Origin of the sequence: Nonomuraea pusilla (assembly GCF_900109355.1) — a bacterium.
Classification (GTDB): Bacteria; Actinomycetota; Actinomycetes; order Streptosporangiales; family Streptosporangiaceae; genus Nonomuraea; species Nonomuraea pusilla.
Genome location: NZ_FOBF01000007.1, coordinates 224,058 through 281,324, shown reverse-complemented (window position 1 = coordinate 281,324; position 57,267 = coordinate 224,058). Strand labels below are relative to the sequence as shown.

Sequence of the window (57,267 nt, the reverse complement as noted above, 5' to 3'; positions counted from 1 at the left end):
CATCGCGACCCTGGCGGAGCGGGGGATGCGCGGCCTCACCCACCGGGCCGTGGACGAGGCGGCCCGGCTGCCCCCGGGATCGACGTCCAACCGCGCCCGCACCCGCGCCGCGCTGCTCGGACTCGCCCTGGCCCGCCTCACCGAGCTGGAGCGGGCCGTCTTCACCGAGCTCCTGGGGAAAGCGGGCGCCGCGCCGCCCGTACCGGCCGACGATCTGGTGGAGACCCTGGCCCGGGTGACGCACCGCGCGCTCAGCCGCGACCGGCACGTCACGATCGCCCGCTTCGAGCTGGCCCTGGAGGCCACCCGCAGGCCGGAACTGCGCGAGATCTACGACCTGGCCAGTCGCGGCTTTCGCGAACCCGCCGTCACCCTGCTCGCCGCCGCCGGCTCTCCCGACCCCGTACGGCACGCCCGCCAGGCCGTCGCGTTCATCGAGGGCATCCGCTTCGACGCGGTCGTGGGCGCCGGGGCCGCGCCGTCGGTGGACGATCTGCGGGCGGCCTTCACCGAGTTCCTCCGGGGGATCGCCCCTCAGGAGGCCGCCGGCGCGAGACGGGGCGGACCTGACGGTCCACCCGCGGCGGGCGGGGAGGTCTGAACGGACGCCAGGGCTGCTCCCGCAGGCGGGTGGCCGCGCCGCGGGCCGACGGCGGGAGGGCCGACGCCGGGAGGCGGGTGGGGGCACGCCGCCCGGGGCGGCGTGCCGGTCGCGCCTACCGGTCGTCCAGCTCGGCGCGGACCAGGTGGAGGTGGTGGCGGACCACCGGCGCGGCGTCGCGCGCCAGGTCCTTCACCCACCGGGAGTGGCCGGCGCGCACCTCGCGGCGGCCGAGCCACAGCGCCTGCTCGTGCGCCTCGGCCTGCAGCCGCAGCCAGGCGCGGTCGAACCGGCGGCCCGGCCTGTCGAGCACGTCGCCGAGGTTGCGGCGGCGGTGAGGCGGCCGGGAGCCGGGCGTGAGCTTGGCTTCGGCCCGGCTTCGGCTTGGTTCTGGTACGGCTTCGGTCCGGCTTCGGCGCGGCTTCAGTTGGGCGGGTCGAAGCGGCCGTCCACGGCCGTCCAGCCTCCGTCCACGTACAGCACGGAACCGGTGACGAAGCTCGCGGCGTCGCCGGCCAGGTACACCACCGCCCCGGCCAGCTCCTCCGCCCGCGCCCACCGGCCGAGCGCGCTCTTGCTCGCGTACGCGTCGTACCAGGCCGGGTTCTCCTTGATCTGCCGCGTCAGCGGCGTCTCGACGACGCCGGGGGCGATCGCGTTGACGCGCACCCCGTGCGGGCCGAACTCGGCCGCCGCCGTACGCAGCAGCTGCACCAGCCCTGCCTTCGTCGCCGAGTAGACGCCCTGCCCCGGCTCGGTCACGGACGCGCGGATGGACGCGAAGCCGATGATCGAGCCGCGCCCGCGCTCCACCATGCCCGCCCCGAACGCCCGCACCACGTCGAACGACGCCCGCAGGTTCAGCCCCACCACCCGGTCGAACTCCTCGCCGCTGTAGTCGAGCAGCCGCTTGCGCACGTTCGTCGCCGCGGTGAACACCAGCACGTCGGCGGGCTCCTCCTCGGCGGCGGCGCGCACCGCCTCGGCGTCCAGCACGTCGAGCGGCCTGGCCCGCCCGCCGAACCCCGCGGCGGTCTCCTCGGCCGCCGCGAGGTCGCGGTCGGCGCACACCACCTCGGCGCCGTGGGCGGCCAGCGCGCGGGCCGCCTCCCTGCCGATGCCGCTCCCGGCTCCGATCACCACGGCCCGGCGCCCGTCCAGGCGAAACAGCGCGTCATATCCCGTCATGGAACGAACCCTAGCGACTGGTCAGACCAGTACACCAGGTTGGGGACGCTCCCAGTCCGCGCGCCGCAGCTCGTACTCCACCTCGCCGTGCTCCGAGCCGTCGATCGGATCCGGCCAGTCCTCCCAGAACGTCCGGACGTGACGCAGCCCGCACTTCTCCATGACCCGCCTGGAACGCGTGTTCACCGCCATCGTCCGGGCGAAGACCCTCCGCGCGTCCAGGTCGCGGAACGCCTTGTCGATCAGCGCCCGTGATCCCTCGGTGGCGTACCCGCTGCCCCAGGCGGACCGGCGCAGCCGGTAGCCGAGCTCCGGCTCGTCGGCCGGTCCGCCCCGCGCGGGACGCAGATGGAACCAGCCGAGGAACTCCCCGCCCCGCTTCTCGATCGCAGCGAAGAACCCCGAGGCGGCGAAAGCGGGCAGCGTCTCGGTGACGATCACCTCACGCGAGGTCGGCCTGCCGCCGTTGAGGTAGCGCATGACCTCGGGGTCGTTGTGCAGGGCGTACAGGTCGTCGGCGTCGGACTCGGCGATGCGGCGCAGCACCAGCCGCTCGGTCCGCAAGTAGATCTCGTGCACCGCGCCACCGTAACCACGGAGCCCCGCCCCGCTCCAACCGTTTGCCCGCCGGCCAGGACCGGGCACCGCGACCGCGGCGAGATGCGATTTGACTGCAGGTGAGGAAATGTGGTCAAGTCGTGACGAGAGTGTCCCGAGAGGGAGGCGCGCAGGGAGGGCCGCGACGAGCGGCGGTTCCTTCGCGGCCGTCCCGCGTGGGGGACACGGGCCGGTCAGGCGCGGTCCGGCCCGTGTCCCTCGCGCGGGACCAGTCCCTCCCGGGCCGCCCCCGAGGCCCTCAGGGGAGGGGGCGGCCGAGGCGGAGGCGCAGGCGACCGCCGCCGCGCAGGGTCTCGCGCACCGTCCACACCTTCTCGTCCACCACCGTGCCGGCGGTCGTCATGTAGCCGCCCACCCGCAGCACCGGCCGCCCCGACTCGTCCCCCAGCAACCGCGCCCTGGACTCCGAGTCGTCGGAGAACAGCACGACGAAGTCGTCGACCCCGTCGGGCGCGTCCAGGACCAGGCCGGGATACAGATGGGAGTGGGGGACGCTGATCACGTGGTCGTTCATCCCGCCGCTCCTACCCGGCACCCGCGGGTCAAGCAGAGGTCGGATCTCTGGGGCGCTGAAACGGGGGCCGGTATGGCGTGCCCAGCCGGGCGTGCGATGAAATGTCCCCGTTACCCCAGACATGGCTGGAGACCACGTGCCCCTGTTCGACCTGCCGATTGAGCAGCTCCGCAGCTACCTCCCCGACCGCGACGAGCCCGCCGACTTCGACGACTTCTGGCAGCGCACCCTGACCGAGGCCGCCGCGTTCGACCTGGCGCCCGAGTTCAAGCCGTACGATCTCCCGTTCACGACCGTGGACGTCTTCGACGTGTCGTTCGCCGGATGGGGCGGACACCGGATCAACGGCTGGTTCCTCGCGCCGCGCGGCGTCGAGGAGCCGGTGCCGTGCGTGGTGCACTACATCGGCTACAGCGGCGGGCGCGGGTTCCCCAAGGACCACCTGGTCTGGCCCGCCTCCGGGTACGCGGTGCTCGTGATGGAGACGCGCGGCCACGGCGGCGCGAACGTCGGCTCGCCCGGCTCCACCCCCGACCCGCACGGCAGCGCCAGCCCGCAGGCCCCCGGCATGATGACCCGCGGCGTCCTCGACCCGGACGACTACTACTACCGCCGGGTCTTCACCGACGCCGTACGCGCCGTGGACGTCGCCGCCGGCCACCCGGCGGTCGACGCCGCCAGGATCGTGGTCGAGGGCGGCAGCCAGGGCGGCGGCATCGCCCAGGCCGTCGCGGCGCTGCGCCCGGACGTCAAGGCGGCCCTCATCGACGTGCCGTTCCTGACGCACTTCCGGCGGGCCGTCGAGATCACCGCGGCCGACCCGTACCAGGAGCTGGTCCGCTTCCTCGCCACCCAGCGCGACCGGGCCGACGACGTGTTCCGCACGCTGTCCTACTTCGACGGACTCAACTTCGCCGCGAGGGGCCGGGTGCCCGCCCTGTACTCGGTGGCGCTGATGGACGACGTCTGCCCGCCGTCGACGGTGTTCGCCGCCTACAACCACTGGCAGGGCCCGAAGGAGATCACCGTCTGGCCGTGGAACCGGCACGAGGGCGGCGGCGGCTTCCAGACCGAGGAGCAGCTGCGCTACCTGCACAAGCTCCTCGCCGGGGCCTGACGCCGCGCCGGGACCTCCCGCCGGCTCCGCCGCGCCCCCGGCGCGGAGACCCGCCGGGCATGGAGACGCCGCCCGGCACCCGGCCGGGCGGCGTTGCCACGACGTCCCAAAAGACGTCCCACGACGTCCCAAAAAGACGTCCCACGACGTCCCGAGAAGACGTCCCACGACGTCCCGAGAAGACGTCCCACGACGTCCCAGGAGGTTCCGCGACGTCTCGCGGAGGTCCTGGGACGTCTCGCGCACGTCCTGGGACGTCCCGCGGACACCCCGCGACGTCCCGTGGACGTCCTCGAAGACGTCCACGCGGACGTCACGCGGATGTCGTGCCGAGGTCAGAGGCCCTGGTCGGTGACCAGGAAGGAGACGCCGCCCTGGTCGTCGGACCCGGCGTCGAGTGACTTGTCGTCGAGGACGCTGGCCGCGACCGGGTCCAGGTAGACCCGGGCGCCCTCGTTCTCGACCACCTCGTCCGTCGGCTCCGGGGCGGTGGCGAGCGACAGGGTGAGCGCGTTCGCGGTGTCGCCCTCGGACGAGATGCGGATGCCACTACGCTCCGGCTCCGGCGCGGACGCGGTCAGATCGCGGATGGCCTGGGCTGCGTTCGCTGTCAGGGTGAGCACGATGGCTCCTCCTCACGGTCGACCTTCAGGAGTTGCCTGCCATTCCCCCAGGTGTCCGGCTCAACCCTGTTCGCTGCTTTCTTTGCCGCCGTTGGGTCCTGAACAATGCGCCCATGGACGAATCCCCGAACGACCACACCCAGGCGCGGGACGAGATGGTGGCCGCCCTGACGGCCCGGCGGCCCCTGGGGGACCGGGTGGCGGCGGCGATGCGGGCGGTGCCGAGGCACCTCTTCCTGCCGGAGATCGAGCCGCAGGCCGCCTACCTCGACCAGCCCGTCGTGATCAAGCGTGACGCCGGGGGACGGCCGATCAGTTCGTCCTCGCAGCCCGCGATCATGGCGGTGATGCTCGACCAGCTCGACGTGCGGCCGGGACACCGGGTGCTGGAGATCGAGGCGGGCACCGGTTACAACGCGGCGCTGCTCGCCCACCTGGCCGGTCCGGGCGGGCACGTGGTGACCGTCGACCTCGACGCCGACCTCGCCGAGCGGGCCGGGCGGCGGCTGGCGGAGGCGGGGCACGGGGACGTCGAGGTGGTGTGCGCCGACGGCGTGGAGGGGCACGCGGCAGGGGCGCCGTACGACCGGATCATCGTGACCGCCGGCGCCTGGGACCTCGCGCCCGCGTGGGCCGCCCAGCTCGGGCCGGGCGGGCGGCTGGTCGTGCCGCTCGACCTGCGGGGCGTGCAGGCGTCGGTGGCGCTGGAGCGCGCGGACGGGCGGTGGGTGAGCACGTCCGTCGAGCCGTGCGGGTTCATGCGAATGCGGGGGCCGTCCGGGGGGCCGGAGCCGACGCGGGTGCTCCGGCAGGAGCAGGAGCTCATGCTGACGCTCCCCGAACCGCGTGAGGTCGGGGACGCGCTGGGAGCGCTCGACGGCGTCGCGTCGGAGGCGGACATCGGGCTGGCCGGACCGCTGTCACCCGCCCTGCTGGGCACGGACGTCACGTTCTGGCTGGCGCTGCACGAGCCGCGCTGGTGCATGCTGAGCGGGCGCGAGCGCCTGGCCCGCCTGGTGGGGCACCAGGGCCGGAGCGGCTACGGCGGCACCGTGGGCGTCGCGGACGCCGGAGCCGTCGCCATCCTCGCCCTCGCCCCCGAACCGGCCGCAGAAGCATCCACCGGGGAAGGAGCCGCTGGGGAAGGATCCGCCAGGAAGGCGGAGGGGGCCTCCGGGACCGGGGCGGGCGGAGCGCCGTCGGGGGCGTCCGCGCCGGGGCTGGTGTCGTCGGTCGCTCGCGGGTTCGGTCCCGGTGGGGCGCGGCTCGCCGCCGACCTGGCCGCCCACGTACGGGCCTGGGACGCCGCCGGCCGCCCGGCGGCCTCGGCCCTCCGCGTCGAGGCCCGCCCGATCGGGGAGGGCGGCGACGCGGATCCGGAGGGAGCTCCGCACGGCGCGTCCGGCGGTGCCGGGAGGGACGGCGGGTGGGTCGTCCTGGAGAAGCGTCACACGAGGCTGCTGCTGCGCTTCACCTGACCGAAGGGGCCACGCCCGGCCGGCCGTGCCGCGTCGGCCCCGCCGTGCCGGCCGGGGCCGGGTGTGCCGGCCCTTCAGGAGGCACGTCAGCCGGGGACGATCCAGCGGCCGTCGCGCATGACGTCCCGGCCCTCCAGCTCGTTGGCCTCTCTCCAGGCCTGGATGAGCACCGGCCGCACCCGGAAGTAGTGGTACGGCGCCTTCGACGCCCTCGGGTCGAACCCGCACGCCGCCGCGAACGCGTCGCCGGTCGCCTGGTCGATCTCGGTGCCGGGCACGGCCTCCACGGTGCCCTCGACGACCACGACGTCCCGGGTGAGGCCGACGCAGACGCGGGTCCTGCCGGTCTTGAGCAGGTTGCGGGCGGTGGGGCTGGCGGTCGCCGTCGAGAGCAGCAGTGTCTCGCCGTCCCAGAGGAACGACAGCGGCACCAGGTACGGAGACTCGTCGCCCGCCGTGGCCACCCAGGCGTCGACGTCGTGGCGGAGCCGCTGCAGGGTGTCCTGCTTGCGCTGTTCTGCGGATCGGGGCGGGGGTGTCACGGGGACTTCTCCTCGACGTTCTCGGCGTGCCGGTCAACTCTATGACCCCCGGCGCGGCACGATGGTGACAAGGGACTCGCCGCGCCTGGTCACGCGTGGCTCCCGGGCTTCCACGCCAGCGATTGTTACGCTCTGTAGCGGAGATGTATCGTCCTGTCATAGGAAGACTTATGCGTACACATCTGACCATTTTGGCCGCAAGCGCGGCTTTCGTCGTCTCGGGACTCGCGGGCTGCGGCGGCACGCCCCAGGACGCCGCCAACCTCGCCGCAGGCGCCGCCGCGACGCCGACCGGCAGCCTCACCCCGCCCTCCGAGCAGGACAAGACGTGGATGAAGGAGATCCACCAGGTGAACCTGGCCGAGATCCAGGCGGGCCGCCTCGGCGAGTCCAAGGGCACCACCAAGGAGATCAAGTCGGTCGGCAAGATGCTGGTCGACGACCACACCAAGCTCGACTCCCAGGTCACGCAGGCGGCCTCCCGGCTCGGCATCGAGCTGCCGAGCTCTCCGAACAAGGACCAGAAGGAGCTGATGAAGAAGCTGGAGGGCGCCTCCGGCAAGGACTTCGACACCATGTGGCTCAAGGGCATGACCAAGGGCCACGAGCAGGCCATCGAGGCCACCAAGAAGGAGGTCTCCGACGGCTCCTCGCAGGTGGCCACCGCCCTCGCCAAGGCCGCGCAGCCCCAGCTCGAGGACCACCTGAACGCGCTGCGCAAGGCCCAGGGCGACTGACACGCGCCGCCCCTGGGCAGGTGAGCGGCATGCGGACCTCCACGGCGCGCACCGCAGGACGCCTCGTCGCCGCGCTGCGGCGCGGCAGGGCGCTGCACCCGCGCGGCATGCTGCTGGCCGGGACCATCCAGATCGAGAACCCGGTGCTGGGCGAGCGGGGCGAGCACGAGGTGCTCGCCCGCCTGTCCAAGGGCCTGTCCCTGCCGGGGCGCCTGCCCGACGTGCTGGGCCTCGCCGTGCGGCTGCCCGACGGCGTGGACCTGCTGCTGTCGACCGGGCTCTTCGGCCGGGTGCCGTTCCCGAGGCGGAGCTTCACCTCGGGGCCGTACTCCAGCCTGACGTCCTACCGCTGCGGCGCGAGGGTCCGTCCGCTGGTGGCCAGGCCGGAGGGGCCGTGGGCGCCCGCCGACCCCGCCCTGCTGCCGCGGGCGCTCCCGCTGGTGTTCCACCTGTGGACGGGCACCCGCTACCTGGCGCGGCTGCTCCTGCGCGAGGCGCTCCCCGGCCGTGACCTGACCTTCGACCCCGTGCTCAACAGCCGCCCCGACCTGCACCCGGTGGGGCGGCTGCAGCGGCTGCGGAGGGACGTGTACGCCGGCTCCCGCGAGGGCCGCGACGCCGCCCTCACCGGACACCCCACCCCGGCGGAACCCCGACGCCGGTCGTGAACGGCGCTCTGCAGTTGACGCGAGCCCGCGAGACGCGGTGCTGACGTTAATTCACGCTTGACGGGAGCCGTCGCGCGCTCGCCGCCTGGTGGGCGGTGGCGGGGGTAAGGGAGAACTGTCCGGGCGGTAAGCCCGGCTCGGGCGACTGCGGAGCGTGATCGCCCGCGCGGCCGTCCGCCCACGGCCCCCGCGGTCGCTTCCGGCGAGAGGTCCAGGCGATCGTCCCATGCTCGCGCGGCGCGCGTCCCGGCCGCCGGCAACCGCTGCCAGCAGGCGAAACAGCGTTCCCCGCGACTCGCGGAACCGCGGCTTCGCGTCGTGGCCGCACCCTCGCGCGGTGCCGGCCGAGCGGCCGCAGAAACCCGTCCGCGCTCCCCGCCGCAGCTCCGGTGCCGGCCTCCGGCCGAGATCCGGTCGTCATCTGGACGGTCACCGTCCGCGTACGGCCCCCGTGGCGCGTACCCCTCCTCGGCGCCGCTCATTCATGCGGTCTTCGTAAAGTCAGAGTTGACAGAGAAGCGGTGCATGTCGAGGATCAAGGGCGGCACGATTAAGTGTCAATTTACGAAGAACCGAGGACCCCCACGGGTCTGGAGGTGGCCGCAGATGAGCATCGAGCCCAGGGCCGAGGTGGCGCAGGAGCGCGAGCTTCCCGTCTGGGACGGCCCGGTGCCCGTGGCGCCGGAGACGGCCGGCCAGCACCGCGTCGTCCAGCGGATCTGCGCGAGGGTGGCCCCCGAGGGCATGGCCGTCGGCGTCGCCGACCTGCCCCCCGGCGGGCTCCAGGTGTGGATCGACACCGCGTCCCCGCTCCCCGAGCAGGAGTCGTGGGTGATCCACCACCGCATGGCGCGGGAGGTGGCGCTCGTCGGCTGGCACTGCGACGCCGACGCCCGCCGCCTGCTCGTGCTCGGCTGGAGCGTCGCCTGCCTGCAGAACCGCGTCCGCCTGCTGCAGAGCGGGCTGCGCAGGCTCGCCGGCTTCGAGCAGACCGCCCGCCTCGCCGTACGGCTGGACGGGCTGACCCCGGGAGACGTGCCCGTCTCCCACGCCGCCGAGGCCGCCTGCGCGGCGGTGAGCCGGATGCTGCGCTGGCCGCGGCGCCTGGCCGAGCTGGACGGCTTCGAACGCGGCTCCGACCTTCCGTACCTGCAGCTGCTCCTCGCCCAGGTGATGGGGCTGGAGGCGAAGGTCGCGTCCGCCTGCCAGGAGCACCTGGTCATGGCCAGGGTGCTGGCGCGCGCCGTGTGCGAGCGCCACGCCGAGCACGGCGACCTGGCCGCGGCGCGGCGGGAGGTGCTCGCGGAGTCGCGCCGCTGGGTGCGCGCCAGCACCGTGATCCGCGGCTCGGGCGTCACCAAGCCGGGGCACGCCTCCGGCGGACGTCCGCACATGGGGCTGGCGGAGCGGCGCATCGCCGCCAGCGTCCACAACCACGGCGCGCCGCTCCCCAGGAAGAACCGATGACCACCCGGGCGGCGACGGCGCCGGGCACTCCGGGCGCCGTCACCCCGATCACCCCCCCGAGCGCGGCGCCGCTCCACGGCGAGCGGCGTCCCGCGACCACCCCCGTCCGGTAGGAGACCCTCAGATGCGAACCCCCCCGCACGCGCCCGGCCGACCCTGGCACGAGCCCCGCGACACCGCTTCCGGCCCTGCTTCCGGCCCTGCTTCCGGCCCTGCTTCCGGCCCTGCTTCCGGCTCTGTTCCCGGCCCTGCTTCCGGCGCTCTTCCCGAGCAGGGACGCCACCGCCGCCACCCGTACGGGGCCGGGCGCGCCGCCGCCCGCGCCGCCCACGCCGGCGCCCCCTCCACCGGCCACACCGCCCCCGACCTGCCCCCGCAGGAGGGCGACACGGTCCCCGCCCTGTCGCGCCAGGAGCTGTACCTGCAGCGGCTGCGCGAGATCAGGGAGATGTCCAACCAGGCCATCGGCTCGATCGACGACCTGCTCCAGCACACCGCCTGAGTGTGCAGCCTCCTTCCCCCGCCCGCGCGGCGGAGGAAGCCCCGAAACAGCGCCATCTCACCCCTTTCGAGGAGAGCCATGCAGGAGTTGTCGCGGCCGGCGTTGCGGCCGCGTGATGTGGGGGCACACCACCCGCGTCCCGTCGCGGGCGTCGAGCGGCCGCGTACCGTGGACGAGGTCCGCGAGCTGGTACGCGCCGCGGCGGCGGACAAGCGCCGCCTCTACCCGGTCAGCACGGGCCGCAACTGGGGGATGGGCTCGGACATGCCGGTCACCGAGGACAACGTGGTCGTGGACCTCGGCGGCATGAACCGGATCCGCAGCCTCGACCTGGAGGCCGGCTACGCCGTCGTCGAGCCGGGCGTGACGCAGGCGCAGCTCGCCGAGGCGCTGCACGGCACCCCGTGGATGCTGAACGTCACCGCGTCCTGCGCCGACACCTCGGTCCTGGGCAACGCCCTGGAGCGCGGCGACGGCTCGATCCGCTCCCGCGTGCACGACACGGCCGGCCTGGAGGCGGTGCTGGCCGACGGCAGCGTCGTCACCACCGGGGGGCTCGACCCGTCGGGCCGCTACCGCGGCCGGGTCGCCGGGCCCGACCTGACGTCGGCGTTCGTCCAGCACAACCTGGGCGTCGTCACCGCCATGGCGGTCGCGCTGGTGCCCAGGCCCCGCAGGGTCGGCCTGGTCCACGCGAGGCTGCCGCGCGACCGGGCGGGCGCCACGCTCGCCGCGCTGGCCGGGTTCCTGCGCCGCGGCAACCCCGCCGACGGCCTGTTCAGGGTGCGCGAGCTGAGCCTCGTCCCCCGCGGACGCGGCGACTGGACGCTGCCCGCGGGCGCCGACCCGGAGCTCTTCACGGTCCTCGGCCCGCTGCTCGGCGACCCCGAGACGGTGGACCTGGCCGCGGCGCTGCTGCGGCGCTCGCTGGCGGACGTCGAGGGCGCGCACGGTCTGCGCGTGCTGGACGCCGCCGAGATCGGCCCGGACGACCCGCTGTACACCAGGGCCCTGATGTCGCAGGGCGTCCCGACGTGCCGCGGGATCCACGCCGCGCTCGGTGTGACCTCCTGCGACCAGATCGACGCCGGCCCGATGGGCTTCCTCGTGCTGCTGCCGCTGCTGCCGCTGCACGGCAGGAGGACGGAGGACGTCCTCGCCGCGATCCAGTCGGCCGTGGACGAGCACGGCACCGCGCTGATGATCGAGTGGAACCTCGTCAGCGAGCACATGGCCAACGGCGTCATCCAGATCTTCTTCGAGCGGGGCGCGGGCGACGCGGCCGAGCGGGCGCACCGGACCCGCAACGACGCGGGCTTCCTGCTGCGCGGCCAGGGCTGCGCCATCTACCGCTCCGACATCGACCACGCCGCGGCCGACGTCTGGTCCGAGACCAGCACGGCGAGCCTCGGCATGCTCCACCGGATCAAGACGGCGCTCGACCCGGACGGCCTGCTCTCGCCCGGCCGCTACGGCGCCTAGAACCAACCGGACACGACCCCGCCGGCGGGCACGCGCCGGAGCGAGCTCCCGGCGGGACGGACCCATGGAGGTATCCACAGTGCGTACGTCACCAGCGGCCGTCCAGGGGACGGGCACGGCCGCGAACGGTGCGGGCCGCCGCCAGGCGCTGATGCTGCGGCTGGTCGGCGCCGGCGTGATGCTGACGGTGATGGCCGACACCACCGCCACCACCCTGGCGGTCGGGATGCTGAAGTACACGCCCGCGGGCGCCGGGATGCCGCTCGGCGACCTCGTGTGGCTGACCAGCGCAGCGTTCGTGCCGATCGCGGCGCTGCTGGCCACGGCCGGGCGCTGGGCGGACCTGTTCGGCCGCCGCAGGGTGCTGGCCGTCGGGCTGGTCGTCTTCGTGCTGGGCGGCATCGCCACCGTCATGGTGTCGTCCTGGTCGTCCGTGCTGGCGGCGCGGGCCGTGCAGGGCGCGGGCGCGGCCGCGATGATCCCGGCCAGCCTCGGGCTGCTCCTCGGCGAGCTGCCCGAGCAGCAGCGGCGCGGCGCGATCGCGCTGTGGAGCTCCGCCTCCGGCCTCGGCTGCCTGCTCATGCAGGCGGGCGGCGGCTGGCTCGCGGCGGGGTTCGGCTGGCGGGCGCTGTTCGCACCGGACGTCGTCATGGGCGTGGCGCTGCTGGCCGCCTGCGTCGCCCTGCCGTCCGGCCGCCGCGCGGGGACGAAGGGCTGGCCGGACGTGCTCGGCGCGTGGCTGCTCGCCGCCGGCATCGCGGTCATCGTCCTGGCCATCTCCAAGGCGATGTCCTGGGGGCTGGACGTGGTGTGGCTCGGCATCGCCGCGCTGGCCCTGCTGGGCGGCGCGCTCGCGCAGGCCAGGCACCACCGGCTGCCCGCCATCGACCTGGCGCTGTGGCGCCGCCCCCGGTTCGTCTGGGGCTGGCTGGCCACCTGGGGGTTCGGCGCCCTGTCGTACGGGCTGCTCACCGTCCAGCCGCTGTACCTCCTCCACCTGGGCTACCCGATGCTGGAGGTGGCCATGTGGCTCACCCCCACGTCGGTGGCCGTCGTCGTCACCAGCTACCTGGCCGGCCGGGTCGTCAAGCGCATCGGCCCGTACGGGCTGATCTACGCGGGGGCGCTGCTGTGCGGCGGGTCCTGCGTGATCGTGCTGACGCAGGGCGGCCCCACCGTGTGGGCGCTGATCGCCAGCGTCGTCATGGGGATGGGCGTGGGCGCGCTCGCGCCGGGCACGTCCGTGGCGACCACGCTGGCCGCGCACCCCAGCCAGTACGCCTCCGCGGTCGGCGCGGCCACGATGGCCCGCATGGTGGGCGGCGCCGTGGGCATCGCGGTCGTGTCGGTCGTCATCGACCACCCGTTCATGAGGGGCCCGCTGGCCGGGCTCGCGGCGGCGCTCGCGCTGTGCGTCGGCATCTCGGTGCTGATCGGCGCGCTGGCGCTCACCAAGATCACCCGCCTGCGCCCCGACCCGGGCGAGGAGATGATCAAGGTGCCCCGGCGGATGCTGCTGGAGCTGCGCATGACCCTCGCCACCGTCGCCGCGGAGGCCGACGCGCTGCTGCCCGTCGAGACGCGAGCCGCGGCGCCGTCCCACGACCCCGCCCGCACCCCCGCCCACCCCTACGCCCAGCAGCGGCAGACGGCCGGAACCGGCCCGCTCACCGGCAGCTACGGGCACACGCACGTCTAGATCGATCTTCAGAAGGGCTCTCGTCATGGCAACCACATCGTGCGACGTAGCGATCGTCGGCGCCGGGCTCGGCGGCTGCTTCCTGGCCTTGCTGCTCGCGCGCCGCGGCCGGCGCGTCGTCGTCATCGAACAGGGGCCTGCCATCCCCGCCGCAGGCGCCGACTTCCTCAAGCCCCCGGGCCTGCGCGTGCTCGCCCGGCACGGGCTCGCCTCCCTCGTCGAACGCCATGGCCTCAAGCGCGACCTCATCCGCTACTACCACGACGGCGACCCGATCCAGGACTGCCGCTTCCCCGGCGGGTACGTCATCAGGCCGTACCGCGACCTGGTCGAGACCATCTACGCGCGCTGCGCGATGGAGGGCGCCAGGTTCTGGTTCGACGCCGAGATCGACACGATCGAGATGGACGGCGGGCACGTCGAGGAGCTGACGCTGCGCGACGGCCGCCGGCTGCGTCCCGCCGTCGTCGTCGGCGCGGACGGCGTCAAGTCGGCGGTGCGCAGGGCGCTCGGCATCGGCCAGCTCAGCATCCCGTACGAGCGGCTCATGATGCGGGTGGCGACCGTGCCGCTCAGCGCGAGCGTCGCCCAGCTCAACCGGCTGTACTTCAGCTCGGAGGGCCGGCTCGCCTACTTCTACCCGATCGACAGGGAGCGGGCCCGCGTCTTCGTCGGCCTGCCGCCCGAGGAGGACAAGGAGGTCTTCCAGGACGGCGTGCCGAGGCTGCTCGACACGCTCAAGGAGTTCGTCACCGACAGCTCCGACAGCTTCAACGACCTGCTGCCCGCCACCTGGATCCCCATCAAGGTGTCGTCGCTGCGGGTGGCGGCCTACCACCAGGACAACGCCGCGCTGCTCGGCTCGGCCGCGTTCGCCTGCCACCCCATGACCGGCATGGGCATGAGCTACACGCTGCGCGACGCGGAGATCCTGGCCGACGTGGTCTGCGCCGCCGACGGCGACCACGCCCTGCTCGACCACCTGCTCCACGCGAGATACGAGCCGCGCGGCCTGGCCCACAGGGAGCTCATCGACTACGGCGACGCCCTCGTGGCCGGCTTCCGCGACCGCGACGCGTACCTGCGGGCCTTCCGCGAGGATCTGCACGTCTTCGGCGAGGCGGAACACGTCCGCCAGCCGGAGCTCCAGCTGACCTGATCCGGCTCAGGTCACGGTGCCCCCGCCGTTCCGTCCCCCACCCACAGGCGGGCCGTGCGGCGCCGTTCCAGGCGGCGCCGCGGGCGGCCCTGCCCCCGGCGGCGGGGGCACCGATCTCTTCCCGTGGTAGGGCAGGCACCACCATGATCATGCCTGCTGGCGGGGGTCCGTGCGGACCCCCGCCTTCGCCATGCTCAGGGATGACTGGTACGTACCTGCACTTTTTGCGCATAGCGTGATGTGCAGGCAGGGACGACATGGGCATCGGCGAGAGCATCGGAGACGGACACGTGACCGTGGTGGACAGCCCCCGCGCGCCGGGGGCCAGAGGGAGCGACTTCGCCAGGCTGGCGCGCCGCATCGCCGACGCCGGCCTGCTGGACCGGCGGCCCGGCTACTACGCGGCCCGCGCGACGCTGGTCGCGGGCCTGTTCGGCGGCGCGTGGGCGCTGGCCGCCGTCACCGGCGACTCCTGGTGGCAGCTCGGCGTGGCCGCGCTGCTGGCCGTCGCCTTCGGCCAGGTGACCCTGCTCGCGCACGACCTGGCGCACGGGCAGGTGTTCAGGTCGCGCCGCTCCAGCAGGATCGCCGGGCTCGTCGCGGGCAACCTGCTCACCGGGCTCAGCTACGGCTGGTGGATGGACAAGCACACCCGCCACCACGCCAACCCCAACCACGAGGAGCGCGACCCCGACGTCGCCCCCGACATCCTCGTCTGGTCGCGCAGGCAGGCCGGCTCCAGCACGGGAGTGGCCAGGTTCGTCGGCCGGTGGCAGGCGTACCTGTTCTTCCCCCTGCTCACCCTCGAAGGGCTGAACCTGCGGGTGTCGAGCCTGCGGGCGCTGCGCAGGCCGTCCATGAAGGACCGGAGGCTGGAGGCCCTGCTGCTGATCGCGCACAACGTCGCCTACTTCGGCGCCGTCTTCGCGCTGCTGCCGCCCGGCAAGGCGCTCGCCTTCCTCGCCGTCCACCAGGCCTGCTTCGGCGTCTACCTCGGCTGCGCCTTCGCCCCCAACCACAAGGGCATGCCGGTGCTCACGGCGGACGACGAGCTGGACTTCCTGCGCCGCCAGGTGCTCACCTCGCGCAACGTGAGCGGCGGGCGGCTCACGACGGCCGCGCTCGGCGGGCTGAACTACCAGATCGAGCACCACCTGTTCCCCAGCATGCCGACGCCGAACCTGCGCGTGGCCAGGCCGATCGTCCGCGAGCACTGCGCGGCGCTCGGCGTGGACTACGCCGAATGCGGGCTGCTGGAGTCGTGGCGGCAGGCGCTGAGCCACCTGCACGCGGTCGGCGAGCCCCTGCGCGCCAGGCGCTGACCCTCCTTCAGGACCCCTCCTCAGGACACCTCCTCAGGGCCCCTCCTCAGGAGCCCGCCTCCCGGACCCGCGTCACGCCTGGTACGGCGTGACGCTCCTGGCCCTGCGCAGCGCCTCCGCCCACCATCCGAGCTGGTCGAGCAGCGCCTTCGCCGCGCCCTCAGGGCCGTCGGGGTCGAGCAGCCGCCCGTCGGCGTCGAAACGCGCCCAGTGGCCGTCGAAGCTGATCGTGTTGCGCACCGTGACCGCGTGCAGCTCGGCGAAGACCGCGCGCAGGTGCTCGACCGCGCGCAGGCCGCCGCCGAAGCCGCCGTACGACACGAAACCCACCGGCTTGGCCTGCCACTCGGTGTAGTGCCAGTCCAGCGCGAGCTTGAGCGAGGCCGGGTAGCTGTGGTTGTACTCCGGCGTCACCACCGCGAACGCGTCCGCCTCCCGCAGCCTCCCGGCCAGCTCCGCCATCGGGGCCGGACGCTCGTGCGCGGCCTGCAGCTCCTCCGCCGTGGCGGGCAGGGCGGCGGGCAGGGGCGTGGCGGCCAGGTCGATCACGTCCAGGTCGAACAGCCCGTGGACGCGGACCCGCTCGGCGAACCAGTCGGTCACCTTGGGGCCGAACCGCCCGGTCCGCACGCTGCCGGTGATCACCGCGAGTCTCATTCGATTCGTTGTCATGCCCCCACCTTCGTCCCGGGGGAGCGGGCCAGGGAGGCCGGGACGAGACTGGCCCTCGCGGGGCCACGATCGGGGCGGCCGATGCTCCTAGACTGCCGTTCGTGAGCGACAACGAGCTGGGCGCCTACCTGCGCGCCCGCCGCGAGGCACTCGCGCCGGGCGACGTCGGCCTGCCGGGAGGCACCCGCAGGCGTACGCCGGGGCTGCGCCGCTCCGAGCTGGCCGCCGTCGCCGGCCTGAGCGTGGAGTACCTGACCAGGCTGGAGCAGGGCCGCGACCGCAACCCCTCCACGCAGGTGCTCGGCGCGCTGGCCGACGCCCTGCGGATGACCCAGGAGGAGCGCGCGCACCTGAGGCTGCTCGCCAAGGTGAGCAGCGGCGACGCCCTGCACTGCCCCGGAGGCGGCGAGCCGCCCGCCCGCACCGTGCGCCCCGCCCTGCGGGCGCTGCTCGACCGGCTGGAGCCGACCCCCGCCGTGCTGGTCAACCGGCTCACCGAGGTGCTCGCGTACACGGTGGGCTTCGAACGCCTGGCCCGCCCGCTCGGCATGCTGGACGGCGACGCGCCCGTGCTCGCCAGGTACGTCTTCTCCGACCCGCGCGCCCGCGCCGCCCACCCCGACTGGCACCGCCTGGCCGACGAGACCGCCGCGGCGCTCAAGCTGGAGGCGGGACGCGGCGACCCGTACGCGGCCGAGCTGGTGGCGGAGCTGTCGTTCACGGCCGGCGCCGCCTTCACCGACAGGCTGGCCGCCGTGCCGCGCCCGCCCGTGCCGGAGCCCGTGGTGCGCGTCGTCCACCCGGAGGCGGGCGAGCTGCGGCTGACCCGCGAGGAGCTGGAGCCGGCGGGCGGCGGCGGCCTGCGGCTGCTCGTCCACCTGCCCGCCGACGCGCCGAGCGCCGCCGCGCTCGACCGCGTCACCGGCCGGGCTCCCGGCGCGCTGCGGGCCGTCTCGGGCTGAACCCGGGGGCCCGGGGCCCGGCCGTCAGTCGACGACCAGCCCGAGCGCCCTCGCGACGACGGTCGCCTGGTACGGGTCGATCACGGCCTTGTTCAGCGTGACCGTCGCCGGGTCGAGATCGCCGATGTCGCTGCCGCGCAGGTCGCACTTCGTCAGGTCGGCGGCCCTCAGCCACGCCCCCGACAGGTCGCAGCGCAGCAGCTTCGCCCCCTCGCACCTGGCCCCGGTCAGGTCGGCCTCGCGCAGCCTGACCCGCTCGAACACGCTGCCCCGCAGGTCTGCCCCCGGCAGCCCCACGAACGACCAGTCGCCGCCCTCGACCTTCAGCAGCCCGTACGTGCAGCCGTCGAACATGCTGCCGGTCAGCTTGCAGCCGTCGAACGTTGCGTCGAAGAACGAGCAGCGCGTGAACGTGCAGCCGGTGAACCGGGCGTCGGTGTGCGACGAGACGTTGAACCGCACGTTCCTGAACGTGCACTCGTCGAACGTCGAGCCCCTGTTCACCACCTCGGTCATGTCGACGTCCTGGAACAGCACCCGGTGGAAGGTCTCGCCCTCCAGCTCGCGGCACCCCCAGTCCTCGGACCTGATCGTCGTCTCCGTCGGGGGAGCGGGCACCCCGTGCTTCCTGTCCGCCATACGAACAAACTAGCGGATCAGGCGCGCTTGGCGATGGCCGTGATGAACGGCTGCACCAGTTTCGCGGCCAGCGGACCGAACGCCGCGAGGATGAGCACGTACGCGGCGGCCAGCGCCCCGAGGTCGGGGTGGGCGCCCGCGGCCACGGCCAGGCCCGCGATGACGATGTTGAACTCGCCGCGGGGGATCAGCGCGATGCCCGCCCGCGCCTGCCCGGCCTTGCCGATGCCGGCGCGCCTGGCGGCGTACACGCCGGTCAGGAGCTTGGTCACCATGCTGGCCAGGGCGAGCAGCGCGGCCAGCCCCGCCACGGGCCAGATCTTGGCCGGGTCGGTCTGCAGGCCGAAGAAGACGAAGAACACCGCCGCGAACAGGTCGCGCAGGGGCGCGAGCAGCGCCTGCGCGTCGTGCGCGAGCTGGCCCGACAGCGCGATGCCGACGAGGAACGCGCCGACGGCGGCCGACACCTGGAGCTGCTGGGCGATCCCGGCCACGAGCAGGGCCAGGCCCACCACCTTCAGCAGCAGCACCTCGGAGTTCGGGCTGGCGACGAACGCCTCGATGAACCGGCCGAAGCGCAGCGCCACGACGAGCACGACGCTGACCGTGGCGAGCGCGATGGCCACCGTGATCGCGCCGCTGACCAGGCTGAGCCCCGCCAGCATGGCGGTCAGGACCGGCAGGTACACCGCCATCGTCAGGTCCTCGAACACGAGGAGCGACAGCACGGTCGGGGTCTCCCGGTTGCCGATCCAGCCGAGGTCGGTCAGCACCTTCGCGGTGATGCCGGACGAGGTGGCGTAGGTGACGCCGGCCATGGCGACGGCCGCGACCGGCCCCCAGCCGAGCAGCAGCGCGCAGATCGCGCCGGGCGCGGCGTTGAGCACGAGGTCCACGATGCCGGCGCGGGCGTTGCCCGTCAGGCTCGTGACGAGCTCGTCGGCGTTGTACTCCAGGCCGAGGGTGAGCAGCAGCAGGACGACGCCCAGCTCCGCCCCGACCGAGATGAACTCCTCGCTGGTCGCGAGCGGCAGCACGCCGCCGGTGCCGAACGCGAGCCCGGCGATGAGGTAGAGCGGGATGGGGGAGATGCCGACGCGCAGCGCGAGGGCGCCGAGCACGCCGAGACCGAGAAGGACAGCACCGAACTCCAGGAAGAGCACCGCGGTTTCGTGCACCCGCGGCCCTACCCTTCGGCCAGGATGTCGGCCACCTCGGAGGTGCTGTCCGCACTGCCCACGACGACGACGATGTCGCCCGCGGCGAAGACGAACTCCGGGCCCGGGCTGGCGAAGACCTGACCGGCGCGGACGACGGCCACGATGGAGGCGCTGGTGCGGGTCCGCACGCGGGCGTCGCCCATGGGGCGCCCGGCGTACGGGGAGCCGGCGGGGATCGCGAGCTGGACGCTGACCAGCCCCTCGACCTCCTGGTGGAGCTGGTTGAGCCGCTGCACGATGCGGGGCGCGCCCAGCAGTTCGGCGAGGGCGTCGGCCTCCTCGTCGTTCAGCTTGACCGTCTGGCAGGCGCGGTCGGGGTCGTCCTTGTCGTAGATGACGAGGTCGCGGCGGCCGGTGCGGTGGGAGACGACGCCGATCCGCTGTCCTGACCGGGTGGTGAAATCGTGCCGCAGTCCGATGCCCGGCAGTGACGTCTGTTCGACTTCCACCTACCCACCCGCTCTTTTATCCGCTTTTACCGCCTATATGCGGATAACCCTACCAATCGTGCTCGCATGTCGCGGCGTCACACGTGACCGGCTGCTCCGGGCCGCGACCCTCCGTGGCGTGGGCGAGGACAGTGCGAGAGGATGCTCAGGTATGCCCCCCTTGACTCGCCTGCTCCTCGTCGAGGACCACGCCATGGTCGCGGAGGCCATCGGCCAGGCGCTCGGCCGCGTCCCCGGCATCGAGGTCGTGGCCAAGGCCGGATCCATAGCCTCCGCCGTGGCCGAGACGGGAAGGACACGCCCCGACGTCGTCGTGCTCGACCGCCGCCTGCCCGACGGCGACGGCGTCGCCGCCATCGGCAGGATCCGCGCCGCCGCGCCCCGCACCCGGGTGCTGGTGCTGACCGGCGAGGCCACCGCCGCCGTCGCGGCCGCCGTCGTCGAGGCGGGCGGCGCGGGCCTGGTCGTCAAGTCGTCCCGCCTGGACGAACTGGAGTCGGCCGTACGCGAGGTGGCGGCAGGCGGCGTCGTCTTCCCGCCCGCGCTGCTGCCCGGCGTCCTCGCCCGGCTGACCGGGCGCGCGGGCCCGCAGGGCGCGGCGCTCACCCCGCGCGAGCGCGAGACGCTGCTCCTGCTGGCCGAGGGCGCCGGCACCGCCGAGATCAGCGAACGGCTCGGCATCGCCCGCAACACCACCCGCAACCACGTCCAGCACGTCCTGGAGAAGCTGGGCGCCCGCTCCAAGCTCGAAGCCGTGGCCATCGCCCGCAGGGAAGGGCTCGTCGACTGACGCATCCGCACCACTTCGCCTGCCGCAGACGGACCGGACGACGTGACGCCGCTGCGTCTCGTTGCCGCACCGTCGCGGTCCGACACTGGGAGGCATGGGGAGGAACACGGGGAAGGACGCGGGGCAGGACGCGGGGGCGATCCGGCTGGAGGTCCGGTTGCCGGAGGAGATGGAGAGCATCACCCGCTCCCGGCAGATCGCCCGTGAGGCCATCACGGGCGGCGGCTACCGGGGCCGCCACGAGGACGTCCTGCTCGTCGTCTCCGAGCTCGTGACCAACGCCCTGCGCCACGGGGCGGGCGCGCCGGTCCTGCGGGTCGAGTGCGACCACGACCGCGTACGGGTCGAGGTGCGCGACACCGGCGAGCGCCTGCCCGAGCCGCGCGAGCCCGAGCCGGGCAGCGGCTGGGGGCTGCGCGTGGTCGACATGCTGTCCACCGGCTGGGGCGTCCGCGGCGACGGCGAGGGCAAGGCCGTGTGGTGCGAGCTAGCCGCGCACGTCAGGCCGCTCGCCCCCCAGGCGGGGTGAGCGGGCCGGGGGCCTCGGGAGCCGCGGCGGCCTGACGTCTCGGGGAGTCCGGGTTCGCGGCCGGCGCGGCCGCCGTGCGAAGCTGCGGTATGCCCGCGCGTGATCCCGCACCGGCCGACCTGCGGCTGCTCGTCCAGAGCGTCGTCGACTACTCCATCTTCATGCTCGACCCCGGCGGCCACGTCGTGAGCTGGAACGCCGGGGCCGAGCGCGCCAAGGGGTACGCGGCCGAGGAGATCATCGGCAGGCACTTCTCCGTCTTCTACCCGCCCGGCGACGTCGCCGCCGGCGTGCCGGAACGGCTGCTCGCCGCCGCCGTCGCCGACGGCCGGGTCGCCGCCGAGGGCTGGCGTGTCCGCAAGGACGGCACGAGGTTCTGGGCGAGCGTCGTCATCACCGCCCTGTACGACGAGACCGGCGAGCTGCGCGGCTTCGGCAAGGTGACGCGCGACCTGACCGAGCGCCGCGGCGTCGCCCGCGCCCTGGACGAGCGCGGCCGCCTCCTCGCCCACCTCGTCCGCGCCCAGGAGATGGAGCGCAGGCGCATCGCCTGGGACGTCCACGACGACACCATCCAGTCGATGGTCGCCGTCGGCATGGGCCTGCGCCTGCTCGGCGAGCGGCTCCCCGAGGAGTACGCCGCCCTGGTGCGCGAGCTCGACGACGCCGTCGACGCCGCCGTCAGGCGGCTGCGCGGCCTCACCTTCCGCCTGCTGCCGCCGGGCCTCGACAGCGGCGGACTGGTCGAGGGCCTGACCGGCTACCTGGAGCAGGCCTTCGCCGGCTCAGGCCTCCGCTTCGAGCTGCGCCACCGGCTCGACGCCGAACCCCCGCCCGAGACCGCCATCACCGCGTTCCGCATCTGCCAGGAGGCGCTGACGAACGTCCGCAAGCACGCCCGCGCGCGCACCGTCACCGTCTCCCTGTCCTCGCTCGACCGGGGCGTGCTCGTCCGGGTCGCCGACGACGGCGTGGGGCCGCCGCCCCACGCCTCCGAAGGCCGCCACGACCACTTCGGGCTGCTGGAGATGCGCGAGCGCGCCGACACCGCGGGCGGCTGGTGCGACATCCGGGGCGCGCCGGGCGGCGGCACCGTGGTGGAGTTCTGGCTGCCCGCTGTCCCGATCCCCTGACGCCGGGCTCAGCTCTCGATGAGGGCGAGCGCCTGGCGGGCGATCTCCCACTCCTCGTCCGTGGGGACGACCAGCACCGCCACCTCGGCCCCAGGCGGCGACACCGCCCGCTCCGACGACGACGGCTCCCCGTTGCGGGCCGGATCGACGACGACGCCCAGCCGTTCGAGCCCCGCCAGCGACTCGGCCCTGGTGGCGGCGTCGTGCTCGCCGACGCCACCGGTGAACACGATCGCGTCCACGCGGCCGAGCAGCGCGTAGTAGGCGCCCACGTACGCGCGGACGCGCCGGGTGTACACCGCGAGCGCGAGCCGGGCGTCCGCGTCGCCCGCCGCGGCCAGCGCGCGCACCTCCCGCATGTCGGGCGTCCCGGCCAGCCCCAGCAGCCCGCTGCGGCGGCCGAGCGCCCGCTCGGTCTCCTGGGCGTCCATCCCCGCCACCCGCTCCAGGTAGCCGGGCAGGCCGGGGTCGACGTCGCCCGACCGCGTGCCCATGACCAGCCCCTCCAGCGGCGTCATGCCCATCGAGGTGTCGACGCTGCGCCCGCCCGACATCGCGGTCGCGCTCGCGCCGTTGCCGAGGTGCAGGACGACGAGGTCGAGCTCCTCCAGGTCGCGCCCGAGTAAGGCGGCGGCCCGGCGCGAGACGTACGCGCACGAGGTGCCGTGGAAGCCGAACCTGCGCACCCCGAGCCGGTCGCGCCACTCGCGCGGCACGGCGTACGTGTACGCCTCCGGCGGCAGCGTGAGCTGGAACGCCGTGTCGAACACCGCCACCTGCGGCACTCCTGGGAAGGCCCGCTGCGCCAGCCGGATGCCCGCGAGGTTCACCGGGTTGTGCAGCGGCGCGAGCGGCGCGAGCTCCTCGATCGCCGCGATCACGGCGTCGTCGACCAGCACCGCCTCGGGGAAGCGGGTGCCGCCGTGGACGACCCGGTGCCCCACCGCCATCGGGTGCAGCTCCGGGCCCGCCTGCGCGAACGCCTCCAGCACCGCGTCGAGCCCCTCGCGGTGCCCGGGGAAGCGGGCCTCGCGCTCGTAGGGCGGGCCGTCGCCCGCCCGGTGCGTGAGCCGCCCCTTCTCCTCGCCGATGCGCTCCACCAGCCCCCTGGCGGGACGCTCCCTGGTGCGCACGTCGACCAGCTCGTACTTGATGGACGACGAGCCCGTGTTCAGGACGAGGATGTGGTCGGCCATGCCACGATCTTATTTCAGCCTCCCGTCGCCGCCCCGGGCGGGCGGGGACCGCGCCGGGGCGAGAAAGAGTTGGCTCCGCCGTGCGCGGAATCGTCAACCACGGGTACGGGGTTACGGGACGATGTGATCGGTTTGACGGCACGAGGAGGACGACACGTGAACGGCGACATCACCCAGAGCCAGGAGTGGGCTGAGCTGGCCAAGCACCATGACGAGCTGGCCGGCAAGCACCTGCGCGAGCTGTTCGCCGAGGACCCGGGCCGTGCCGGGCGAATGACGCTCACCGCGGGCGACCTCCACCTCGACTACGCCAAGCACCGCGCCACCGAGGAGACGATCGACCTGCTGGTCGCGCTGGCCGAGCGGGCGGGGCTGCGCGAGCGCGTCTCCGCGATGTTCGGCGGCGAGCACATCAACGTCAGCGAGGACCGTGCCGTCCTGCACGTCGCGCTGCGCATGCGCGAGAACGCCGAGCTGGTCGTCGACGGCCAGGACGTCGTGGGCGACGTGCACGCCGTGCTCGACAGGATGAGCGCCTTCTCCGACCGGGTGCGTTCGAAGGAGTGGCGCGGCGCCACCGGGCAGCCCATCTCCACCGTCGTCAACATCGGCATCGGCGGCTCCGACCTCGGCCCCGCCATGGCGTACGAGGCGCTGCGCGACTACGCCGACGCCGGCATCGAGGCGAGGTTCGTCTCCAACATCGACCCGGCCGACATCACCGGCACGCTCGCCGGGCTCGACCCCGCCACCACGCTGTTCGTCGTCAGCTCCAAGACGTTCACCACGCTGGAGACCCTCACCAACGCCAGGGTCGCGCGGAGCTGGCTGGTCGCCGCGCTCGGCGAGGACGCCGTGTCCAGGCACTTCGTGGCCGTCTCCACCAACGCCGAGAAGGTGGCCGAGTTCGGCATCGACCCCGAGAACATGTTCGGCTTCTGGGACTGGGTCGGGGGCCGCTACTCCTACGACGGCGCCATCGGCCTGTCCCTGATGATCGCCATCGGGCCCGAGCGGTTCCGCGAGATGCTCTCCGGCTTCCGCGAGATGGACCAGCACTTCCGCACCGCGCCGTTCAAGGCCAACATGCCGGTGATCATGGCCATGCTCGGCATCTGGTACACCGACTTCTTCGGGGCCGAGACCAGGGCGGTGCTGCCGTACAGCCAGCGGCTGCACCGCTTCCCCGCCTACCTGCAGCAGCTCACGATGGAGTCCAACGGCAAGTCGGTGCGCGCCGACGGCTCGCCCGTCACCGTCGCCACCGGCGAGATCTTCTGGGGCGAGCCGGGCACCAACGGCCAGCACGCCTTCTACCAGCTGCTCCACCAGGGCACCCGGCTCGTCCCCGCCGACTTCATCGGCTTCGCCGAGCCGTACGAGGACCGCGAGGGCATGCACGACCTGCTCACCGCGAACCTGCTCGCGCAGACCTCGGCCCTGGCCTTCGGCCGCACCGCCGAGGAGATCGCGGGCGAGGGCACCCCTGCCGAGATCGTTCCGCACAAGGTGATGCCGGGCAACCGGCCCACCTCCACCATCCTCGCGCCCAAGCTCACCCCGTCCACGCTGGGGCAGCTCGTCGCCCTGTACGAGCACATCGTCTTCGTCGAGGGCACCGTCTGGGGGGTCGACTCCTTCGACCAGTGGGGCGTCGAGCTGGGCAAGAAGATGGCGCTCGACCTCGCGCCCGCGCTCACCTCCGACGAGCCGCCGACGTCGTTCCCCGACGCCTCCACCGAGGAGCTCGTCAAGAAGTACCGCGAACTGCGCGGACGGCGCGTCTGACGCGAAATGCTGTGACAACCGCCGCGAGAGGGTGACGATGGGGCGTATGGACATCATGGAGCTGGTGGAGAGGTCCAAGGACACCGCCACCGTCAATCGCGTCTTCGGCGAGCCCATCCGGCACGGCGACGTCCTCGTCATCCCCGTCGCCCGCGTCGGGCAGGGCGGCGGCGGTGGCCAGGGCAGGTCGAAGGGGCCGCGCGAGGCCGGCGCGGGCGAGGCCGCCGCGCCCGAGGCGGCGTCGGAGGGCAGCGGCGGCGGGTTCGGCTTCGGCGCCGCGCCCATGGGCGTCTTCGTCGTCAAGGACGGCGAGGTCACCTGGCGGCCGGCCGTGAACGTCAACCAGATCGTCCTCGGCGGCCAGGTCGTCGCGGTCGTGCTGCTGCTCACGGTCAGGGCCGTGCTCAAGAAGTGGCGGCGCAGGCACTGACCGCGCTGATCGACCTGCTCGACGCCGGCCTGCCGGGCCGCGACGTGCGCGTGCCAGGCGCCGGCGCGCAGGTCCGCATGTCGCGGCTGACCGGGTCCGCCTGGCTCGTCCGCTACCCGCCCGGCTGGTCGCGGGCCCAGCGCGGCCACTACCTCGCGGGGGAGGAGCTCGTCGTCCTCGACGGCGAGCTGACCGTGTCCGGCGTGACGTACCTGCCGGGGCAGCACGGCTGGATCCCGGCGGGCGCCCTGCGGCACGAGTGCTCGGCCCCGCGCGGCGCGCTGGTGCTCGCGGCCTTCACCGGCGACCCCTCGTGGGTGAGCAGCGACGCCGACGTGCCCGACGGCCCCACGCAGCGCACTCCGCTCGAGACCGTCGTCATCCCCGAGGGCGGGCTGCCGCTCACGCCGCGCTCGGCGCTGCTCGACGCGCCCGTCACCCTCGACCAGCCCGCCGAGGTCGTCACCGTGCCCACCTGGACATGGCAGCTGTCCACCTTGGTCCCGGAAGGCCGGGTGCTCGTGCGCTGGCCGGCATGACGTCCGTCGCGCCGCCTCCGCCGCTCTCGCCGGGGTGAAGGCAGCGGGCAAGGCCTACCTGCTCCACCTCGGGGTCGGTGCCGCGTGCGATGACCCGGCCGTGGCGCTGTCGCCGCCGTTGAGCGTCGTGCCCGCCGCGGTCGCGCGGGGCAGCGCTGCTGAGGCGGGTCGTCGCGCGGGCTGCCGGTCGGCGGGTCTCCGGCTTCCGCTGAGACTCCGACCAGGAACGATCGACAGGCCGGCCCAGGGTCCGCGGGCTCACCGTCGTGATCGTCTCCGGCCCGCGCCCTTCGAGACCGTGACGCCCAGGAGCCGGTCCTAGGAGACCGTGACGCCCAGGAGGTGGCCCAGGCCGAACGTGACCGTGGCCGCGCCCACGCCCAGGGCGAGCTGGCGCAGGCCACCCAGCCACCACGGCCTGGCCGTCATCACGGCCACCGCCGCCCCGAACCCGAAGAGCGCCAGCACGGTCACCACCAGCGCCACGGCCAGCCCCGACGCTCCGAACAGGAACGGCGCCAGCGGGACCAGCGCGCCCGCCGCGAACGCGCAGAACGACGACCCGGCCGCCATGTACGGCGACGGCAGGTCGTCGGGGTCCACGCCCAGCTCCTCGCGCACGTGCACCCGCAGCGCCTGCTCGGGGTCGGCCGACAGCCCCTCCGCCACCTTGCGGGCCAGCTCGCCGTCGAGGCCGCGCGACCGGTACAGCGCCGCCAGCTCCGCCTGCTCGCCCTCGGGATTGCGGGCCAGCTCGCGGCGCTCCACGGCGATCTCCGCCCGCATCAGCTCGGTCTGCGACTTCACCGACGTGTACTCGCCCGCCGCCATCGAGCAGGCGCCCGCGATCAGCCCCGCGAACCCCGCCAGCACCGCGCCACGCCCGGCGCCCGACGCGCCGACCACGCCGGCGATGAGCGCGAAGTTCGACACGAGGCCGTCCATGGCGCCGAACACGGCCGGCCGCAGCCAGCCGCCGGTCACGTCCCGGTGGCTGTGATGCTGTTCAGGGGTGTACGGGGTGGCAAGCTCAATAGTCACGAATTCCTCCACAAAGCTGCAATCGTCCATAAATTTAGGCATTTATCGTAAGATCCGCAACGAAGGGGAGCCTATCCTGACCTGCGACCCAATCGCTGATGCCGCGCTCTTTACCACATGGCTGCGACAATTCCGCACGACTCTTCGGCGCATTCCCGCGCCCCTTTGTCTCACCCTTCGGACTTAGGTAAACCAAACCAAACAAATGGCGGTCCGCTCGAATATCCCGCCTTTCATTCCGTGGGTGCCGCCCCGGCGCCAGCCCGCCGCAGCGCAGACCCCGGAAGCCGTCCCGCCCGGCCCTGGGGGAGAAGACGCACGCCGCCTGGCGGCGCGGCGGCGGCACCTCCGTGGCGGGCACGTGGCCTGCGGGCCTCTTCCCCGTGCCCCGGGCCGCCGCACCCCGTCGGTCCGCCCGGCGCCGCGGGAGGTGCGTCAGGACGGGGGCCGAGGTCGGGTGGACGTCCGGCCCAAGGGTGCGTCGACGGGGAGCCGAGGTCGGAATCAGGCCGGGACCGGGGCGCCGGAGAGGGGTGAGGCCGGGACCGGGGCGCCGGAGACGGGCGGGGCGGGTGACGCCCTGTCCGTCGCGGTCCGGACGTCCTACGATGATCGTCGAGGCCGAGGTCCGGTGAGGGGGCGATCGTGGCGGGCTCGATCCGGCGGGTGCCGTTCGACCTGGAGAGTTACACCCGGCGGTCGCGTACGGGGCCGTGCTTCATCTGCGCCGTCGTCAGCGGCGACCCCGGCCAGCCCGAGGAGATCGTCCACGACGACGGAACGCACATCGCCTTCCTGGCGCGCTTCGCGGCCTTGCCCGGGTATGTCCTGGTCGCGCCCCGGCGCCATGTCGAGCACGTCGTCCGCGACCTCGACGAGGACGAGTTCAGCGCCCTCATGCGGGTGGTGCGCCGGGTCGCCCTGGCGCTGGAGGCGAGCGTCCCCTGCGAGCGGACGTACCTGCTGTCCCTGGGCAGCCAGCAGGGGAACGCCCACCTGCACTGGCACGTGGCCGCGCTGCCGCCGGGCGTCCCGTACGAGCGGCAGCAGTACCACGCGCTCATGGCCGAGAACGGCGTCGTCGAGCACACCCCCGAGGAGGCCGCCGCCCTGGCGGCGAGGATCAGGCGTGCCCTGGACCTCCAGCCGCCGCCGGACGGCGCGCACGGATGAGGCACGGCCCGTTCCGGCCGCCGGCGGGCGTTCTCCTGGCCTGCCTGGGCGGGGACGAGGGACGGGAGGAGGCGCAGCAGGGACAGCGCGAGGGCGAGGGGCCCGTCAGAAGGTTCTCCCGGCGGCTGCGGAGGCGGAGCCGCCCAGGGCGCTGAGGCCGAGCAGGAGGGCGAGCGCCTGTACGCCCCAGAGGCGGACGCCTCGCAGGAGGGCGAGCGCCGAGCAGGAGGGCGAGCGCCCGTGCGCACCAGAGGTGGACGCCGAGCAGGAGGGCGAGCGCCCGTACGCGCCAGAGGTGGACGCCTCCAGGGAACGGGCGATCACCGTTGTCCATGCCGCCCGGCAGGGGCCGCCCTCGGCGATGACGACGGCTGCGCGCTCGGGTGAGACGTGGCCGACCGTCGCCGAAGGGCGGCATCCCTGGGGCCTCCTCGTCCGTCAGCGGAACGCGGCGGCGTTCCTGGCCGCCCAGGCGGCGTAGGTGTGCGGAGCTCGGCCGGTCAGTTCCCGCACCACCGGCGACACGTCCGCGGCCCTGCCGGCGAACGAGGCGAACAAGGTGAGCACCGAGTCCGCGACCACCGCCGGGGTGTGCCTGATCATCTGTTCACGGGCCTGCTCGGGGGACAGTTCCTCCAGGCGCAGGTCGCGGCCGAGGACCTCGCCGAGGATCCGTACCCGCTCGGCCGTCGTCAGCGAGTCGGGCCCGGTCAACGCGTACGCCTTGCCCGCGTGCCCGTCGTCGAGCAGCGTCCGCGCGGCCACCGCGGCGATGTCGCGCTCGTCCACGGGCGCGGTCGCCGCTTGGGCGAAGGGGGCCCGCACCACGCCGTCGCTCCTGACGCCGGGCGCCCACTGCAGGTCGTTCGCCATGAACGCGCCAGGCCGCAGGAAGGTCCACGGCAGCCCTGACCCGGCCACGGCCTGCTCGTACCCGGCGTGGACGCTGCCGAGCACGCCCGCCTGCTCCATGGTCACCGCCAGCGCGGACAGCAGCACGACGTGCCCGAGGCCCGCTTCCGTGGCCTCGCGCAGGAAGCCGTCCACCTGACCGGCGGCCGGGAGCAGGAACGCGCGGTCTACTCCCCGCAGTGCGGCACGGAGGTCCTCCTCCTGGGACATGTCGGCTCTCATCACCTCCACGCCGTCGGGCAGAGCGGCCCGCTCGGGGTTGCGGCTGATCGCTCGGACCTGCTCGCCCGCTTGGAGCAGCAGGTTCACCAGATGGCGGCCGACGTTGCCCGTCGCCCCTGTCACCAGTATCACGGCTACCTCACTTCGGATATCCGAACTGTTTGGATATCCGCACTGTATCCTGTGACCGTGATGGATGACATTCCGCCCCCTCGACTGCCACGACAGGAAGAGGTCAGAGAAGCCCTTGGTTTCGTGCCCCTGGTGGAGGCCTATTTCCGGCGAGCCCAGGCCGAGATGCCGGACGAGCTGAGGGAGATCTTCCGCGGCCACCGGCTCACCGCCAGACACGGCGCGGTCATCCCCCAGCTGACGGTCGAACCGTCACTGAGCGTGACCGAACTGGCCGAGAGGATGGGCATGTCCCTGACGACCGCGAGCGAACTCCTGAGCGACCTCAGCAGGGCCGGCCTGGTCGAGCGCCGGGAGGATCCGGCCGATCGCCGCCGCACCCTGGTGTCGCTGGCCCCGCGCCATCGGGCCATGGTCGAGAAGTTCGTCGCCCTCCGCGCCGCACCTCTGCTGCGCGTCCTGGACGACCTCTCGCCTTCGGACAGGAAGGGATTCGTGGCGGGGCTGGCCGCCTGGGCCCACGAGGTGCGGAACTGGTGACCGCGGTCCGGAGCGCCTGCTGCGGCGCTCCGGACGTGCTTCTTGAGGTCGTGCCCGGTGAGGGGTCAGAGCCGCCTCAGCCGCGTACCGGGGCGGCGGTCGTGGTCGGGAGCCCCGGACGGATCAGGGACGCGCAGTCGGCGATCGCGCTCTCCAGGAGCTCGCGCAGCAGCGCGTCCGGGTCGGCGACGCACGCCTGGACGATGCCCACCACCGAGAGCTGCACCGCGTTCGGCGCGGCGTACCGGCGGAAACCCCTCTCCGTGATCTTGGCGGCCCGGCTGAAGCGCCTGGCCTGCTCGGTGGCCTTCGGCGCCCCCTCCAGCGCCTGCCGGCCGGCCTCGCTCAGCCGCCCGGACGGCGCGCCGTCGAGCCTGGCCAGCATCTCCTCGGCGGCTAGCACCGACACGGCCAGGGCGAGCTGGCGTTCCGCCGCCGCCACGGGCAGGGCGGTCGTGGCGCACCGCAGCGCGATGACGGCGTCGACGCGCAGGTCGTCGCTGTTCAGCCCGATGATGGACGGCACGAGCCCGATGAGCTTGCTGCGGTTGTCGTCGCCGGTGTTGTCGTTGACGAGCCGGGCGAGCGCGGCCAGCAGCGGGTGCGTGCAGGCCGGGTGGTCGCTCCAGCGCTCTCCGGCGAGGTAGGACGCCAGTTCCATGAAGCAGGCGCCGCGCTTGGGGTTGCGGTGCCTGCCGCGGGACAGGACGGGCATGTGATCGAGGTGACTGTCCACGAGTGCGCTCCACTGCTCGACGCGATGGCCGTACCTCCAGTCTGCGACGCCGGGGGCCCGGACGCCAGGGTCCCCGGCTCCTTTGCCCACCCCTTGCCCCGGGTCACGGCGCGCGGACGAACACGGCGACCGTCCGCCCGGGAACCGTCAGCGTGCCCGTCGCCGGGTCGAACGCCGACCGCCTGACCACCGGGTCGGCGGACGCGGCCTGCACGGGGTGGAGCGACACGGCGGCCCCCGCGAGCGAGGGCATCGGCTGCTCCTGCGCGTGCGGGGTGGCGTTGAACACGGCGACGACGGCCGCCCAGCGCGGGTCGAGCCCGGAGACGTCCACGCGCATGGTGACGACCCCGTCGGGCGCGTCGGGGAAGGTCAGGCGCCGCTCGATCTCGGCGGCCGAGCCGAGCCCGAACGCCGGTGAGGAGTACCTGATCCGCAGCAGCTCGCCGAAGCCGGCCCGGCAGGCGTTGATCGCGGCGCAGCCGGGCCGCAGCGCGGGGTCGGCCAGCAGCGGCCGGGCGTACGGCCACCTGTCGGCGTTGTCGGGGGCGGGCGGCAGGCCGGAGCCGAAGCCGTTGCCCGCCGCGCAGTCCCACAGCAGCCGGTTGAACCAGTCGCCCGAGTCGTACGAGTTGCGGTCCAGCGACTTCGACCGCAGCCGTTCGCTGCCGGCGTGGACGAACGCGACGCCCTGCGACAGCAGCACGGTGGCGAGCGACAGCAGCTGCATGCGCACCCGGTCGGCCATCGGGGTGTCCTGGGGCAGCTTGTACGCCAGCGCGTCGTACAGCGTCTCGTTGTCGTGCGCGTCCACGTACGCCACGCTCTCGCCCGGCGCCGCGGCGTAGCCGGCGGGGCCGCCGTTGTAGTCCACCTCGCAGCCGCGCCGCCCCGACGGCAGCACGTAGTCGCGCAGGTTCCCGGTGAGGGCGACCCTGACGAGGTCGCCGTAGTGACGGAGGCGGCCGAGCCGCTCGTCGGGCCCGCCGCCCGCGGGAGCGCCGTTCGGCGCGCCGGCCAGCCCGGAGCCGAAGCCCTGGACCCGCGGGTCGGAGTCGAACGGGCCGCCGCCGCGCACGGCGTCGCGCAGCCGGTCGTTGAACGTGCCGATGCCGGTGCCCGCCAGGTTCGCCTGCGTGGCCTGGACGAACCTGGCGTCGTAGGCCACCTCGCCGAAGTTCCAGCCCTCGCCGTAGAGGATCAGCGAGCGGCCGTCCACGCCGTCGCGCTCGGGGGTGAGCGCGTCGAGCGCGGCGCGCACGGCCAGCAGGTTGCCCTTCGGGTGGTGGCCCATCAGGTCGAACCTGAACCCGTCGACGCGGTACTCGCGCGCCCAGGTGACCACCGAGTCGACGACGAGCCGGCCCGCCATGAGGTGCTCGGGCGCGGTGTTGGCGCAGCAGGTGGAGGTGGCGACGGAGCCGTCCTCCAGGAGGCGGTGGTAGTAGCCGGGCACGATCGGGTCGAGCACGTCCTCGGAGTGCATGTGGTTGTGGACGACGTCGAGGACGACCCGCAGGCCGGCCCGGTGCAGCGCGGCGACCATCGCGCGGAACTGCCTGACGCGGTCGTCGGGGTCGGTGGCGTACGAGCCTCCCGGCACGGTGTGATGGCGCGGGTCGTAGCCCCAGTTGTAGGAGTCGGCGGCGGCGGTGCGGGCGATGTGCTCCTGCTGCAGCTCCGAGTCGGGCGGCAGAGCGGCCAGGTCGGCGCCGGGCTCGGTCCTGTCCGCGCGCCGGTCGGGGATGGTCGCCACGTCGAACACCGGCAGCAGGTGGACGTGGGTCAGCCCGTCCCGCGCCAGCGCGCGCAGCTCGCGCATGCCGTGGCCGTCCACGGTGAAGGCGAGGTACGTGCCGCGCAGCTCCTCGGGGACCCCGGGGTCGCAGGCGGAGAAGTCGCGGACGTGCAGCTCGTACACGCTGGCCCGGTGCTGCGGCACCGGCGGGGGCCTGCGGGCGCGGTCCCAGCCGGGCGGCTTGTGCGCGGCCGAGCCGAGCCTGACCAGGCGGCTGCGGACCCCGTCGGGCGCCGTGGCCAGGCCGTAGGGGTCGGTGACCTCGCGCGTGACGACGCGGCCGGCGCGGGGCTGGTGGACGGTGACGAGGAAGGTGTAGTCCCTGCCCCACCAGTGCGGCCCGCCGCGCGCCGACCACACCCCGGTGCGCGGGTCGCGGCTCATGGCGTGGACGGTGCGCCGCCTGCCGTACAGGACGAGCCTGACCTCCCGGGCGGTCGGCGCCCACAGGGACAGCCGGGGCCGCAGCCCGCCGGACGGGCCGAGCGGCGCGCCGGCGGCGGGGGCGTACAGGTCGTCGAGCACGCCGGGGATCTGCACGCCGGTGACGACGGTCAGCGTGCCGCCCGCGTCGCGGGCGACGGCGGCGACCTGGCCGCGCAGCGCCTCCTTCAGCAGGCCGGGGTCGTCCTCGCCCACGGTGTACGCCTGGTGCCCGGCCAGGTGCGGCCAGGCCTCGGCGCGTTCCTCGTCGAGGAGGGCGGGCTCCAGCGCGATGAGCCGGACGTCGCCGGTCAGCTCGTCCCCGTCGCGGGCCAGGTCGCCGGAGGGGCTCCAGGCGAGCCAGTGGCCTCCCGCCGGGTCGGACGGCCACACCACGGTGGACCGGTCGATCCAGTGGGCCCACGCGCCGCCCAGGTCACCCACCCGCGCCGCCTCCTCCCCGCGCCGTCCCCGCTCTGGAGGGCCTTCCCCGGAGGCGAGCCGGCATACGCCCGCGAGACGGAACCCGTACGGCCGGTCGGCACGCGCGGCGATCGCGTCGCGATTCGGCAATCACTCCGCGTGACAGCCGCAGGTCAGGGATCCTCGTCCCATGGACGGATTCCTCGACACGAGCCGCGGCGGCGTGACGGAGCTGCGCGTGCACGGGGTCTCCGGCACGCCGCCCGCGGCCATGCTCAACCACCCCAGCCCCCGCCTGGTCGTCGGCGACGGCGTCACCGGCTTCTACCGCCGCTGGTGGCCGGGCGGGCGGCCCGCGGGGGAGCACGCGGACGTGCCGGGGGCCCGCCACCGGGAGGCGTACGCGTGGGGCAACCTCACCTCGGGCGGCCGGATGGCCGCGCTGTGGCTGCTCCTGCTGCCGTTCTCCCTGGCGAACCTGTCCTACTTCATGCTGCCGAGACCGGAGGGCGGGCGGCGGCTGCGGCACGCGGCCGAGGCGGCGCAGCGGCTGCTCGCCCTGCTGCTCACGGGCACGCTCGTCGGCGCGCTCACCACGGCCGGGGTCGACCTCGTCGGCTGGCAGTGCGCGCAGGCGGGACGGGCCTGCTCCGGCGACGCCGCGCCCGTCTGGGTGCGCTGGCTGGGCGACCTGTGGGGGAGCCGGACGTCGCCGCGGCTCGCCGTGACCGCGCTCGTGCCCCTCGGCGTGCTGGCCCTGCTGTGGTGGCTCGCCCGCCGCACCTGGGAGCGGGACGAGCGGACCGTCCTGCCCCCTGGCGGGGCCGCGCGGCCCGGCGTGCTGCTGGCGCGGCCCCGGCTGTGGCACGGCGGCGAGCCGGTGTGGCGGCTGCGCGCGGTGCACGTCTCGTTCGCGGCCGGGTCCGTCGGGCTGGCGGTCGCGGCGCCGTACACGGGCGATCCCACGGGGCGGGCGCTGGTCCTGGCCAACGCGGGCGTCCAGATCGCCGCCGCCGTGCTCGCGGCGCTGCCCGGCATCGCGCGCAGGACCGACCCGTACGCGGACGAGCCGTCCTCTCCTGGGCTCACCGGCGCCTGCGCCGCCCTGCGCGCCGCGGCGCCGCTGGTCGTCCTCGTCACGCTGGTCGCCGCCTTCGACGGGCTGCGGGAGCCGCCGTACGCGCCGACGCTGCCCGGGGTCGGCGCTGGAACGTTCCAGACCGCGCTCGCGCTGGGGCTCCTCGCGTTCCTCCTGGTCGCGGTCGCGGTGCTGGCCGGGCGCGACAGGCGGGAGGGCGGAGGGGAGCAGCCCCGGGCGCTGGGCGGGATGGCCGCCTGGTTCGTGCTCGTCATCGCGGCCGGCGTGGGCAACGCGCTGGCGCTGGGCGTGCTGTTCTGGACCGCCGCGTTCTTCGGCACGCCCGCCCCGTCGCGCCCCGCCCCGTCGCACCCGGCGCCGTTCGGCCGGGTCCTGCTGATCGACGAGCCGCTCTGGTGGGCGGCCGCGCTCGTCCCGCTGCTCGCCGCCGGGACGCTGGTGGCGGCCGTCCTGCTGTGGGGCATCCGCGGCCGGGCCGCCGCCGAGCTGGCGCCCAGGCTGCGGCCGTACTACGGCGAGGGCGACGCCCCGGCCGTCGCCGACACCTGGGCGCTCGCGTCGCTCACCGACCGGGCCGGGCTCGTGCTGGGAGTGCTCACGGGCGTCGGGCTGGCCGGGCTCGGCGCGGTGACCGTCGTCTCCCAGCTGCGGCTGTTCACGCCGGACGGCGGCGTGGCGGGGCTGCTCGCCACCGGGGGGAGCTGGGCCATGACGGCCGTCGTGGTGGGCCTGGTGCTGCTCGGCCGCCGCACGTACGGCGACCCCCGGCTGCGCCGCACCGTCGGCATCGTCTGGGACGTCTCCACCTTCTGGCCCCGCGCCATCCACCCGCTCTCCCCGCCCTGCTACACCGAGCGGGTCGTCCCCGAGCTGATCGCCCGCGTCGGCGCCCTGGCCAGGAACGACGGCGACGAGGTCATCGTGTCGGGTCACAGCCAGGGCAGCGTCATCGCCGCCGCGCTGACGCTCCAGCTCGACCCGGCCCTGCTGCGCCGCACCCGGCTGCTCACCCACGGCTCGCCGCTGCGCCGCCTGTACGCCGCCTTCTTCCCCGCCTACTTCGGCCCGTCCACCCTCCACGCGGTACGAGAGTCGGTGAGCTGGCTCAACCTGTACCGGCTGAGCGACCCGATCGGCGGCCCCGTCTTCCGCCGCGCCGACCCCTTCGCGCCCGGCGTCCACGGCGACGGCGACGGCGACGGGGACGGGGAGACCGTGGACCGCTTCTGCTGGGACCCCCTCCAGCCCGGCCCGGGGGAGCCGCTGCCGTCGGCCCGCTGGCACTCCGACTACTGGCTCGACCCGGCCTACGAGGAGGCGCTGTCGCGGCTGACCGTCCTCGGTCCCGCCCACCCGGCCCCCGCCGACGGTTGAACGGCTTCCCCCGGCCCCCGGGCGGGGTGTCGCAGGTCACAGGGCCGCAAGATCTGAAATTTTCTTTTAGTTCACCCGCAAGCCTTGAAAGTTATATCCATGGGCGATTGAGTTCGGTCGTGCAGACCCTCCGATTGCTGGCCGCCGCGGCGCTCGCCTTAGCCATGCCCCTGAGCACGGCCGCGCCCGCGCAGGCCGACCCCGCACCTCCCGCCGAGGACGCGCTCCAGGCGTCCTCCTACCCGTCGTCGTCCACGCTGCTCACGCAGGCCGCGCCCGCGCGGCGCCTGGAGACGTCCAAGAAGACCCGGCCCGTCGCGCCGGGCGTCACGCTCACCTCGTTCGACACCTACGACGCCCTGGGCTGGCTGCGCGCCGACGCCGTCAGCGCCGACCTCGGCAGCGCCAAGGCGGACTACGTGTTCTCCGGCGAGGTCACCAAGACCGAGCCGCTGTCCGGCCCCGCCAGGCGCTCCCACGCCGTCGCCGCCGTCAACGGCGACTTCTTCGACATCAACAACTCCGGCGCCGCCCAGGGCGTCGGCGTGCAGAACGGCGCCCTGATCCAGTCGCCCGTGGCCGGGCACGACAACGCGGTGGCCGTCACCGGCGACGGCGTCGGCCGCGTGCTGAAGATGTACTTCGAGGGCACCGCCACCCCGGCGGGCGGCTCGCCCGTCAAGCTCACCCAGTTCAACCAGATGGTGCAGAGCGGCGGCGTCGGCCTGTTCACGCCGCTGTGGGGCTCGTACACCAGGGCCAGGGCCGTGGCGGGCGCGACCGCCGTCACCGAGGTCACGCTGGTGGACGGCGTCGTCACCGCCGTCGGCGAGGAGGCGGGCAGCGGCCCCATCCCGGCGGGCACCAGCGTGCTGCTCGGCCGCGAGGCTGGCGCCGCCGCCCTGGCCGCGCTCAAGCCCGGCGACCGCGTGGACGTGCGCTACCAGCCCAAGGCGTCGGACGACGCCGACGTCAAGGCGGCCGTCGGCGGCAACTACGTCCTGGTCAAGGACGGCGTGGTGCAGAACTCCACCGACCCGGCCGCGCACCCGCGCACCGCGGTGGGCTTCTCCGCCGACGGCAGGACCATGTACCTGCTGACCGTGGACGGCCGCCAGACCGACAGCCGCGGCGTCACGCTCGACGAACTGGCCGCCATGATGGCCGACCTGGGCGCCGCGAACGCGCTCAACCTCGACGGCGGCGGCTCCTCCACGCTGCTGGCCCGCGAGCCGGGCTCGGCCGACGTGCAGGTGGAGAACAGCCCGTCCGACGGCGGGGAGCGGCACGTCCCCAACGGCCTGGCCCTGTACGCGCCCGAGGGCAGCGGCAAGCTCAAGGGCTTCTGGCTGGAGACCGCCTCCGACCCCGCGAAGGCGCCGGGCGTCGGCCCCGTCGCCGGCGGGCGCCCCGAACGGGTCTTCCCCGGCCTGACCAGGCGGCTGACCGCCGCCGGCTACGACGAGACGTACGGGCCGGCCTCCGGGTCGCCGAAGTGGCGGGCGAACCCCGCCGTGCACGGCGTCGTCCGCGACGGCAGGTTCCACGCCCTCGTGCCCGGCCAGACCACCGTCACCGCCTTCCGCGACGAGGCCAAGGGCACGCTGGAGCTGACCGTGCTCCAGCCGCTGCGGCGGCTGGCGACCACCGCCGACCGCCTCGGCATCCAGGGCGCCGACGGCACCGCGACGTTCGGCGTCGTCGGCTACGACACCAACGGCAACTCCGCCCCGATCGAGCCCGACGACCTCACGCTCGACTACGACCACGACCTGTTCGAGGTCACCGCCGCCGAGCACGGCTACTTCACCGTCAAGGCCAGGAAGGCCACCGGCTCGGGGATCGTCACGGCCAAGGTCGGGAAGACCTCCACGGCGCTGCCGGTGACGGTCGGCTTCGAGGACAAGCAGGTCGCGGCCTTCGACGACGCCGCCTCCTGGACGTTCGCCGCCGCGCGCGCCACCGGCTCGCTGTCGGCCGCGCCCGGCCAGTCCGGGGGCGGGCTGAAGCTCTCGTACGACTTCACCGGCTCCACCGCCACCCGCGCCGCCTACGCCGCCCCGCCGCAGCAGATCGTCGTGGACGGGCAGCCGCAGGCGTTCGGCATGTGGATCAACTCGACCGGCAAGGGCGAGTGGCCGAGCCTGGAGTTCTACGACGCGCTCGGGCAGTCGCAGATCCTGCGCGGCCCGTACCTGACGTGGACCGGCTGGAAGTACGTCGAGTTCACCGTGCCGCCCGGCGTGAACTACCCGCTCAGGCTGCGGCGCTTCTACGTGGCCGAGACCCGGGCCGACGCGAAGTACACGAACGAGATCGTCATCGACGGCCTCGTCGCCAAGGTGCCCCCGGCCGTCTCCGCGCCCGCCGCGCCCAAGGTCGAGGACTCCGTGGTGAAGGCGGACGTCTCCCGGATGCCGTGGCGCTTCGCCGTCATGTCCGACGGCCAGTTCGTGGCCCGCGCCCCCGACAGCGACATCGTCAGGAACGTGCGGCGCACGCTGCGCGAGGTCAAGGCCGCCAAGCCGGACTTCCTGCTGATCGACGGCGACCTCGTGGACGAGGCGTCGCCGGAGGACTTCGCGCTGGCCAAGCGCGTCCTCGACGAGGAGCTCGGCGGCGAGCTGCCCTACACCTACATCCCCGGCAACCACGAGGTGATGGGCGGCAAGATCGACAACTTCAAGGCCGTCTTCGGGGACACGTACCGGACGTTCGACCACAAGGGCACCCGGTTCATCACGCTGGACACGTCCAGGCTCACCCTGCGCGGCGGCGGCTACGACCAGGTCGCGCTGCTGCGCGCCCAGCTCGACGCGGCGGCCGAGGACCCGTCGGTCGGCTCTGTCGCGGTGCTGTTCCACGTGCCGCCGCGCGACCCGACGCCGGGCAAGGGCAGCCAGCTCGGCGACAGGAAGGAGGCGGCGCTCGTCGAGGGCTGGCTCGCCGACTTCCAGCGCTCCACCGGCAAGGGCGCCGCGTTCATCGGCGGCCACGTCGGCACCTTCCACGCCTCCCGCGTGGACGCCGTGCCGTACGTGATCAACGGCAACTCCGGCAAGAACCCGGCCACCGCGCCCGGCGACGGCGGATTCACCGGCTGGTCGCTGTGGGGCGTCGACCCGGTCACCCCGTCCGAGGCCGAGCACGTCAGGCGCAACTGGTTCACCGACGCGCCCGACTGGATCGGCACGCAGATCCGCCCGCACGTCGACGACCTCGCGCTGGCCGCGCCCGCGTCGCTCGCCGTGGGCGGCTCCGCCGACGTGACGGCGACCGTCAAGCAGGACGGCCGCAGCGTTCCCGCCGCCTACCCGGTGTCGGTGTCCTGGTCGGGCTCGCCCGGCCTGCACGTCGGGCCGCGTGGCACCGCCAAGCCGTGGCACGTCGCCGTGCTCGACCCGGGCACCGGCCGGCTCACGGCCCTGCGCGAGGGCCAGGTGACGGTCGCCGTGACCGTCAGCGGCGTCACCACGCAGGCCCAGGTGACGCTGACCGCAGCCGCGACCGCCGACCAGTCCGCCAAGCCGGCCGCCTGACCGACACCCCAGCAAGGCGGCCCGCCGACCCGCCTGCCGCCTGACCGGCGGCCCGGCGGGCCGACCCGCCTGACCTGCCTGACCCGCGGGCCCCGGCCCGCCGACCCGCCTGAACCGCCGCGCCCCTCCTCCGGCTCTCCGGGGGAGGGGCCGCGCGTGCGGGGCGGGAGCGGCCGGTCACGTACCTCCACGGGAAGAGGCGGCGTATGGCCCGGGTGGGGTGGCCGGTCCGGGCATCCCGTCCCGGCCGGGAGAATGGGGCGGACCACCCCGCATGCGAGAGGCGATCGATGGCCGGTGACGACAGCGCGGTCCTGTCCGTGGCGGAACGAGTGCGGCGCGGCCTGGACGCCGCCTCCGCGGGCGAGCGGCTGGTCGCGCGCACCCTGCTGGCCAACTACCCCGCGGCCGGGCTGGAGACCGCGGCCAGGCTCGCCGAGCGGTCCGGGGTCAGCGCGCCCACCGTCGTGCGGTTCGTCGCCAGGCTGGGCTTCTCCGGCTACCGCGCGTTCCAGCAGGCGCTGCGCGAGGAGATCGAGGCCCGCCGCGCCTCGCCGCTCACCCTCGGCCAGCAGATCGCCGAGGGCTCCCTGCGCAGCACCGCGAGCAGGGTGTACGGGCAGCGGCTGGCCGAGACGTACGCCGCGCTGTCCGACCCCGAGCTGGAGCGGGCCGTCGAGCTGATCTCCGACCCGTCGCGCCGCGTCACCTCGCTCGGCGGCCGGTACTCGCACCTCCTCGCCGAGTACCTCGACCTGCACCTGCGGCTGCTCAGGCCCGGCACGCAGGTGCTCGACACGCGGCCCGAGGGCATGGCGGCGTTCTGCGTCGACGCCGGGCGCAAGGACGTCGTCGTCGTGTTCGACTACCGGCGCTACCAGCGTGACGTGGTGGACTTCGCGCGGCAGGCGCACCGGCGCGGCGCCAAGGTGGTGCTCTTCACCGACCCGTGGCTGTCGCCGGCGGCCGGGGCGGCGGAGCTGGTCATCCCGGCCCGGGTGGAGGCGCCGAGCCCGTTCGACAGCCTCGTCCCGGCGATGGCCCTGGTGGAGACCGTGATCGCGGGCGTGACCTCCCGCCTCGGCCAGGACCGCCTGCGCCGCATCGAGGACCTCGCCACCGACGTCACCGTCGACTGACCCCGGCCCCGCGCCACCGCCGCCCGCCAAGGCCCCAACCCCGGTCAGGGGCGGCGTCACCGCCGCCGCGCCCGGCCCCGGCCCTGGCGCGTGGCGGCATCGCCGCCGCCCGCCCCGCCCCCCAGCGCCCCGGCCCCGAGCGGCTTCACCGCCGCCCGGCCTCCCCCTTCCGTGCCGTCCGGATGGCGGGCGGACCTTCCTTCGGATCTCCCCAGCTCGGAGGCCGGTTTGGTCACATGTTGAGATGAAACGTATATTTCACAAAGAATCCTTGACGCAGAAGGTGAAAGTTCTGTTTCATTCTCGAACAGTCCCTCGCCCGTCTCTGCCCCCCGGGAGATCCACGTGACCGATGAACTGCGCCCACCGCGCAAGCTACGACTCTGGGAGGCGCTGACGCTGTCGGTCGGCCTCATGGGGCCCACGCTCGCCATGGCGCTCAACGGCGCGGGCGTCGCCGCGACCGTCGGCAAGGCCGTCCCCCTCGTCTTCGTGCTGGGGCTCGCCGGCGTGGCGCTGGTCGCGTACGGCTTCGTCCGGCTGACCCGCCACTTCAACCACGCGGGCTCCGTGTACGCCCTGGCCGGCGTCACCCTCGGCCCCAAGGCCGGCTTCTTCGGCGGGTTCGCCCTGCTCGGCACGTACCTGTTCTTCACCGTCTGCACGCTCGCCGCGACCGCCGTGTTCGCGGAGGCGTTCTTCACCGCGCTCGGCCTCACCTGGAACGTTCCCTGGTTCCTCGTCACCGTCGTCACCGCGGCCGGCGTCTGGGCGGTGAACTCGCGGGAGTCCCAGGTGACCGCGCGCACGCTGCTCGCCGTCGAGGGCGTCGGCATCCTCGGCATGCTCGTCCTGAGCGCCGTCGTCGTGGCCCGCACCGGCACCGGCGGCGGCCCGGCGGGCCAGCGCCTCGACCTGTCGGTCTTCACCCTGGACGGCACCACCGGCGGGGCCGTCATGACCGCGACCGTGTTCGCGTTCCTGTCGTGGGCCGGGTTCGAGGCGTGCGCGTCGCTCGGCGAGGAGACGGACGACCCCCGGCGCAACATCCCGCGCGCCCTCGCCGGCAGCGTCCTGCTCACCGGCGGCCTGTACGTCCTCGTGATGTTCGCCCAGACCATCGGCTTCGGCACCGACGCCGAGGGCGTCAAGGCGTTCTCCGGCGCCGAGTCGTCGCTGTCGGCGCTCGCCGAGAGCTACATCGGCACCTGGTTCTCCCTGGTGATCGCCTTCACCGCCATGGCGTCGGCGTTCGCCGCGACGATCAGCTCGTCCGCGGCGGCCAGCCGCCTGATGTTCGCGCTGGCCCGCGACGGCTTCGGCCCGCGCGCCCTGTCCAGGACCCACCCCCGCACCGGAGCCCCCACCGTGGCGCTGCTCGTCGCGCTCACCGCGGGCCTCATCGGCGACCTGGTGCTGAACGGCAGCGGCGTGAGCGCGTTCGACGCCTACTACTGGCTGGCCACGCTCGGCGTGCTGTGCCTGCTCGTCGCCTACGCCGTCGCCGCGTCGGGCGTCGCCGCGTTCATCGTGTCGGGACGCGGGCAGGTGCCCAAGTACGAGATTGTGGTACCGCTGCTCGCCATCGCGTACCTGTGCTACGTGTTCTACGAGCAGTCGCTCAGCCTGTTCCCGTGGATCGCGGGGGCGTGGTGCCTGGCGGGTCTGGCGGCCGTGCTGGCCGCCCCCGGCCTGGCCCGCCGGATCGGCGAGCGGCTCACCGCGGAGCTGACCCGGGAGGACGTCCTTTCATGACCAACGTCTTCGTCGCGACCTGTGACCTGGCCGCGCAGACGCGGGGGCGGGCCGTGCCCGCCTCCAGGGAGGGGGCGGTGCTGCGCGGCGGCACCGGCTGGGTGCCCGCCGACCTGGGCCTGACCGGGTTCGGCACGATCGCCGGCAACCCGTTCGGCTCGACCGGCGACCTCAAGCTCATGCCCGACCCCGTCACCCGCGTGGACGTGCCCGCCGACGGCGGCATGCCCGGCACCCGGATCTACCTGGCGGACCAGACGCTGCCCGACGGCAGCCCCTGGGAGTGCTGCCCGCGCGCCTTCCTCGCCGGGGCCGTCGAGGAGCTGCGGGCGCTCGGCGTGACGCCCGTCGCCACGTTCGAGCACGAGTTCACCCTGGCCGGGCTGCCCGCCACCGGGCCGTTCTCGTTCGACCGCTACCGCTCGGCCGAGCCGTTCGGCTCCGACCTGGTGGACCTGCTGGAGTCCAACGGCTTCGAGCCGGAGACCTGGCTGCCCGAGTACGGCGCCGACCAGCACGAGATCACCCTGGCCCCGTCAGGGGCGATGACGGCCGCCGACCGCGCGGTGCTGCTGCGCGAGCTGGTCCGCGACCTGGCCAGGCGCCGCGGCCTGAAGGCGAGCTTCGCGCCGCTCCCGCACCCCGACGGCAGCGGGAACGGCGTGCACATCCACCTGTCGTTCGAGGGCGGCGCCCTGTACGACCCGGCGCGCCCCGGCGGGCTGTCGGAGCTGGGCGCCGCGTTCAGCGCCGGCATCCTGCACCACGCCGCCGCCCTGACCGCCGTCACCGCGGCCAGCCCCGTGTCGTTCCTGCGTCTCACCCCGCACCGGTGGAGCGCGGGCGGCGTGTTCCTCGCCGAACGCAACCGGGAGGCGATGCTGCGCATCTGCCCGGGCGGCCCCGCCACGCACAACCTGGAGTACCGCGCCGCCGACGCCACCGCCAACCCGTGGCTCGCGCTCGGCGTCCTGCTGCGCGCCGGGCTCGAAGGCGTCAGGCGCGGCTACCCGGCGCCGCGCGTGTGGCCGGAGACCGTCACCGACGACGAGCTGGCCGGCGTGCCTCCGCTGCCCAAGTCGCAGGCCGAGGCGCTGGACGCGCTCGCCGCCGACGACGTCGTACGCGGCATGTTCGCCCCCGATCTCCTGACCACGTACCTGTCGGTCAAGCGCGCCGAGCTGGCCGCGCTCGACGGGCTCGACGACGTCCAGAGCTGCCGGAGGATCGCCGATGTCCACTGAACCGCTCGCGGGCGGCCCGCCGCTGGAGCCGGTGCCCGAGCTGTCCGCCGCCATCGCGCGGCTGCGGCTCGTCGACCACCACGTCCACGGCGCCACCCCGCACGACCTGTCCCGCAGGGAGTTCGAGGAGCTGATCACCGAGTCCGACCGGCCGGTGCCGGAGTGGATGACGCAGTTCGAGTCGCAGGTCGGCTACGCCATCCTGCGTCACTGCGCGCCCGTGCTCGGGCTCGACCCGCACTGCTCCCCGGCGGAGTACCTGGCCAGGCGGGCCAGGCTCGGCGCGGAGGAGGTCAACCGGCGGCTGCTCGGCGCCGCCGGCATCGGCCACTACCTGATCGAGACGGGCTACCGGGGTGAGGAGATCCTCGGGCCTTCCGGCATGGCGGAGCTGACCGGCGTCCCCGCCGACGAGGTCGTCAGGCTGGAGTCGGTGGCCGAGCAGGTGGCGGCGTCCGGCTGCGGCGCGGCCGCGTTCGCCGGGCGCTTCGCGGAGACGCTGTGGGAGCGCACGCGCACCGCGCGCGGGCTGAAGACGATCGTCGCCTACCGCTACGGGCTCGACTTCGACCCGGCGCCGCCGTCGAAGGAGGAGGTCGCCGAGGCCGCGGGACGGTGGATGGCGGGCGGCGGCCGGGTGTCCGACCCGGTGCTGCTGCGCCACCTCATCTGGACGGGCATCGAGCGCGGCCTGCCGCTGCAGTTCCACATCGGCTACGGCGACCCCGACGTGGACCTGCGCCGCTCCGACCCGCTGCTGCTGCGCGGGCTGATCGAGCTGGCCGAGCCGTCCGGCGTGCCGCTGCTGCTGCTGCACTGCTACCCGTACCACCGGCAGGCCGGGTTCCTCGCGCAGGTGTACCCGAACGTCTACTTCGACGTGGGCCTGGGCGTGAACTACACGGGGGCGCGCAGCACGGCGGTGGTGGCGGAGAGCCTGGAGCTGGCGCCGTTCGCGAAGATCTTGTTCTCCTCCGACGCCTGGGGGCCGGCGGAGCTGCACCACCTGGGCGCGGAGCTGTGGAGGCGGGCGATGTCGCGCGTGCTCGGCGGCTTCGTCGCCGAGGGGGAGTGGCCCGCGGAGCGCGCGCTGCGGGTGGCGGAGATGGTGGGCGCCGAGAACGCCCGCCGCGTCTACGGTCTGGGGGTTGAGGCGTGACCCTGCTGAACAACGGCGGGCCCGAGCACGAGCATCACGGGGAGCACGACGAGCACGGGGAGGTCCAGGGGGACGGCGACGTCGGCGCGATGCTGCGCGCCGCCCTGCGCGCGGAGCTGCCCGCCGCGCAGGCGCTGCGGCGCGAGCTGCACGCGCTGCCCGACCTGTCGGGGGAGGAGGGGCCGACCCTGGAGCGGGTGCTGCGCCTGCTCCTGCCCGTGGGGCGGGCCGAGCACCTCGCCGGCACCGGGGCGGCGGTCAGGGTCGGCGGCGCCGGCCCGGCCGTGGCGGTGCGGGGCGAGATGGACGCCCTGCCGATCGCCGAGCGCACCGGCGTGCCGTGGGCGGCGGCCAACGGCGCCATGCACGCCTGCGGCCACGACGTCCACATGGCCGCCATGGTCGCCCTCGCCAGGGCCGTGGCCAGGCTCGACGCCGCCGGCGTCCCGGTCGCGCCGCTCCTCGCCGTGCTCCAGCCGCGCGAGGAGACCTACCCCTCGGGCGCCCTGGACGTGCTGCGCTCAGGCGCGCTCGAACGGCACCAGGTCACCGCGGTGATCGGGGCGCACGTCCAGCCGGTGCTGCGGCAGGGCACCGTGTCCTGCACGCCGGGGCCGGTCAACGCCTCCTCCGACGAGTTCCACCTGACCGTCAGGGGAGCCGAGGGCCACGCCGCCTACCCGCACCTGACCACCGACCCCGTCGTCACCATGGCGCACGTCATCCTGGCCGCCCAGCAGCTCGTCAGCCGGGTCTCCGACCCGATGGTGCCGACCGTCGTGACGTTCGGCACGGTCAGCGCGGGCACCGCGCCCAACGCCATCCCCGGCGAGGCCGTGGCCAGGGGCACCCTGCGCACCATGTCCGGGTCGTGGCGCTCCGAGCTGTGCGAGCGGTTCGTCCAGGTCGCGACGGACGTCGCCAAGGCGCACGGCTGCTCCGCCGAGGTCGAGATCCTGCCCGGCGAGCCCGTGCTCTACAACGACGCGGCGCTCGCCGGGCGGGCCGGGGCGTGGCTGCGCGAGCACGGCCGCACCGTCACCGAGGAGCTGCGCTCGTGCGGCGCCGACGACTTCGCCTACTACGGGTCGGTGGTGCCGTCGCTCATGATGTTCGTCGGCGTCGACACCGCGGCCGGGCTGCACAGCCCCGACTTCCTCCCCGGTGAGGACGCCGTGGCGGCCGTCGCCGAGAGCATGCTGGCCGGGTATCTCGCGGCGGCGTCAGGCGCCCGGGAGAGCCTGCCCGCCGGCGCCGCCCGCGCCGCCTCCTGAGGGGACCGGCGCCGAGCCCCGGCCCGCTGCGATCTCCCGGGTGGAATGCCCGGGAAGCCCGGCCCGCGCCCCTTCCCGGCAGAGCCGATCGGGAGGGCCCCGGTGACCCCTCCCCGGGCGCGGACGCCGGGGATAGGCTCGGCGGCGATGGATCTCGAAACCTTCGCCCCCGGCTCCGGCGGGCTCGCCCCCCGGGCCGCCCTCCGCTCCGACGCCCCCTCGCTCGACCTCAACGGCACCTGGCGGTTCAGGCTCTCGCCCACCGCCGCGGTCCCCGACGACTTCGCCCAGCCGGACCACGACGACTCCGGCTGGGCCGAGCTGCCCGTGCCGTCGCACTGGCCGCTGCACGGCCACGGCTCGCCCGCCTACACCAACGTCGTCTACCCGTTCCCCGTCGACCCGCCGCACGTCCCCACCGAGAACCCCACCGGCGACTACCGGCGCGTCTTCGACCTGCCCGACGGCTGGAGCGGCGGCCGGCTGCGCTTCGACGGCGTCGAGTCGTTCGCCCGCGTCTGGCTCAACGGCCACGAACTGGGCTGGTCCACCGGCAGCAGGCTGCCCGTGGAGTTCGACGCCGGGCCGTTCCTGCGGCCGGGCCGCAACGTGCTGGCCGTGCGCGTCCACCAGTGGTCGGCCGCGAGCTACCTGGAAGACCAGGACATGTGGTGGCTGCCCGGCATCTTCCGCGACGTCACGCTCACCCGCTCCGCCGCCGACGTGTTCGTCCACGCCGGGCACGACGGGCGGAGGGCGACGCTCAGCTTCGACGGCCCCGGCCTGCTCGACCTGCCCGAGCTGGGCGTCGCCGGGCTGGAGCCCGGCGTCGAGGTCACCGTCGCCGCCGAACCGTGGACCGCCGAGACGCCCCGCCTCTACCAGGCCGTCGTCACCCTCCCCGGCGAGACCGTGCGGCTGGCCGTCGGCTTCCGCACCGTCTCCATCGCCGGCGGCGTGCTGCTGGTCAACGGTCGCCCCCTGCTGCTCAAGGGCGTCAACAGGCACGAGTTCCACCCCGAGCGCGGGCGCGCGGTCACGTACGAGACGATGCGCGAGGACGTGCTGCTGATGAAGCGGCACAACGTCAACGCGGTCAGGACCAGCCACTACCCGCCCCACCCCGCCTTCCTCGACCTGTGCGACGAGCTGGGCCTGTGGGTGATCGACGAGTGCGACTTCGAGACGCACGGCTTCGGCCAGGTCGGCTGGCGCGGCAACCCGACCGACGACCCGCGCTGGGCCGACGCGCTGCTCGACCGCATGCGGCGCACCGTCGAACGGGACAAGAACCATCCCAGCGTCATCATGTGGTCGCTCGGCAACGAGGCCGGCGTCGGCCGCAACCTCGCCGTCATGGCCGGCTGGACACGCGACCGCGACCCGTCCAGGCCCATCCACTACGAGGGCGACTGGTCGTGCGAGCACGCCGACGTCTACTCGCGCATGTACGCCTCCCACGCCGAGGTCGAGGCGATCGGGCGCGGCGTGGAGGACCCGCTCGACGACCCGGCGCTCGACGCGCGCCGCCGGGCGATGCCGTTCCTGCAGTGCGAGTACGCCCACGCCATGGGCAACGGGCCCGGCGGGCTGGCCGAGTACCAGGAGCTGTTCGAGCGGTACCCGAGGCTGGCCGGCGGGTTCGTCTGGGAGTGGATCGACCACGGCCTGGCCCACCCCCGGCACGGCTACGCGTACGGCGGCGACTACGGGGAGCCGGTGCACGACTCGAACTTCGTCGTCGACGGGCTGGTGTTCCCCGACCGCACGCCGTCGCCGGGGCTGCTGGACCTGAAGAAGGCGTTCGAGCCGGTCGGGTTCGCGTTCGGCGACGGCGTGGTGACGGTGACGGACAAGCACGGCTTCGCCGGCCTGGCGCACCTGACGTTCACGGCCGTGGTGGAGGACGAAGGGCTGACCGTCGCGGAGTTCCCGCTGCGGGTGCCGGCGGAGGGCGGCGAGGTCAAGCTCACCGGCCTCGCCGAGCTGCCCGGGGGAGGGGGCGAGCGGTGGCTCACCGTGCGCGCCGTCCTCGCCGACGACCAGCCGTGGGCCCCGGCCGGCCACGAGATCGCCTGGGCCCAGACCCCGCTCCCGCCCGCCACCGGCCTCGACGGAGAGGGCGGCGGGGCCGCCCCGGGGGCGGAGGGCGGCACGACGGTCTCCCCGGAGATCGGCCCGGACGTCGGCGCGGCAGGCTCCACGGCGGAAGCCTGGGCGGGTGTCTCGCGGGCGGGGGACCTCGTCGTGCTGGGCGGTGCCGCGTTCGACCTGGCCACGGGACGGCTCGTCCGGCTGTTCGGGCACGACGTCGAAGGGCCGCGCCTCGACCTGTGGCGCGCCCCCACCGACAACGACAGGTACGGCGGTCTGGAGGCCGACTGGCGCCGCCTCGGCCTGCACCGGCTCACGCACAGGATCGACGCCGTCGAGACCGGCGGCGGCGGCCTGACCGTGCGCACCCGCGTCGCCCCCGCCGCCACCGACCTCGGCCTGCGCGCCGTCTACCGGTGGACGGCCACCGACGGCGGCGGGCTGCGCCTGGCCGTGGAGATCGAGCCCGAGGGCGACTGGCCGGCGCCCGTCCCGCGCGTCGGCCTCGCCATGGCCCTGCCGGGCGGCGTCGAGCGGGTCACCTGGTTCGGGCGCGGCCCCGGCGAGGCGTACCCCGACACCGGCACGGCCACCCGGGTGGGCCGCTGGAGCGCCACCGTGGACGACCTGCAGACCCCGTACGTCTACCCGCAGGAGAACGGGCACCGGGCCGACGTGCGCTGGGCCGAGTTCACCGGCGCCGGGCGGGCGTTCCGGGTGGTGGGCGAGCCGGTGTTCGGGCTGACGGCCAGACGCTGGAGCACCGCCGAGCTGGACGCCGCCACGCACCGTCCTGACCTGGTGCCGGGCGACCGGGTGCACCTGCACCTGGACCTCGCGCACCAGGGCATCGGCACCGCCGCCTGCGGGCCCGGCGCGCTGCCCGCGTACGAGCTGCGCGTCCGGCCCACCACCTTCACCCTGCGCTTCACCCCGTCCTGACAGCAGGGAAGCCACCGCGAGGCCGGCCGGGCCGGACGCCGGAAGGCCGGGCGGAACGCTCCGCCCGGCCCCTCGCCGTCAGGCGGGCACCGTCAGGCGGGCACCGTCAGGATCGTTCCGGCTCCGACCGTCAGGCCGCCCTCGCGGACGGCGAAGCCGAGCCCCGGCTCCAGCGCGACCGGCCTGCCCAGCTCCACCGCCACCTCGACGGTGTCGCCAGGACGGGCCGGCGCGGCCAGCGTCAGCTCCCCGGGCACGTCGGTGGTGCGCAGGTAGAACTGCGGCCGGTACCCCGACGCCACCGGCCCGCGCCGGCCGCCCTCCTCCGCCGTGAGGAGGTACACGCGCGCCGTGAACGAGCTGCGCGCCCGCTGGCTGCCCGGCGCGGCCAGCACCATGCCGCGCCGCACCTGCTCGCGCCGGACGCCGCGCAGCAGCACGGCCGCGTTGTCACCGGCCTCGCCGCGCTCCATCGTCTTGCCGAACGTCTCCACCCCGGTCACCACCGCGGTGAAGCCGTCGCCGAGTCCGACCGCCTCGACCGGGTCGCCGACCCTGACCGTGCCGCGCTCGATCGCGCCGGTCACGACCGTGCCGCGCCCGGTCACCGTGAGGACGTTCTCCACCGGCATGAGGAACGGCGCGTCCACGTACCGCACGGGCACGGGGACGTGCTCGTCCACCGCCCGCAGGAGCGCCTCGACGGAGGCCGTCCAGACCGGGTCGCCCTCCAGCGCCCGCAGCCCGGACACCCGGACCATCGGCACGTCGCGGTAGCCGTGCTCGGCCAGCATCTCGGCGAGCTCCAGCTCCACCAGGTCGGCGAGCTCCGGGTCGGCGCCGTCGGCCTTGTTGACGGCCACCACCAGGTGCTCGACGCCGACCCGCCGGGCCAGCAGCACGTGCTCCCTGGTCTGCGGCATGATCCCGTCGTGGGCGGACACGACGAGGATGGCCCCGTCGAGCTGCGCCGCACCCGTGATCATGTTCTTCACGTAGTCGGCGTGGCCCGGCATGTCCACGTGCGCGTAGTGGCGGGTGGCGGTCTCGTACTCGACGTGCGAGATGTTGATCGTGATGCCCCTGGAGGCCTCCTCCGGGGTGCGGTCGATCCGCTCGAACGGCGTGTACGCCGCCTGGCCCCGCTCGGCGAGCACCTTCGTGATCGCGGCGGTCAGCGTGGTCTTGCCGTGGTCGACGTGCCCCATCGTGCCGATGTTGAGGTGCGGCTTGTTCCGCACGTAGGCCTGCTTGGCCATGGTTCCTTCCCTGTGAGACCTGGATCGCTCGTGACCCGCGCGGGTCGTCGACCTCCCCCCGCCGGGTCACGAAGTGGACGCACGGGAAGAGGTCAGCGCTCCAGGCCGTCGCAGGCACGCCCGGACGCGCCCGGCAGTGCGGGCGTCGCGAGGTGGGCGTACCGGAACATGACGACCATGGTGCTGCACCTCAGCGCGGCCGGGCAACCGGTTATTCCCGCCCGCCGCGCCGAGGTCAGCGCGTCACAGCGGGATCCACTCCGTGGACGTCGTCACCTCGTCCAGCGCCTCCGGGATCGGCTCGACGCCGAGGCCCGGCCCTGACGGCACGTCCAGGTGGCCGTCGCGCAGCTCGAACGGCGCGGTGATGTCCATCGCGTAGTAGCGGCGCGACCCGGAGGTGTCGCCCGGCAGGGTGAACCCGGGCAGCGCGGCGAGCGCCACGTTCGCGGCCCGGCCGAGCCCGGTCTCCAGCATGCCGCCGCACCACACGGCCACGCCGTGCGCCCGGCACAGGTCGTGCACCCGGCGGGCCTCCAGGTAGCCGCCGATCCTGCCCGGCTTGATGTTGATGATGGAGCAGGCGCCCAGCTCGATCGCGGCGGCGGCGTGCGCGGCCGACTCGATGGACTCGTCCAGGCAGACCGGCGTCCTCAGCGTCCTCGCGAGCCTGGCGTGCTGGACCAGGTCGTCGTTGGCGAGGGGCTGCTCGATGAGCAGCAGGTCGAAGGGGTCCAGCTTGGCCAGGCGGGGCGCGTCGGCGAGGGTGTAGGCGGCGTTCGCGTCGACCTGGAGCAGCACGTCGTCGCCGAACCGCTCGCGCACGGCGCGCACCGGCTCGACGTCCCAGCCCGGCTCGATCTTCAGCTTGATGCGGACGTACCCCTCGTCCAGGTAGCCCTGCACGGCGTCGAGCAGGCTCGGGATGGAGTCCATGATGCCGACGGACACGCCGCACGGCACCCGGTCGCGGGCCGCGCCGAGGAAGGCGCCGAACGACTCGCCCGACGCCCTGAGCTGGGCGTCCAGCACGGCGGTCTCCAGCGCGGCCTTGGCCATGCGGTGGCCCTTGACGGGTTCGAGCGCCCGCCCCACGGCTCCCGCGTCGACCGTGCCGGGGAGCGCGGGCAGCAGGAAGCGGCGGATGACGTCGGCGGCGCCGTCGGCGTACTCGGAGGAGTAGAGCGGCTCCGACATGGCCACGCACTCGCCCCACCCCTCGGCCTCCGGCGTCACCACCTTGACGAGCAGGATGTCGCGCACGGTCTCCGTGCCGAACGAGGTGCGGAACGGCGCCACCAGCGGCATCGAGATCCGCCGCAGCTCAACCCCTGTGATCTTCACGCTCTCTCCACTACGTAGTACGCCCTGTCATGGAAACCCGTGACCCTGCCGCCCGCCTCCAGCAGGCCGCCCAGGACCTCGCGGACGGCCAGCCGCCACGCCTTGGCGGCGCCCGGGTCGGCGCGGCGCAGCCGCTCGACGTCCTCGGGCACGGCGACGAGCACGGTGGCCGCGTCGGAGGGCCGCACCGCCGGGTGCCCGCCCTCTCCGGCCAGCGCCACGGCGGAGCCGTCCACGGCGGGCGGCTCGTACGGCTCGCCGCGCACCAGCGCCTCGACGTGCGGCGCCGACAGCTCCCACACGGCGAGCACCCGGTCGGACTCGTCGCCGCCGTTGATGGCGTCGGCCATCTCGCCGTAGAAGCGCGGCAGGTACTCGGTCGGCCGCGCGCCCAGCTTCACCAGGTTGAAGTAGGCGTTGCGGCGCACGAGCGGGTCGTAGGTCCAGGTGATGCGTTCGAGCCCGCGCTCCAGCGCCCAGTCGCGCTGGTGCCGCTTGAGCGCCAGGCCGACGCCCCGCCCCGCCGTCGCGCCGGTGACGTGCGAGTGCAGCGCGTTGCCCGCGGCGAAGAAGCCCACGGACGCGCCGACCAGCCGGTCGCCCTCGAACGCGCCCGCCACGTAGTTGCCCGCGTGCGACATCGCCCGCATCATCTCGACGCTGATGGGGTCCTCGCCGGGGCCGTGGCCCCAGATGCTCTGGAAGAGCGCGCACACGCGCCCGAAATCCGCGAGCTCATGGAGCTCCCTGACCGCGACCACCGTGCCGCCCCCTTCCCGTCTCACCAGTGACGTTATGTCATCACGGCATCCAGGGGATTCGTGCGGCGCCACCAAGAGGACGTGCGGATTTCGTCCTCCAGGCTCACCGGGGCCGCTCCGGTCGGGCGGGTCAGCGGTCGAGGATCTGGAGGTCGTGGGGGCCGGCGGCGAGGGCCACGGGGCCGGAGCCGGTGCACGCCACCACGTCGGCCACCCTGGCCCCGAACAGCTCGGGCACGTAGATGGCCGGCTCCAGGCAGAACGTCATGCCGGGCTCCAGCGGCGCGTCCTCGTCGAGGCGGGGCCCCTCCTCGGGGCCGAGCCCGACGCCGCGCCCGGAGCGGGGGGCGGCGAACCGCCCGTACCCGCTGCCGTCGATCACCTCGGTCACGGCCGCGGCGACGGCCGACGCGGGCGCGCCAGGACGGGCCGCGGCGAGCGCGGCGTCCCGCGCGGCGAGCACCACCCAGTACATCGCCTCGTAGTCGTCGGGAGGCTCGGCCACGGCGAAGACGCGGGCGGCCTCGGCGCAGTAGCCGTCCCAGCGTCCGCAGACGGACACCAGCACCGCGTCCCCGGGGTTGATCACCCGGTCGCCCGGCCGGTGGCCGGGCCGCGCCGTGTGCGCGCCGGCCGCCACCCGGGCCGACAGCACCTCCTCGCAGCCCGACTCCAGCAGGAGCATCCGCAGCCGGTCCGCCATCGCCCGCTCGGTCACGCCGAACCAGGCGAGCTCCCGCGCCTGCAGCAGCACGCCCTCGGCCGCCAGCGCGGCCCGCTCGATCGCCACCAGCTCGTACGGCTCCTTGCGCGCCCGCAGCGGCGCGAGCACCGGCGAGGCGGGCACCAGCTCGGCCTCGATGGCCAGGGCGAACAGCTCACGGACCCGCATCTCGGGATCGACGCCCACCCGCCGCGCGCCCCGCGGCACGAGCGCGGCCGGGTCGCCGGTCTCCGACGCCCCGTCGCCGGTGACGACCAGGAACGGGCCGTCGCCGCCGCCGAGGAAACGGAAGTCGGGGGACGGACGCAGCACGAGCGCGTCGATCCCCTCCCCGGCCATGGCCTCGCGCACGGCCGCCAGCCGCGCCGCCGTGATCTCCGGGTCGTCCGGCACGCCGCCGTCCCCCGTCCGCGGCGTCACGCCGGCTCGTGCAGCCAGCAGGCGACGGGACCGAACGCCGGCTCCTTGACCCGGCACACGTCCATGGCGACCGGGCAGCGCGGGTGGAACCGGCAGCCCGCGGGCGGGTTCGCCGGGTCCGGCACGTCGCCGGGCAGTTCGGCGGGCAGCACGCCGCCGCCGTCCGGCTTCGGGATGGCCTGGAGCAGCGCCCGCGTGTACGGGTGCCGCGGCCGCGCCCACACCTCGGCCGTGTCGCCCACCTCGACGATCTTGCCGAGGTACATCACCGCGATCCTGTCCGCGATCAGCCGCACGACCGACAGGTCGTGGCTGATGAACAGCAGGCCCGCCCCCGAGCCGACGGCCAGGTCACGCATGAGCGTGGCGACCTGCGCCTGCGCCGACGCGTCGAGCGCCGAGATGGGCTCGTCGCCGATGAGCAGCCGCGGCCGGGCGGCGAGCGCCCGCGCGATGGCGATGCGCTGCCGCTGGCCGCCGGAGAACTCGTGCGGGTGCCGCCCGGCGAAGTCGCGCGGCAGGCCGACGCGTTCCAGCAGGTCGGCCGGGTCGCTGGTGGTGTCGCGCGCGGTGCGCAGCCCGTCGGCGATCTGGTCGCCGACGCGGCGGCGCGGGTTCAGCGACGCGTACGGGTCCTGGAACACCATCTGGATGCCGGTCAGGGTCCTGCGGCGCAGCCCGAGCGGCGTCACCGGCGTCCCCTCGAACAGGATGGAGCCCTCGGTGACCGGGTTGATCCCGCACACGGCCCTGGCCAGCGTCGACTTGCCGCAGCCCGACTCGCCGACCAGCCCGACGACCTCGCCGGGGTTGACGGTCAGGCTCGCCCCCGCCACGGCGCGTACCACCGGGCGGCCGGGGGAGCGGTGCTCGATGACCAGGTCGTTCACACTCAGCAGGGTGTTCGGCTGGGTCATCGCTCGCCCTCCCCGGGCTCGTCGCGGCCCGTACCGTCCTGGGCGGGCTCCTGATGGTCGGGCAGCGAGTCGAGCAGGGCCCGCGTGTACGGGTGCGACGGCTCGCGCAGCACCCGGGCGCGCGGCCCCGTCTCCACCACCAGGCCGTCCTTCATCACGCTCACCTCGTCGGCGACGGCCGACATCACGCCGAGGTCGTGCGTCACGAGCAGCACCGCGAGGCCCAGCTCGTCGCACAGCCCGCGCAGCAGCCGCAGGACGCCCGCCTGCACGGTGACGTCCAGCGCGGTGGTGGGCTCGTCGGCGATGAGCACCTTCGGCGAGCAGGCCAGCGCGACGGCGATCGCGATGCGCTGCCGCATGCCGCCGGAGAACTGGTGCGGGAACCGCCCGTACGCCTCCTCGGCGCCCGGGATGCGGACCTTGGTGAGCAGGTCGACCGCGCGCGCCTTCGCCTCGGCCTTGCCCAGGCGGAGGTGGTGGCGCATGTGCTCGGTGAGCTGCCTGCCGATCGTCAGCATCGGGTGGAGGCTGGTCGCGGGGTCCTGGAACACCATGGCGACCTCGCCGCCGCGCACCTGGTTGAGCTCCTTGGGCGACAGCGCCAGCAGGTCGCGGCCGCCCAGGCTGATGCCGCCGGACACCCGCGCCCCGTGCGGCAGCAGCCCGAGCACGGCCAGGCCGGTCATGGTCTTGCCCGAGCCGCTCTCGCCGGCCAGCCCGTGGACGCGGCCCGCCTCCAGGCTGAGGTCCACGCCGCGCAGGATCTCCTTGCCGCCGATCGTCACCTTCAGTCCGGTGATGTCGAGGGTCACAGGGCACGCTCCTTGATGGCCCGGGCGGTGCGCGGGTCGAGCGCGTCGCGCAGCGTGTCGCCCAGGAAGTTGAACGCGAGCACCACCGTCAGGATGGCCAGGCCGGGGAACGTGGCCACCCACCAGCTGTCGAACACCTCGACGCCGGAGGCCACCATGGCGCCCCACTCGGGGGACGGCGGCTTGGCGCCCAGGCCGAGGAACGACAGGCCGGACAGCAGCAGCAGCGCGGTGCCGATGTCGAGGGTGGCCAGCACCAGCACGGGACCGGTCACGTTCGGCAGGACGTCCACGCGCAACGAGCGCCAGGCGGAGAAGCCGAGCAGCCGCCCGCTGAGCACGAACTCCCGCCCGCGCACGCCGAGCACGAGACCGCGGGTGACGCGCGCGTACGCCGGCCACGCCACGACCAGCACGGCGAGCACCGCGTTGGCCAGGCTCGCGCCGAGCGCCGCCGCCACCACCATGGCGAGGATGACCGTGGGGAAGGCGAACACGAGGTCCGCCAGCCGCATGATCGTCTCGTCCACCCAGCGGCCGAAGTAGCCGGCGCACGCGCCGAGCAGGCCGCCGATCAGCACCGACAGCGCCACCAGCAGCAGCGTCAGCGGGATCGACACGCGGGCGCCGTACATGACGCGGCTGAGGATGTCGCGGCCGAGCTGGTCGGTGCCGAACCAGTGGCCGGGGCCGGGGGCGGCCAGCCTGGGCAGGTCCTGGGCGAGCGGGTCGTGCGGCGCGAGCAGCGGCGCCGCCAGCGCGACCACCAGCCAGCCGACGGCGAGCACGGCGCCCACCACGGCGAGCGGCTGCCGCCACGCCTCGGGCAGCCGCCTGATCAGGCCCTTGCGCGCCAGGACCCCGTCGGCCTTGGCGTCACCCGTCATTGCAGCCTCACCCTCGGGTCGATGATGCCGTACAGGACGTCCACGATCAGGTTGATGACCAGGTAGACGATGCCCACGACCAGGCCGACGCCCATGACGGCGGGCAGGTCGAGGGTGGTGGCGCTCTTGTAGGCGTACTGGCCGACGCCCGGCCAGGCGAAGATCGCCTCGACCAGGACGGTGCCCGACAGCAGGCTGCCGAACGCCAGGCCCGCCACCGTGATGATCGGCACCAGCGCCGAGCGCAGCACGTAGCGGAACAGGATGACCCGTCCCGGCAGGCCCTTGGCCCTGGCGGCGCGGACGTAGTCCTGCCCCAGCACCTCCAGCACGGCCGACCGGGTGAACCGGGTGAGCAGCCCGATCGTGTACAGCGCCAGCACCAGGGCGGGCGTGATCAGGTGGCCGGCCGCGGAGACGAAGATGTCCCAGCGGCCCGCGAGCAGCGCGTCGACCGTCTGCAGCCCCGTCACGCCGGGCGCGGCGCCCAGCGCCGGGTCCACGCGCCCGCTGCCCGGCGTGATCTGCAGCCGGTAGAAGAACACGTAGAACGCCACGAGGGCCAGCCAGAACGTCGGCACCGAGATGCCGATCAGGCTCAGCACCCGCAGGAGGTGGTCGGGCAGCCGGTCCCTGCGCAGCGCCGCGACGACGCCGAACGCGACGCCCAGCACCAGCGACACGAGGATCGCGGCTCCGGCCAGCTCCAGCGTCGCCGGGACGAACTCCGCCAGGTCCTCGCTGACGGGCCGGTGGCTCTGCTGGCTCGTGCCGAGGTCGCCGTGCGTCAGCCCCTGCAGGTGCAGCAGGTACTGCTCCCACAGCGGCTTGTCCAGGCCGTGGTCGGCACGCCACTGCGCGACGATCGCCGGGTCGCCGAGCGCCCGCTGGCCGAGGTTGGCCGCGACGGGGTCGCCGGGCACCAGGTTCGTCAGCACGAACGTCACCAGCGTGATGCCCCACGCCAGCAGGACGGCCATGAGGATGCGCCGCACCAGGAAGCGGGCGAGCGGGTGCCCGCCCCGCCGGCGCGCGGCGGGACGGGCGGGCGGCGCGC

General features: G+C 74.3%; 52 protein-coding genes (2 of these 52 running past the window's edge). 28 read left to right on the top strand and 24 right to left on the bottom strand.

Features of this window, described 5'->3' with window-relative positions:
• Positions 1–601, top strand: partial view of a TetR/AcrR family transcriptional regulator gene (locus tag BMX74_RS17650; RefSeq protein WP_091101514.1) — the 3' portion only. It extends 38 nt beyond the left edge of the window; the window shows 601 of its 639 coding nt (coding positions 39–639); the start codon falls outside the window, past its left edge; its stop codon occupies positions 599–601.
• A gap of 115 nt (positions 602–716) precedes the next feature.
• Here BMX74_RS17650 and BMX74_RS46305 read toward each other — a convergent pair whose 3' ends face one another.
• The 4 genes from BMX74_RS46305 to BMX74_RS17630 form a co-directional block, all read right to left on the bottom strand.
• Positions 717–1,028, bottom strand: a complete 312-nt coding sequence (locus tag BMX74_RS46305) for a DUF4142 domain-containing protein (RefSeq protein ID WP_305728667.1) — start codon at positions 1,026–1,028, stop codon at positions 717–719.
• Positions 1,025–1,789, bottom strand: a complete 765-nt coding sequence (locus BMX74_RS17640; protein WP_055502623.1) for an SDR family NAD(P)-dependent oxidoreductase — start codon at positions 1,787–1,789, stop codon at positions 1,025–1,027. Before BMX74_RS17640 ends, BMX74_RS46305 begins: the two co-directional genes overlap by 4 nt.
• Before the next feature lie 21 nt (positions 1,790–1,810).
• On the bottom strand, positions 1,811–2,368 hold the full coding sequence (locus BMX74_RS17635; RefSeq protein ID WP_091101509.1) for a GNAT family N-acetyltransferase: 558 nt from the start codon (positions 2,366–2,368) through the stop codon (positions 1,811–1,813).
• Positions 2,369–2,645: 277 nt separating this feature from the next.
• The gene (locus tag BMX74_RS17630; RefSeq protein ID WP_055502622.1) at positions 2,646–2,921 is read right to left on the bottom strand and encodes a hypothetical protein; all 276 of its coding nucleotides are present in this window, start codon (positions 2,919–2,921) and stop codon (positions 2,646–2,648) included.
• Between the two features lie 136 nt (positions 2,922–3,057).
• On the opposite strand from BMX74_RS17630, the gene BMX74_RS17625 reads away from it, so the two are divergent.
• On the top strand, positions 3,058–4,038 hold the full coding sequence (locus BMX74_RS17625) for an acetylxylan esterase (protein ID WP_091101507.1): 981 nt from the start codon (positions 3,058–3,060) through the stop codon (positions 4,036–4,038).
• Between the two features lie 335 nt (positions 4,039–4,373).
• On the opposite strand, the gene BMX74_RS17620 is transcribed toward BMX74_RS17625, so the two are convergent.
• Positions 4,374–4,661: a Fe-S cluster assembly protein HesB gene (locus BMX74_RS17620; protein WP_055502620.1), complete on the bottom strand. Its 288-nt coding sequence runs from the start codon at positions 4,659–4,661 to the stop codon at positions 4,374–4,376.
• A 113-nt stretch (positions 4,662–4,774) separates the two neighbouring features.
• Here BMX74_RS17620 and BMX74_RS17615 point away from each other — a divergent pair, with 113 nt between their 5' ends.
• Positions 4,775–6,139, top strand: coding sequence for a methyltransferase domain-containing protein (locus tag BMX74_RS17615; protein WP_091101505.1), 1,365 nt, complete (start codon positions 4,775–4,777; stop codon positions 6,137–6,139).
• An 86-nt stretch (positions 6,140–6,225) separates the two neighbouring features.
• Here the strand turns inward: BMX74_RS17615 and BMX74_RS17610 are convergent, their stop codons facing one another.
• Positions 6,226–6,681: a pyridoxamine 5'-phosphate oxidase family protein gene (locus BMX74_RS17610; RefSeq protein WP_091101502.1), complete on the bottom strand. Its 456-nt coding sequence runs from the start codon at positions 6,679–6,681 to the stop codon at positions 6,226–6,228.
• Positions 6,682–6,851: 170 nt separating this feature from the next.
• Between BMX74_RS17610 and BMX74_RS17605 the strand changes: the two genes are divergently transcribed.
• From BMX74_RS17605 to BMX74_RS17570, 8 genes are all read left to right on the top strand, one after another.
• Positions 6,852–7,418 carry a DUF4142 domain-containing protein gene (locus tag BMX74_RS17605; RefSeq protein ID WP_177227385.1) on the top strand — a complete coding sequence of 189 codons (567 nt, stop codon included), beginning with the start codon at positions 6,852–6,854 and terminating at the stop codon, positions 7,416–7,418.
• A gap of 29 nt (positions 7,419–7,447) precedes the next feature.
• A complete protein-coding gene (locus BMX74_RS17600) occupies positions 7,448–8,086 on the top strand; it encodes a hypothetical protein (protein ID WP_091101497.1) in 639 nt (212 codons plus the stop codon).
• A 606-nt stretch (positions 8,087–8,692) separates the two neighbouring features.
• Positions 8,693–9,553: a hypothetical protein gene (locus BMX74_RS17595; RefSeq protein WP_091101495.1), complete on the top strand. Its 861-nt coding sequence runs from the start codon at positions 8,693–8,695 to the stop codon at positions 9,551–9,553.
• A gap of 124 nt (positions 9,554–9,677) precedes the next feature.
• Complete coding sequence (locus BMX74_RS44115) at positions 9,678–10,055, top strand: hypothetical protein (protein WP_091101493.1); 378 nt, start codon at positions 9,678–9,680, stop codon at positions 10,053–10,055.
• A 78-nt stretch (positions 10,056–10,133) separates the two neighbouring features.
• Positions 10,134–11,537: an FAD-binding oxidoreductase gene (locus tag BMX74_RS17585; protein ID WP_091101490.1), complete on the top strand. Its 1,404-nt coding sequence runs from the start codon at positions 10,134–10,136 to the stop codon at positions 11,535–11,537.
• Positions 11,538–11,616: 79 nt separating this feature from the next.
• Positions 11,617–13,236, top strand: coding sequence for an MFS transporter (locus BMX74_RS17580; RefSeq protein ID WP_177227384.1), 1,620 nt, complete (start codon positions 11,617–11,619; stop codon positions 13,234–13,236).
• A 25-nt stretch (positions 13,237–13,261) separates the two neighbouring features.
• The gene (locus tag BMX74_RS17575) at positions 13,262–14,395 is read left to right on the top strand and encodes an FAD-dependent oxidoreductase (RefSeq protein ID WP_091101486.1); all 1,134 of its coding nucleotides are present in this window, start codon (positions 13,262–13,264) and stop codon (positions 14,393–14,395) included.
• Positions 14,396–14,652: 257 nt separating this feature from the next.
• Positions 14,653–15,717, top strand: coding sequence for a fatty acid desaturase family protein (locus tag BMX74_RS17570; RefSeq protein WP_082534792.1), 1,065 nt, complete (start codon positions 14,653–14,655; stop codon positions 15,715–15,717).
• Between the two features lie 72 nt (positions 15,718–15,789).
• On the opposite strand, the gene BMX74_RS17565 is transcribed toward BMX74_RS17570, so the two are convergent.
• The gene (locus BMX74_RS17565; RefSeq protein WP_091101484.1) at positions 15,790–16,389 is read right to left on the bottom strand and encodes an NADPH-dependent FMN reductase; all 600 of its coding nucleotides are present in this window, start codon (positions 16,387–16,389) and stop codon (positions 15,790–15,792) included.
• A gap of 101 nt (positions 16,390–16,490) precedes the next feature.
• Here BMX74_RS17565 and BMX74_RS17560 point away from each other — a divergent pair, with 101 nt between their 5' ends.
• Positions 16,491–17,351, top strand: a complete 861-nt coding sequence (locus BMX74_RS17560) for a helix-turn-helix domain-containing protein (RefSeq protein ID WP_091101481.1) — start codon at positions 16,491–16,493, stop codon at positions 17,349–17,351.
• A gap of 24 nt (positions 17,352–17,375) precedes the next feature.
• Here BMX74_RS17560 and BMX74_RS17555 read toward each other — a convergent pair whose 3' ends face one another.
• Genes BMX74_RS17555 through BMX74_RS17545 form a run of 3 tightly spaced genes read right to left on the bottom strand, consistent with a single transcriptional unit; the run spans position 17,376 to position 19,659 of the window.
• Positions 17,376–17,990 (bottom strand): pentapeptide repeat-containing protein, encoded by a 615-nt coding sequence (locus BMX74_RS17555; RefSeq protein WP_091101479.1) that lies wholly within the window; start codon positions 17,988–17,990, stop codon positions 17,376–17,378.
• Between the two features lie 17 nt (positions 17,991–18,007).
• On the bottom strand, positions 18,008–19,168 hold the full coding sequence (locus tag BMX74_RS17550; protein ID WP_091101476.1) for a cation:proton antiporter: 1,161 nt from the start codon (positions 19,166–19,168) through the stop codon (positions 18,008–18,010).
• Between the two features lie 8 nt (positions 19,169–19,176).
• Entirely contained in the window at positions 19,177–19,659 is a 483-nt protein-coding gene (locus BMX74_RS17545) for a cation:proton antiporter regulatory subunit (RefSeq protein ID WP_091101474.1), read from the bottom strand.
• A 151-nt stretch (positions 19,660–19,810) separates the two neighbouring features.
• On the opposite strand from BMX74_RS17545, the gene BMX74_RS17540 reads away from it, so the two are divergent.
• The 3 genes from BMX74_RS17540 to BMX74_RS17530 all read left to right on the top strand — a co-directional run bounded on the left by BMX74_RS17540 (position 19,811) and on the right by BMX74_RS17530 (position 22,111).
• Positions 19,811–20,449 (top strand): response regulator transcription factor, encoded by a 639-nt coding sequence (locus BMX74_RS17540; RefSeq protein WP_055502605.1) that lies wholly within the window; start codon positions 19,811–19,813, stop codon positions 20,447–20,449.
• Positions 20,450–20,543: 94 nt separating this feature from the next.
• The gene (locus BMX74_RS17535; protein ID WP_091101472.1) at positions 20,544–20,978 is read left to right on the top strand and encodes an ATP-binding protein; all 435 of its coding nucleotides are present in this window, start codon (positions 20,544–20,546) and stop codon (positions 20,976–20,978) included.
• Positions 20,979–21,067: 89 nt separating this feature from the next.
• Positions 21,068–22,111, top strand: coding sequence for a PAS domain-containing sensor histidine kinase (locus BMX74_RS17530; protein WP_091101470.1), 1,044 nt, complete (start codon positions 21,068–21,070; stop codon positions 22,109–22,111).
• A gap of 8 nt (positions 22,112–22,119) precedes the next feature.
• Here the strand turns inward: BMX74_RS17530 and BMX74_RS17525 are convergent, their stop codons facing one another.
• Positions 22,120–23,307, bottom strand: a complete 1,188-nt coding sequence (locus tag BMX74_RS17525) for an acetate/propionate family kinase (protein WP_091101468.1) — start codon at positions 23,305–23,307, stop codon at positions 22,120–22,122.
• A 156-nt stretch (positions 23,308–23,463) separates the two neighbouring features.
• On the opposite strand from BMX74_RS17525, the gene pgi reads away from it, so the two are divergent.
• The 3 genes from pgi to BMX74_RS17510 are packed head-to-tail and all read left to right on the top strand — an operon-like array spanning position 23,464 to position 26,064.
• Positions 23,464–25,095, top strand: coding sequence for a glucose-6-phosphate isomerase (pgi, locus tag BMX74_RS17520; RefSeq protein WP_055502601.1), 1,632 nt, complete (start codon positions 23,464–23,466; stop codon positions 25,093–25,095).
• Between the two features lie 46 nt (positions 25,096–25,141).
• Positions 25,142–25,525: a spore germination protein GerW family protein gene (locus BMX74_RS17515; RefSeq protein WP_055502600.1), complete on the top strand. Its 384-nt coding sequence runs from the start codon at positions 25,142–25,144 to the stop codon at positions 25,523–25,525.
• Positions 25,507–26,064: a cupin domain-containing protein gene (locus tag BMX74_RS17510; protein WP_091101467.1), complete on the top strand. Its 558-nt coding sequence runs from the start codon at positions 25,507–25,509 to the stop codon at positions 26,062–26,064. The genes BMX74_RS17515 and BMX74_RS17510 overlap by 19 nt, the downstream gene beginning before the upstream one ends.
• A gap of 318 nt (positions 26,065–26,382) precedes the next feature.
• Here BMX74_RS17510 and BMX74_RS17505 read toward each other — a convergent pair whose 3' ends face one another.
• Positions 26,383–27,105, bottom strand: coding sequence for a VIT1/CCC1 transporter family protein (locus BMX74_RS17505; protein ID WP_218153984.1), 723 nt, complete (start codon positions 27,103–27,105; stop codon positions 26,383–26,385).
• Between the two features lie 645 nt (positions 27,106–27,750).
• Here BMX74_RS17505 and BMX74_RS17500 point away from each other — a divergent pair.
• Positions 27,751–28,278, top strand: coding sequence for an HIT family protein (locus BMX74_RS17500; protein WP_256257003.1), 528 nt, complete (start codon positions 27,751–27,753; stop codon positions 28,276–28,278).
• Between the two features lie 105 nt (positions 28,279–28,383).
• On the opposite strand, the gene BMX74_RS43055 is transcribed toward BMX74_RS17500, so the two are convergent.
• Positions 28,384–28,602, bottom strand: a complete 219-nt coding sequence (locus BMX74_RS43055; RefSeq protein WP_143078684.1) for a hypothetical protein — start codon at positions 28,600–28,602, stop codon at positions 28,384–28,386.
• 114 nt (positions 28,603–28,716) lie between these two features.
• Positions 28,717–29,544 carry an SDR family oxidoreductase gene (locus BMX74_RS17490; protein ID WP_091101460.1) on the bottom strand — a complete coding sequence of 276 codons (828 nt, stop codon included), beginning with the start codon at positions 29,542–29,544 and terminating at the stop codon, positions 28,717–28,719.
• A 132-nt stretch (positions 29,545–29,676) separates the two neighbouring features.
• Between BMX74_RS17490 and BMX74_RS17485 the strand changes: the two genes are divergently transcribed.
• Complete coding sequence (locus BMX74_RS17485) at positions 29,677–30,084, top strand: MarR family winged helix-turn-helix transcriptional regulator (RefSeq protein ID WP_236714651.1); 408 nt, start codon at positions 29,677–29,679, stop codon at positions 30,082–30,084.
• A gap of 76 nt (positions 30,085–30,160) precedes the next feature.
• Here BMX74_RS17485 and BMX74_RS17480 read toward each other — a convergent pair whose 3' ends face one another.
• Together BMX74_RS17480 and pulA are read right to left on the bottom strand one after the other, a co-directional pair.
• Positions 30,161–30,820 carry a hypothetical protein gene (locus tag BMX74_RS17480; RefSeq protein WP_256257002.1) on the bottom strand — a complete coding sequence of 220 codons (660 nt, stop codon included), beginning with the start codon at positions 30,818–30,820 and terminating at the stop codon, positions 30,161–30,163.
• Between the two features lie 103 nt (positions 30,821–30,923).
• On the bottom strand, positions 30,924–33,485 hold the full coding sequence (gene pulA, locus BMX74_RS17475; protein WP_256257001.1) for a pullulanase-type alpha-1,6-glucosidase: 2,562 nt from the start codon (positions 33,483–33,485) through the stop codon (positions 30,924–30,926).
• A gap of 169 nt (positions 33,486–33,654) precedes the next feature.
• On the opposite strand from pulA, the gene BMX74_RS17470 reads away from it, so the two are divergent.
• The 8 genes from BMX74_RS17470 to BMX74_RS17435 all read left to right on the top strand — a co-directional run bounded on the left by BMX74_RS17470 (position 33,655) and on the right by BMX74_RS17435 (position 49,083).
• Complete coding sequence (locus BMX74_RS17470; RefSeq protein WP_091101456.1) at positions 33,655–35,937, top strand: hypothetical protein; 2,283 nt, start codon at positions 33,655–33,657, stop codon at positions 35,935–35,937.
• Between the two features lie 107 nt (positions 35,938–36,044).
• A complete protein-coding gene (locus tag BMX74_RS17465; protein WP_256257000.1) occupies positions 36,045–39,476 on the top strand; it encodes a phosphodiester glycosidase family protein in 3,432 nt (1,143 codons plus the stop codon).
• A gap of 290 nt (positions 39,477–39,766) precedes the next feature.
• Complete coding sequence (locus BMX74_RS17460; RefSeq protein ID WP_063791987.1) at positions 39,767–40,615, top strand: MurR/RpiR family transcriptional regulator; 849 nt, start codon at positions 39,767–39,769, stop codon at positions 40,613–40,615.
• Between the two features lie 345 nt (positions 40,616–40,960).
• On the top strand, positions 40,961–42,370 hold the full coding sequence (locus BMX74_RS17455; protein WP_091101452.1) for an APC family permease: 1,410 nt from the start codon (positions 40,961–40,963) through the stop codon (positions 42,368–42,370).
• Positions 42,367–43,614, top strand: coding sequence for a type I glutamate--ammonia ligase (locus tag BMX74_RS17450; RefSeq protein WP_055502595.1), 1,248 nt, complete (start codon positions 42,367–42,369; stop codon positions 43,612–43,614). Before BMX74_RS17455 ends, BMX74_RS17450 begins: the two co-directional genes overlap by 4 nt.
• Positions 43,604–44,773, top strand: coding sequence for an amidohydrolase family protein (locus tag BMX74_RS17445; RefSeq protein WP_082534787.1), 1,170 nt, complete (start codon positions 43,604–43,606; stop codon positions 44,771–44,773). Before BMX74_RS17450 ends, BMX74_RS17445 begins: the two co-directional genes overlap by 11 nt.
• Positions 44,770–46,047 (top strand): M20 metallopeptidase family protein, encoded by a 1,278-nt coding sequence (locus tag BMX74_RS17440; RefSeq protein ID WP_236714647.1) that lies wholly within the window; start codon positions 44,770–44,772, stop codon positions 46,045–46,047. Before BMX74_RS17445 ends, BMX74_RS17440 begins: the two co-directional genes overlap by 4 nt.
• Positions 46,048–46,194: 147 nt before the next feature.
• Positions 46,195–49,083 carry a glycoside hydrolase family 2 TIM barrel-domain containing protein gene (locus BMX74_RS17435; RefSeq protein WP_091101450.1) on the top strand — a complete coding sequence of 963 codons (2,889 nt, stop codon included), beginning with the start codon at positions 46,195–46,197 and terminating at the stop codon, positions 49,081–49,083.
• A gap of 92 nt (positions 49,084–49,175) precedes the next feature.
• Here BMX74_RS17435 and tuf read toward each other — a convergent pair whose 3' ends face one another.
• The 8 genes from tuf to BMX74_RS17395 form a co-directional block, all read right to left on the bottom strand.
• Positions 49,176–50,342, bottom strand: a complete 1,167-nt coding sequence (gene tuf / locus BMX74_RS17430) for an elongation factor Tu (protein ID WP_091101448.1) — start codon at positions 50,340–50,342, stop codon at positions 49,176–49,178.
• A gap of 243 nt (positions 50,343–50,585) precedes the next feature.
• Positions 50,586–51,686, bottom strand: coding sequence for an o-succinylbenzoate synthase (gene menC / locus BMX74_RS17425; RefSeq protein ID WP_176573313.1), 1,101 nt, complete (start codon positions 51,684–51,686; stop codon positions 50,586–50,588).
• Entirely contained in the window at positions 51,683–52,471 is a 789-nt protein-coding gene (locus tag BMX74_RS17420) for a GNAT family N-acetyltransferase (protein WP_236714646.1), read from the bottom strand. The genes menC and BMX74_RS17420 overlap by 4 nt, the downstream gene beginning before the upstream one ends.
• 106 nt (positions 52,472–52,577) lie before the next feature.
• Positions 52,578–53,591 carry a M24 family metallopeptidase gene (locus BMX74_RS17415; RefSeq protein WP_256256999.1) on the bottom strand — a complete coding sequence of 338 codons (1,014 nt, stop codon included), beginning with the start codon at positions 53,589–53,591 and terminating at the stop codon, positions 52,578–52,580.
• Positions 53,588–54,508 carry an oligopeptide/dipeptide ABC transporter ATP-binding protein gene (locus BMX74_RS17410; protein ID WP_091101445.1) on the bottom strand — a complete coding sequence of 307 codons (921 nt, stop codon included), beginning with the start codon at positions 54,506–54,508 and terminating at the stop codon, positions 53,588–53,590. Before BMX74_RS17410 ends, BMX74_RS17415 begins: the two co-directional genes overlap by 4 nt.
• The gene (locus BMX74_RS17405) at positions 54,505–55,323 is read right to left on the bottom strand and encodes an ABC transporter ATP-binding protein (RefSeq protein ID WP_055502590.1); all 819 of its coding nucleotides are present in this window, start codon (positions 55,321–55,323) and stop codon (positions 54,505–54,507) included. Before BMX74_RS17405 ends, BMX74_RS17410 begins: the two co-directional genes overlap by 4 nt.
• On the bottom strand, positions 55,320–56,210 hold the full coding sequence (locus tag BMX74_RS17400; protein ID WP_055502589.1) for an ABC transporter permease: 891 nt from the start codon (positions 56,208–56,210) through the stop codon (positions 55,320–55,322). Before BMX74_RS17400 ends, BMX74_RS17405 begins: the two co-directional genes overlap by 4 nt.
• Positions 56,207–57,267 carry the 3' portion of an ABC transporter permease gene (locus tag BMX74_RS17395; RefSeq protein ID WP_256256998.1) on the bottom strand. It continues 85 nt past the right edge of the window, so the window shows 1,061 of its 1,146 coding nt (coding positions 86–1,146); its start codon lies beyond the right edge, outside the window; its stop codon occupies positions 56,207–56,209. Before BMX74_RS17395 ends, BMX74_RS17400 begins: the two co-directional genes overlap by 4 nt.

Coding starts and splice junctions, on each gene's coding strand:
- BMX74_RS17640 (WP_055502623.1), bottom strand. CDS start 1,789: ATGACGGGATATGACGCGCTGTTTCGCCTGGACGGGCGCCGGGCCGTG.
- BMX74_RS17630 (WP_055502622.1), bottom strand. CDS start 2,921: ATGAACGACCACGTGATCAGCGTCCCCCACTCCCATCTGTATCCCGGC.
- BMX74_RS17615 (WP_091101505.1), top strand. CDS start 4,775: ATGGACGAATCCCCGAACGACCACACCCAGGCGCGGGACGAGATGGTG.
- BMX74_RS17605 (WP_177227385.1), top strand. CDS start 6,852: ATGCGTACACATCTGACCATTTTGGCCGCAAGCGCGGCTTTCGTCGTC.
- BMX74_RS17600 (WP_091101497.1), top strand. CDS start 7,448: ATGCGGACCTCCACGGCGCGCACCGCAGGACGCCTCGTCGCCGCGCTG.
- BMX74_RS17595 (WP_091101495.1), top strand. CDS start 8,693: ATGAGCATCGAGCCCAGGGCCGAGGTGGCGCAGGAGCGCGAGCTTCCC.
- BMX74_RS44115 (WP_091101493.1), top strand. CDS start 9,678: ATGCGAACCCCCCCGCACGCGCCCGGCCGACCCTGGCACGAGCCCCGC.
- BMX74_RS17585 (WP_091101490.1), top strand. CDS start 10,134: ATGCAGGAGTTGTCGCGGCCGGCGTTGCGGCCGCGTGATGTGGGGGCA.
- BMX74_RS17575 (WP_091101486.1), top strand. CDS start 13,262: ATGGCAACCACATCGTGCGACGTAGCGATCGTCGGCGCCGGGCTCGGC.
- BMX74_RS17570 (WP_082534792.1), top strand. CDS start 14,653: ATGGGCATCGGCGAGAGCATCGGAGACGGACACGTGACCGTGGTGGAC.
- BMX74_RS17565 (WP_091101484.1), bottom strand. CDS start 16,389: ATGACAACGAATCGAATGAGACTCGCGGTGATCACCGGCAGCGTGCGG.
- BMX74_RS17555 (WP_091101479.1), bottom strand. CDS start 17,990: ATGGCGGACAGGAAGCACGGGGTGCCCGCTCCCCCGACGGAGACGACG.
- BMX74_RS17540 (WP_055502605.1), top strand. CDS start 19,811: ATGCCCCCCTTGACTCGCCTGCTCCTCGTCGAGGACCACGCCATGGTC.
- BMX74_RS17535 (WP_091101472.1), top strand. CDS start 20,544: ATGGGGAGGAACACGGGGAAGGACGCGGGGCAGGACGCGGGGGCGATC.
- BMX74_RS17530 (WP_091101470.1), top strand. CDS start 21,068: ATGCCCGCGCGTGATCCCGCACCGGCCGACCTGCGGCTGCTCGTCCAG.
- BMX74_RS17525 (WP_091101468.1), bottom strand. CDS start 23,307: ATGGCCGACCACATCCTCGTCCTGAACACGGGCTCGTCGTCCATCAAG.
- BMX74_RS17515 (WP_055502600.1), top strand. CDS start 25,142: ATGGACATCATGGAGCTGGTGGAGAGGTCCAAGGACACCGCCACCGTC.
- BMX74_RS17470 (WP_091101456.1), top strand. CDS start 33,655: ATGGACGGATTCCTCGACACGAGCCGCGGCGGCGTGACGGAGCTGCGC.
- BMX74_RS17460 (WP_063791987.1), top strand. CDS start 39,767: ATGGCCGGTGACGACAGCGCGGTCCTGTCCGTGGCGGAACGAGTGCGG.
- BMX74_RS17450 (WP_055502595.1), top strand. CDS start 42,367: ATGACCAACGTCTTCGTCGCGACCTGTGACCTGGCCGCGCAGACGCGG.
- BMX74_RS17445 (WP_082534787.1), top strand. CDS start 43,604: ATGTCCACTGAACCGCTCGCGGGCGGCCCGCCGCTGGAGCCGGTGCCC.
- BMX74_RS17435 (WP_091101450.1), top strand. CDS start 46,195: ATGGATCTCGAAACCTTCGCCCCCGGCTCCGGCGGGCTCGCCCCCCGG.
- tuf (WP_091101448.1), bottom strand. CDS start 50,342: ATGGCCAAGCAGGCCTACGTGCGGAACAAGCCGCACCTCAACATCGGC.
- BMX74_RS17410 (WP_091101445.1), bottom strand. CDS start 54,508: ATGACCCAGCCGAACACCCTGCTGAGTGTGAACGACCTGGTCATCGAG.
- BMX74_RS17400 (WP_055502589.1), bottom strand. CDS start 56,210: ATGACGGGTGACGCCAAGGCCGACGGGGTCCTGGCGCGCAAGGGCCTG.